Raw genomic sequence first — 56,809 nt, forward strand, 5'->3', positions numbered from 1 at the left:
AGATCTCACTCTTCGACTTCACCGTGCCCGGGAAGGCCTTCATCAACGTCTTCAGCACCGGGTCCTTGGTGTCCCACTGGTACAGCTTCACCGTGCCGTCGTAGGCGTCCACGGTGGCCTTCACCGAGCGGGGGCAGGTGGAGGCGGCGTGGTTCGCGGCCGACGACCCGATGCCGTTCCTGGCAATGCTCGCCGCCTTCCTGGGGCGGGGTGCGTTCAAGGGCTTGGGGGTGTTGCGCGGAGTCCCCGAGCAGGGCCGCCGGACGGCCCGGGCGGTGGTCCGGGCCCCGCGCCAGCGGGGCCGGGAGCTGCCCCCGCCCGCCGCGGGCGGGGCCTCCGGCGGAGCCGGCACCCGGTCCGCCCCGCCGGAGGCCCCCGCGGAGCCGGACGAGCTGGTGACGCGGTGACGCGGTGACGTCGTAGAACCTGAAGCCGTAGGGGCGCAGGGCGTTGCGGGGCGCAGGTGGCAGTGGACGAACCATGAGGCTGGAGGGACTGCGGTGACACGGATGGACGACCTCGTGGTGGTCGGAGCGGGGCCGTACGGGCTGTCGATCGCGGCCCACGCGGCCGGTGCGGGGCTCGGGGTGCGGATCCTCGGACGGCCCATGGCCTCCTGGCGGGACCACATGCCCGACGGCATGTACCTCAAGTCGGAGCCGTGGTCCTCCAACCTGTCGGCGCCCGGCGGGCGTTACACGCTGGCCGAGTACTGCGCGGGCCGCGGGATCGCCGCCGAACACGGAACTCCGCTGCCCATCGGGACGTTCAGCGCGTACGGGCTCTGGTTCGCCCGGCACGCCACACCCCCGGTGGAGGAGGCGACCGTCACCGAAGTCACCCCGCAGGGCGAGGGTTTCCTGATCCGCACCGCCGAGGGGCCGCCGCTGCTCGCGCGGACGGTCGCGCTGGCCGTGGGCGTGATGCCGTTCGTCCGGTACCCCGAGGCGCTACGGGAGCTGCCCGCGGCGCACTACTCACACAGCAGCGACCACCGCGACCTGACCCGCTTCGCCGGCCGCGAGGTCGCCGTGCTCGGCGCCGGGCAGGCGGCCCTGGAGACCGCGGCCCTGCTCGCGGAGAACGGGGCCCGGCCGTGCCTGGTGGCCCGGCGCTCCCGGCTCAACTGGAACACCGTCCCGCAGCCGCTGCGGCGGCCCCCGCTGCGCGCCCTGCGCGATCCGCACAGCGGCCTCGGCACGGGCTGGCGCAGCTGGGCCTGGTCGGAGCTGCCCTGGGCGGTGCGCCGGCTGCCCGCGCCCACCCGGGAGCGGATCGCGGCGACCGCGCTGGGCCCGGCCGGCGCCTGGTGGCTGCGGGAGCGCTTCGAGCGCCGGGTTCCCGTGCTGCTCGGGCACCGGTTGCAGCGTGCGGTCCCGGCGGGCGGGCGGACCCGGCTCGGGCTGTCCACCGCCGCGGGGGAGTCCGTCGTCCTGGACACCGCACACGTGATCGCGGCGACCGGCTTCACCCCGGACCTGGACCGGCTGGAGCTGCTCGACGCGGGGCTGCGGGCCGCGCTGGTCACCGTAGGGCGGAGCGGGACGCCGGAGCTGAGTCCCGGCTTCGAGTCCTCGTGGCCGGGGCTGTTCTTCGCGGGGCTGCTGACCGCTCCCTCATTCGGCCCTTCCATGCGATTCGTGCACGGCGCCGGCTTCACGGCGGGGAGACTGGTGTCAGGAGTCCGCAAGCGTCTGGGGGCCCGGAGCCCGCTGACGGGTTCCACCGGTGCGCCCCGGGCCGACCGGGCTCCGGCTGCCGGGCACAGAGCGTGAGAGCCAGTCACCACACGTGAGAGGTGTCGCGATGAGCGATGAGCGCGCACAGGGCCGGGGCTGGGTGAGGATTCCGGCCAGTCGTGCGGAGCAGCCCGGCACGACGAGGGCGGCGCCCCCGCAGCCGTACGCGCAGTCTCCTTATGCGCAGTCTCCGTACGCGCAGTCTCCGTACGGGCAGGACTCGTACGGGCAGGACCCGTCTCCGCAGGACCCGTACCCGCACGCTCCGTACGCGCACGGCCGGCACGCGCAGGCCCCGTATGCGCAGGCCCCGTACGATCCCTCGATGATCTACCTCTCCCTCGTCAAGCGCTGGCAGGAGGCCGGACGCACCCTTCCGGGGCATCCTGACGAGGAGTGGGAGCGGCTCATTTCCCAGCCGTGCTGGCCCGGCCGTTAGGTGGTGTGAGTCTCGTGGCAGCGGCGGAGCGACGCGACAAGAGACCGGAGGGTCCCGGGAGCACGGGGAGCGCCGGGAGCGCCGGGCGTCCCCTCATCGGCCCGGGCGAGCGGCTCGCGCTCAACAGCATGGGCAGCTTCGAGTGGGACCTCGGCGCGGGGACCATGGACATGGACGAGGCCGGGATGGCGGTCTTCGATCTGGAGGGGGAGGAGTTCGACCACACCCCCGACAGCCTGGGGCTGCGGATCCCGGTGGACGACGCCGCGCGGCTCCGGGACACCGTCCAGGGCGTCCTGGACGGCGGGGAGGAGACGTACGGCCAGTACTTCACGGTGCAGCGGCGCGACGGCCGGGACCAGTGGACGCACACCCAGGGCCGGGTCCTGCGGGACGCGGAGGGGCGCCCGGTGCGCATCGTCGGCATCGTCCGCGACGCGACGGCCGAGCTCGCCCACCTCACGGTGCTGCGCAAGCTGGAGTCGGCGCGCGCCCAGCAGGCGACCATCGTGCAGCGGACCACGGAGGCCCTGTCGCGGGCGGTGACGGTCGATGACGTGACGGCCACGCTGACGGGCGCGGGGGCGCTGGAACGGCTCGGCGTCGACGGAATGGCGCTGGGGTTGGTCGAGGGCGGCCACATCAAGATCATCGCGTTGAGCGGGGAATCCCTGGAGATCCTCAGCGAGCGCAAGTTCACCCGGCTGGACGGCTCGCTGCCGCTCTCGCAGGCGGTGCTCAGCCGGAAGGCACGTTTCGTCACCTCGCTGACGGAGCTGGCGGACGAGTTCCCGCTGCTCTCCGACTACCTGAACCGCATCCAGTACGACGCGGCCGCCTACCTCCCGCTCATCGCGCAGGCCGAGGCCATCGGCGGACTGGTGCTCTTCTACCGGCGCCGCACCGACTTCAGCCCCGAGGAGCGCAACCTCTGCCTGGGCCTGGCGGGCATCGTCGCCCAGTCGCTCCAGCGGGCGCTCCTCTTCGACCAGGAGCGCGAGTTCGCCACCATGCTGCAGGCCGCCATGCTGCCGCGGCGGATCCCTGAGATCACCGGCGGGGAGATCGCGGTGCGCTACCACTCGGCCTGGAGCGGGCGCGAGGTCGGTGGGGACTGGTACGACGTGATCGCCCTGCCCCGCGACCGCGTCGGCATCGTCGTGGGCGACGTACAGGGCCACGACACGCACGCCGCCGCCATCATGGGCCAGCTCCGCATCGCACTGCGGGCCTACGCGGGCGAGGGCCATCCGCCCTCCACCGTGCTGGCGCGCGCCTCCCGCTTCCTGGCCGAGCTGGACACCGAACGGTTCGCGACCTGCATGTACGCGCAGGTCGACCTGGAGACCGGAGGCGTACGGGCGGTCCGCGCCGGCCACCTCGGACCGCTGATCCGGCACACGGACGGGCGAACGGGCTGGCCCAACGTGCGCGGCGGCCTGCCGCTCGGGCTGGCCACCGTCTTCGAGCAGGAGGAGTTCCCCGAGACCCGGCTCGACCTGGTCCCCGGCGAGACCCTCGTGCTGTGCACCGACGGGCTCGTGGAGGAGCCCGGCACCGCCATCACCCAGGGCATGGAGGCCCTCGCCCACGCGGTCCGCAGCGGCCCGCAGGAGGCCGGGGCGCTCGCCGACCACCTCTCGGACCGGTTGTGGGAGCGCTGGGGCTCCGGAGACGACGTGGCCCTGCTGGTGCTGCGCCGGGCCCCCGACCCGGGCACGCACCGGGCACCGCGCATCCACCAGTACGTCCACCAGGCGGACCCGGAGGGGCTCTCGGAGGCCCGCTACGCCCTGCGGCAGGCGCTGCGCGACTGGGGCATGCCGGAGCTCGCCGACGACGTGGAGCTGGCGGCGGGAGAGCTGCTGGTCAACGCCCTGCTGCACACCGATGGCGGAGCGGTGCTGACGATGGAGGTGCTGCCGGAGCCGGTCCGGCGGATCCGGCTGTGGGTCAAGGACCGCTCCAGCGTCTGGCCGCGGCGGCGCACCCCGGGGGAGTCGGCGACCACGGGGCGCGGGCTGCTGCTGGTGGACGCGCTGGCCACGCACTGGGGGGTGGAGTCCCGGGGCGACGGCAAGGCGGTGTGGTGCGAGTTCTCCGCGGCGGGCAGCGCGGCGCGGAGCGCCACGTGAGGGGGCGGACCGTGACGGGGCGGACCGTGACCGCGCGCTCACGTCGAGTTGTGGGGCGGTGGGGGCGGGGCGATGATGCCGCCATGGAACGGTTTCTGTGGAACCTCCCGTGCGCCGGCTGAGCAAGCGCGCGGTGACGGGCGTCCTGGCCCTGCTGCTGTGCGCGGCCGGGGCGGCGACGGCGGTGGACTGGTCGACCGGGCGTCCGGACACGGATCCGGGGTGTCAGACGGTGGCCTTCATGTCGATGACGGGCGAGGCGCCCGCGTGCCGGTGACGGTCTCCCTCCGGCTGAGGGGCCCGGCTTCGGCCGATGGCCGACTGCGGCCGACACCTGGCAGCGGCCGCCCCTGGCTGCGGCCCACGCCCGGGTCCCGGTAGCGGCGGCTACCGGAGGGGCGTACGCGCGCACCGCGGGCGGCGGCTACCGGTGGTCGATCACCCGGACGGGGTGGGCGTCCTGCGCGACCGTGTCGATCGACCGGGGCAGCAGTCCGCCGCCGAAGCGGATCTCCTGCAGCTCGGCCTTGGCCAGCGCCTCGCCGGCGTGCACGGTCGGGGTGAGCCGGAGGGTGCCGTGCGCCGACCAGCCGTGCACCTCGCCGTCGCACTGGGCGTCGCCGCCGCCGATGCTGAGGCGGACGTCCTCCTGCTCGATGGTCGCCTTGATCTGAACCGCTCCCGCGGGTGACGGCGCGGTGCAGTGGTACTCACCGGAAAGGTGGATCGTGCCGTCGGGGGCGATGTGGGCTTCCGAAGATACGTAAATGTCACTGCCGTGAATGTCGCTGCCGTAGGGCGCGGCATTCGCCGGGGCAGTGAATACCGCCGTGGCGCCCAGTGCGGCGAGTGCGGCCAAGGCCATGCGGGGGCCGGTCGTGGCCATCGTTCCTCCTGTTGGACGAGGGGTTGCAAGGGGTTGCGGAATTCCGCCGGAACGCATTGTGCTGGCATATGGAGGTCAATGCGTTCCGCGGACTCGTGTCGGTGTGTGCAATTGCCCGCTCGGGCGCGTGAGACTGACCGGAATACGTCCCCGAAGATCCCCGAAGGGATCCCGCATGCGTCAGCCCGCTCTTGTCACGGCCGCCCTCCTCCCGCTCCTGCTGTTCGGTGCCACGGCCTGCTCCGGCGCCCCCGAAGGGGCTGCGCTCGCCCCGGCCGCGGTGCCCGCCGTGCCGGTCGACGACGGTGCGCCGGGTGTCGGGGACGATCCCGCGGCCGAGCGGGACGGGGTGGCGCGGGCCGCCTCGAAGGACGCCCATGTGGGTGACTCCGTACGGGTCAGGGGCCGGGAGGTGGGCCGTCACCTCCAGGTGGTGCTGGGCGCCTACGTCGATCCGGCGGTCAGCGTCGAGAAGAACTTCGCCCCGGCGGCGGGCAAGCGCTGGGTGGCGGCCTCGATGTCCTTCGTCAACGTCGGCGGCGCCTCGTACGGGGCTCTCGGGCGCATGTGGGCGCTCGACGGTGCGGGGCAGCGCCACCCAGTGGTGCCCACGGGGGAGCTCACGACCGGCAAACCACTCGTCTTCGATTCGCTCTCGGTCGGTGAGCGGGCCGAAGGATGGGTGGTGTTCGAAATTCCGGAAAACGCGCGCATCGTGCGTCTCCAGTACCAGGACGCGAACATGCAGGCGAATTCCGGAGGTGGATTCTGGGCGGTCTAGCCCGCCCGGGTGAAACGGCGTCAAAGGGCCGGGGCGGCGACCACTAAGGTGCGGCGCATGACTTCTACCCAGGCCGAACTCGACCGCTCCAAGCTCGGCACCCTTTCGGTGCTCGCGTGGATCGGCGACCCCGAAGAGGCCCACGACATTCCCTATCTCCTCGCCTACATCCTCGGGGACGGTCCGGACGGTCCCGCGGCGAGCGAGGCGGCCGCCCGCGGGCTCCTGGAGGAGATCGGCCTGCCCATCGGCGACGTGGTGATGGACGGCGTCCGCAACCCGGCTTCCTTCCCGGTGCAGATCCTCCTGGAGGGCAACCAGATCGCGCTGACCCTGCCGGGCATGAACGCGAAGTGCATCGCCCCGCCGGAGTGGGTCAAGGCGGCGGCCGACAGCGGGCAGGCGTACTTCCTCTTCGCCACCCGCGCCTGGCCCGAGGCGGTGCCCGGGCAGCCGGTCGAGGCCGAGACGCTGCAGGCGTTCGCGGGGGACACCGAGGTGCTCAACCACAGCGCCCACGCCGTCCTCGCGGTGCGGCGCCTGCAGCGCTAGGCACCCTTCGGGCGCGCGCACGATCGCCGCACGCCTCGCCGCACGCTGCATGCCGTGCGTCGATCTCCGCTCCGGCCGCCGGGCTCCCAGCCTGCCCGGTGGCCGGTCCGCCCGTTCCGGTCAGCCCTTTCCGGGCCGCCTTTTTTCGGGCCGGCCTACGGCTGTTCGAAGGCGAAGCGCAGCGAGCGGACCCGGTTGTCGAAGCTGGACCCGGCCAGGTCCGGCAGGCCGACCGCGCGCAGTCCGACCGGGCGGGTCAGCAGCTCGCGGAAGAGCGCCTTCATCTCCACCCGGGCCAGGTGCGCGCCCAGGCAGAAGTGCGGTCCGCCGCCGCCGAACCCCAGGTGGGGGTTGGGGGAGCGGGTGATGTCGAAGGCGTCCGGATCGGGGAAGACCTCCTCGTCGCGGTTGGCGGAGGCGTAGTACAGCACCACCTTGTCGCCGGGAACGAACGCGTGCCCGCGCAGGGTGTGTTCGGCGGCGACCGTCCTGCGGAACTGGATGATCGGCGTGGAGTGGCGGATCATCTCGTCCACCGCACCGTCCGCGTGCGCCTCGAAGTCCTCGAGCAGCAGGTCGCGTTGGTCCGGGTGGTCGGTCAGCAGGGTCAGGCCGTGGGTGATGGCATTGCGGGTGGTCTCCACCCCGGCCACCATCAACAGGGAGAAGAACGCTCCGAGTTGGCGGGCGCCGAGCGCCTCGCCGTCCACGTTCGCGCAGACCAGGGCCGAGATCAGGTCGTCGGTGGGGTTCTCGCGCCGCTCCCGCCCGATCCCCGCCACCATCCGCTGCATCCGGGCCAGGGCCCGCAGTCCGCGCCCGGGCATTCGCAGCCGGGCCGTCAGGCCCCGTTCGACGCCGATGTTCTCGGAGGCGTGGTTGACGCGGTCGGCGATCTCGGCGCGGTAGCGCTCCGGGATGCCCATCATGTTGCAGATGACCTCCAGGGGCAGCTTCGAGGCCACTGCCTCGACGAACTCGTCCGGCCGCCGGTCCAGTACGTCGTCCACGATGCGCGCCGCCACCGCGTGGATGTCCTCCTCGGCGGCCGCCAGCAGCCGGGGAGTGAAGGCCCGCTGCACGATCTTGCGCAGCTGCGCGTGCTCGGCGCCGTCCAGGTTGACCATCGAGTCCCCGAACAGTGCCCGCACCCAGCGGGCCGGCTCAGGTGTCGTCACCCCGGGCGCGCTGGCGAACACCTTGGGCAGCCGGCTCGCCTCCTGCACGTCCGCGTGCCGTACGAGGGCCCAGTGCCCGCCGCCTTCGGGGACGAACACGGGGGAGTCCAGGGCCCGCAGGCGGGCGAAGACGGCCAGCCGGTGGGCGGGGGGAGCCTGCCAGAAGGCCGGGTCGGCCAATTCCCTGCCGGGGTCTTGGCCGGTGGTTGGGCCGGGGCGTTGTGCGGGGAGTGTCATGGGCTGAAAACGGTGCCGGGGGTGTGGGGGTGACGGGTCCGGCGCGGCGCCGTTGCCGGGGGCTCCGCCCCGGAGCCCCGCGCCTCAAACGCCGGCGGGGCTGAACGTCGCCTCAAGCGCCCGCGGGGCCGGATTCGGCCGGTGGCGGCTGGGCGGCGCGGTTGGCCAGGGTCAGGCCGACCACCACCGTGGCCGTCGCGACCAGGCCCGCGTACAGGACGGCGTAGGTGCCCGTCCACGAACAGGCCAGGACCACGAGGGCGGAGACCGGCAGGGTCAGTTGTTGGGCGAGGCCCCGCTTGAAGTGGCGGGAGTGCAGCAGCCAGACCATCAGCAGGAAGAGCGCGGTCGGGACGGTGACGGCCGCGTTCGCGGCGAGCTGCGAGACGTGCGCCTTGCCGACCGCGTGCTCGACCGCGACCTCGATGCCCGCACCGATCGCCGCGCCCGAGGCGAAGATCAACAGGTGTCCGTACCCCCACGGGATCGCCTCCCGGTTGGAGGTCAGGTGCTCGTGCATCGGCACCGCGAAGTAGATCCACCAGGCGGCGAAGACGATGAGCAGCCCTCCGGCCGCGATCGGCAGCAGCTCGCCCAGGGCCTCGTGCTCGTCGAGCGCCGACTTCACGGCCACCGTGCTCGCCGCGATCGTCTCGCCGAGCACGATGATCGTGAACAGGCCGTAGCGCTCCACGATGTGGTGGGCGTGCCACGGCGTCTGGTGGCCGCGCTCGGCCACCACCGGAACCAGCAGCTCCGCGACGACCAGGATCAGGAACAGCCAGCGCTTGGAGCCGTCCGGGGCGAACAGCAGCGCCACCCAGCCGGCCTGGCAGAGGACCAGCCCGGCCGCGTACTTCAGGGCCGCCGCGCGGGCCTCGCCGCGTTCGCCGGAGGCGGCCCGCAGCCATTGCGCGGTGAGGGCGACGCGCATGATCAGGTAGCCGAGGACGGCCACCGTCCAGTCGTTCTGGTCGAACGCCCGGCTCACGCCGGCCGCGTAGACGAGGACGCCGGAGATCTGGACGAGCGTCGCGATCCGGTAGGGCACGTCGTCGCAGTCGTAGGCGGAGGCGAACCACGTGAAGTTCATCCACGCCCACCACACGCCGAAGAACACGAACATGTAGCTGATCACGCCGGTGCCGGGGTGGCCCTCGGCCAGCGCGTGCACGAGCTGGGCGCCCGCCTGCGCGATGGCGACGACGAAGCACAGGTCGAAGAACAGCTCCAGCGGAGTCGCGGCGCGGTGGCCCTCGTCGCGGCTGCGGGCGGTCATGGGTACGTAAGCCAGAGCCATACCGTCCAGGACAGCAGCCCTACGTCGCTCAGCAGGCGAGGCGCGCGGCCCTCAGGGCCCGTGTGCCCCGGGCGGACTCGTACCGGCCCAGGACGAGCCGGGCCAGCCGCGGGTGGTCGGCCAGCGGCTCCGAGACCGTCCAGGCGGCCGAGGCGTTCAGAGCGCGCGTGAAGCGGCCCGGGGCCAGCAGGTGCGTCGCCACCGCGATCCGGCGGTACCCGGCGCCCTGGAAGGAGGCCAGGGCTTCGTCGACGGTCGGCCCGGCGGAGGTGAGGTAGGCGGGGACCGCGGGGACGGGGGCGGCGCCGTCGTCGTACTCCAGCAGGGCGGACAGCTGGGCCGCGCAGGCCTCCGTACCGGCATTGCCGCCGGGGCGGGAGGAGCCGGCGCCGGCCACCACCACCGCGTCGGCCCGGGTGTACGGGCCACGGCGCCGCTCGGCCTCGCGGAGGCGGCCGTGCAGGGCGCGGGCGACGTCGCGCTCGCCGCTGAGGCCCTCGGTGAGCACGCAGCCGGTGCCCTCCAGAACGGCGGGTATGTCGACGCGGCGGTGGAAACCGTCGCCGAGCAGCAGGGGGACGACCACGGCGTACGGATGCTCCCGTACGACCTCGGCGAGCGAGGGGCGCTGCACGTCGAGGTGCCCGACCAGCGCGTGCACCCCGCTGATGGCCTCGACGGCGGCGACGAGCCGGCGAAAAGTCGCGGCGGCTTCCGGAACCGCGCTGCCGTGGACGGCGATGACGAGCATGTGGTCCGCCTCCCTGATCCGGCCCCGGGGTCCTCCTCCCACGCTAGGTGCGGCGCGGGCCGCCGGCAGCCTGGCCAAGGGCCCGCGCGGCAGGCCGGAGGTCCCGTGTGGAAAGGGTCGTTTCCCCGTTCCCAGGGGTCCTTTTCGGGCGTTCGGGGCCGCGGTGCGGACCTACCGTCGAAAGGTCGGAACGCATGCACGCGCGACGTCCCCGCCCGGCCGCCTTGGCCTCCCCGGGACCGCGCGGCACAGGGACACACGGAGTGAGATCCATGGGGCAGACGCTGGTTGTCATCGGCCACGGCATGGTGGGGCACCGCCTGCTGGAGGCGCTCGCCGAGCGTGACGCGCTCGCCGACCCGACCCGCCCCGGGCGCGGCGGCTGGCAGGTCACCGTCCTCGCGGAGGAGGAGCGCCCGGCCTACGACCGCGTGCACCTGTCCGCGGCCTTCACCGGCTCCACCGGCGAGGAGCTGTCCCTGGTCGAGCCCGGCTTCCTGGAGAAGTACGGCATCGACCTGCGCCTCGGCGACCCGGCGGAGCTGATCGACACCACCGCCCGGACGGTCACCGCCCGCTCCGGCGACGTGCTCGGCTACGACGCGCTCGTGCTGGCGACCGGCTCCTACCCCTTCGTGCCGCCGATCGACGGCGCCGACGCGGAGGGCTGCTTCACCTACCGCACGCTCGACGACGTCGAGGCCCTGACCGCGTACGCCGCGGGCGCCGAGGTCCGTACCGGTGTGGTCATCGGCGGCGGGCTCCTCGGCCTGGAGGCGGCGGGCGCGCTGCGCACGCTCGGACTGGCCACGCACGTCGTGGAGTTCGCGCCCCGGCTGATGCCCCTGCAGGTGGACGACGGCGGCGCGGCCGCCCTGCGGGCCACCATCGAGTCCATGGGCGTCGCCGTGCACACGGGCGTCGGCGCGGCCGGCGTGCAGATCCACCCCGACGGGCGGGCACAGGCGCTCCGGCTGACCAGCGGCGAGGAGATCGGCTCCGACGTCGTGGTCTTCTCGGCCGGTGTGCGGCCGCGCGACCGCCTGGCCCGCGAGTGCGGGCTCGCCGTGGGCGACCGCGGCGGGGTCGTCGTGGACGGCCACTGCCGCACCAGCGACCCGTACGCCTATGCGATCGGCGAGTGCGCCCAGACCGTCGACGGCAAGGTCTACGGGCTGGTCGCCCCCGGCTACCAGATGGCCGAGACCGTCGCCGAGGCCCTCGCGGGCGCCGGCGAGCTGACCTTCACCGGGGCCGACACCTCCACCAAGCTCAAGCTGATGGGCGCCGACGTGGCCTCCTTCGGTGACCCCTTCGCCCCCGAGGGTCGTGACGGGGCCGTCTCGGTGGTCTTCTCCGACGCCCGCGAGGGCGTCTACAAGAAGCTGCTGCTGGGCCCCGACGGCGCGCTGCTCGGCGGAATCCTGGTCGGCGACGCGGAGGCGTACGGCTCGCTGAAGCCGCACGCCGGCCGGCAGCTGCCGGCCCCGCCGGAGGCCTTCATCCTTCCGTCGAGCGACGGCGTGGCGCTGCCCGGCGCGGACGCGCTGCCCGATGACGCGGTGGTGTGCAGCTGCCACAACATCACCAAGGGCCGCGTGCGCGAGGCGGTCGTCGCGGAGTCCCTCACCGACATCGGCGGCATCAAGAAGTGCACCAAGGCAGGCACGGGCTGCGGCGGTTGCCTCGGCACGCTGCAGGCGGTCCTGGACGCAGAACTGGCCGCGGCGGGCATCGAGAAGCCCCGCGGACTGTGCGAGCACTTCACCCTGACCCGGGCCGAGATCTACGAGAAGATCCGCACCGAGCGCATCCGCAGCTTCAGCGAACTGCTGGAGTCCTACGGCGAAGGCGGCGAGGGCTGCGCAGTCTGCAAGCCGGTCGTCGCGAACGTCCTGGGCACCCTCGCCCCCGACCTCGGCATCGGACACATCCTGGCGGGCGAGCAGGCGGCCCTGCAGGACTCCAACGACCTCTTCCTCGCCAACCTCCAGAAGGACGGCACCTACTCGGTCATCCCGCGCGTCGCCGGCGGCGAGATCACGGCCGAGCAGGTCATCGCTCTCGGCGAGGTGGCCAGGGACTACGGCCTCTACACGAAGATCACCGGCGCCCAGCGCATCGGCCTCTTCGGTGTCCGCAAGGAGCAGCTGCCCGACATCTGGCGGCGGCTCGGCGGCGCCGGATTCGAGTCCGGGCAGGCGTACGGGAAGTCCCTGCGCGCGGTGAAGTCGTGCGTGGGCGCCCGCTTCTGCCGCTTCGGGCAGGGCGACTCCATCCAGCTCGCGATCGACCTGGAGCTGCGCTACCGGGGTCTGCGCACCCCGCACAAGTTCAAGGGCGGCGTCTCGGGCTGCCTGCGCGAGTGCGCGGAGGCGCGGGGCAAGGACATCGGCGTCATCGCCACCGCCAACGGCTGGAACCTGTACGTCAGCGGCAACGGCGGCGCGACCCCGCGCCACGCCGACCTGCTGGCCTCGGACCTGAACACCGCCGAACTCTTCGCGCTGATCGACCGGTTCCTCATGTACTACATCCGCACCGGCGAGCGCCTGGAGCGGACGGCGGCCTGGCTGGAGCGGCTCGGCGGCAGCACCGCGGGCCTGGACCACCTGAAGGCCGTCCTGATCGAGGACTCGCTCGGCATCTGCGCAGAACTGGAGGCGCAGATGGAGCGCCACGTGTCGGCGTACGAGGACGAGTGGTCCGCGGTCCTGGAGGACCCGGCGGCGCTGGAGCGCTTCGGGACCGTGGACTTCGGTGCGGCCGAAGGCACCGAAGGCGCGGCGCAGGCGCTGGAGCCGGGCCGCGGGCGGACCGCGGTGCTGCCGGACGGGACCGAGGCCGCGGTCTTCAAGGACCGTGCGGGCGAGGTCTACGCGGTCGGCAACCGGGACCCCTTCTCGGGAGCCGACGTCATCGCCAACGGCATCATGGGCTCGCGCGACGGGGTGCCCGTCGTCGCCTCGCCGATGCACAAGCAGGTCTTCGACCTGCGGACCGGCATCTGCCTGGACGACCCCGAGGTGTCCCTGCCGCTGGTGGAGCTCAAGCCTTAGGGCTCTGCGGCGGCCGTACCAACGCACTGTGGGCGATGGGACCTTGTCCTGTCGCCCACGCGACGTTCTCCCCTGATGCAAGGCGCCCCTGTAGGCGGACCCTAAGAAGGTCAGGGCTTTCAGCTTCATTCTTCTCAACCCCTCCGAACATTCAGGACATGCCATGAGTTCCGCCAAGCAGGACGCGCGCGCGGCGACCGGCCGAGTGCAGGCGCCCGATCCGGCGCAGTACCGCCCCGGTCGCACGATCACGGAGTGGACGCCGGAGGACCCGTCCTTCTGGCAGACCACCGGCAAGAAGGTCGCCACCCGCAACCTCTGGATCGCGGTGCCGGCCCTGCTGGTGGCATTCGTGGTCTGGCAGGTGTGGAGCATCACGGCGACCAACCTCAAGGACGTCGGCTTCGGCTTCTCCCAGTCCCAGCTGTTCTGGCTGACCGCCGTTCCCGGCATCACGGGCGGTACCGCCCGCATCCTGTACACCTTCATCGGCCCGATGATCGGTCAGCGCCGCTTCACCGCGGTCTCCACCGTCGTGCTGATCGTGCCGCTGCTGTGGCTGGGCTTCGCGGTGCAGGACCCCACCACCTCCTACAGCACGCTGGTCGCCATCGCCGCGCTCTGCGGCATCGGCGGCGCCAACTTCTCCTCCTCCCTGGCCAACATCGGCTTCTTCTACCCGAAGCAGGAGAAGGGCAACGCGACCGGAATCAACGGCGGCCTGGGCAACCTGGGCGTCTCCGTGGTCCAGCTGCTCACCCCGATCCTGATCACCACCTCGGTCCTGGCGATCGGCTCGGGCCAGAAGAAGGCGGACGGCTCGGAGATCTACCTCCAGAACGCCGCGTTCGTCTGGGTGCCGGTACTGATCGTCCTCGCGGCCGTCGCCTGGTTCGGCCAGAACGACCTGAAGGTGGCCTCCACCCCCTTCAGCCAGCAGAAGATCATCTTCAAGCGCAAGCACAACTGGCTGATGACCTGGCTCTACGTCGGCACCTTCGGCTCCTTCATCGGTTTCGCGGCGGCGCTCCCGCTGCTCATCAAGACGACCTTCCCGGCGTACTCCGTGGCCACCTACGCCTGGATGGGCCCGGCGCTCGGCGCGCTGGCCCGCTGGGCCGGCGGCTGGATCGCCGACAAGTTCGGCGGCGCGCGGGTGACGATCCTGTCCTTCGTGGGCATGGGCGCGTCGATCATCGGCGTGATCACCTTCCTGCCGGCCGGTTCCGACACCGGCTCCTTCTACGGCTTCTTCTTCTGCTTCCTGTCGGCGTTCTTCTTCTCGGGCATCGGCAACGGCTCGACCTTCCGGCAGATCCCGGTCATCTTCCGCGGCCAGCACCTCGCGGGCCTGACGGAGGGCACCCCGCAGTACGCGAAGGCGCTCAAGCAGGCCGAGATCGAGTCGGGTGCGGTGACCGGATTCACCGCGGCCATCGCCGCCTACGGCTTCTTCTTCATCCCGGCGATGTTCGCCAACTTCGCCGTGACCAGCGCGATGTGGGGCTTCGTCGGCTTCTACGCCAGCTGCGTCGTCGTGGCCTGGTGGTTCTACGCCCGCAAGGGCGCGGAGGCGCCCAGCTAGGCCGCGGCCTCTGGTTGTCAGCCCGGGTGGGGTGCGGGGCCGCTGCACGGGCGGAACCCGACCCCACCCGGGCTTCTCGGTGTCCGGCCCGGGACCCCGCCCCGGGCTGAGACCCGCCCCCGACCCCCGTCCTCAAACGCCGGAGGGGCTGGATTTCGGCCGCCGTCGGAGCGTCCGCGACGGAACACCGCAACAGACTGAAAGGCCACGCCAGTGCTCGGCATGTTCCTGCAGTTGGCCGTCATGGTGGCGGCCATCGCTCTGGGGTCCCGCAAGGGCGGGGTCGCCATGGGGCTCTGGGGAGCCGTCGGGGTCTTCGTGCTCGCGACGTTCTTCGGGGTCACCCCCGCCGACACCTCCGGCATCGTCGACGTCATGCTGATCATCCTCGCGGTGATCATGGCCGCCGCGGCGATGGAGGCGGCCGGCGGTATCGACTACCTCGTCGGACTGGCCGAGAAGGCGATCCGCCGCAAGCCCAGCCGGGTGGTCTACGTGGCTCCCCTCGTGTCCTGGGCCTTCACCCTGGGCGCCGGCACCGCCCACGTCTTCTACCCCTTGCTCCCCGTGATCCACGACGTGGCCCGCGAAGGCGGCGTCCGGCCCGAGCGGCCCATCGCGGTCGCCTCCATCGCTGCCACCTTCGGTATCACCGCCTCGCCCGTCTCCGCGGCCATGGCCGCCATGATCGTGATGTTCGACGGGGACGGCTGGAACCTGCCCCGGATCATGGCCGTCGCCGTGCCGTCCACGCTGCTCGGCGTGCTCGTCGCGGCCACCGTCCAGTCCCGGATCGGCAAGGAGCTCGGGCAGGACGCCGAGTACCTGCGCCGGCTGGCCGCAGGCGAGATCGAGGCTCCGGCCCCGGCCGAAGCCGCCCCGCCGCTGCGGCCGCGGGCGCGCTGGTCCGCGTACCTCTTCCTCGGCGGGACCGTCGCCGTCGTCCTCAGCGGACTCTTCCCGGCGCTCCGCCCCGAGACGGCCAAGGGGCCGCTCTCGATGCCCGCCACCATCGAGATCCTGATGATGGCCGTGGGCGCGCTGATCCTGCTGCTGTGCAAGGTCGACGCCAAGCGGATACCCGGCACGGACGTGGCCAAGTCCGGCCTCGTCGCCGTCATCGGGGTCTTCGGGCTGTCGTGGCTGGGGCTGTCCTTCATCGGCGCCAACGAGACCCGCATCACCGGTGCGCTCGGCGGGGTCGCACAGGACCACCCCTGGTTCTTCGCGATCATGCTGCTGCTCCTCTCCGCGCTGCTGTTCAGCCAGGCCACGACCACCAAGGCGCTGATGCCCCTCGGGCTCGCCCTCGGTATCCCGGCCCCCCTCCTCATCGCGATGTGGCCCGCCGTGAACGGCTATTTCCTCCTCCCCACCTACGGCACCTTCATCGCGGCGATCAACTTCGACAGGACCGGCACCACCCGCGTCGGCCGCTTCGTCGTCAACCACTCCTTCATGCTGCCCGGCCTGATCACCACGTGCGTCGCGGTATCCACAGGCTTCGCCCTGGTTCAGATTGTCTGACCGGTTCGGCTCTCTTCCGCGTGCTCCGGCAGACCTTTCCCCGAATCTTGTGAAAGTTTTCACAAGCGCACGATGGACCTTTGACCTGCTCAAAGTGCCAGGTCAACCGTGATGGGAGACCCTTGGGGCCGGGGATCAGGGGACTTTCGGGCCCCAGCTCGGGACCAACGCGGCGCCAAATGATCGATCAAAAGGCGTGCAATGGATACAAGCAATGAGGCGACTCGGAAGGTGCGGGCGATGACTGCCACCCCTGCGGAAACCACGAAGAACGGCGAGGCCTGGAACGGCTTCAAGGGCGGTCTGTGGCGCGACGCCATCGACGTCCGCGACTTCATCCAGCAGAACTACACGCCGTACGAGGGTGACGACGCCTTCCTCGCCGGCCCCACCGAGCGCACCACCGCCGTGTGGAAGGCGATCACGGACAAGTTCCCGGAGGAGCGCGAAAAGGGCGTCTACGACGTCTCGTACGACATCCCGTCGTCGATCACCGCGCACGCCCCCGGTTACATCGACCGCGACAAGGACCTGATCGTCGGCCTCCAGACGGACGCCCCGCTCAAGCGCGCGATCATGCCCTACGGCGGCTGGCGCATGGTCGCCGGCGCTCTGGAGACCTACGGCTACCCGGTCTGCGACGACCTGGAGAAGGTCTTCACGGAGTACCGCAAGACCCACAACGCCGGTGTCTTCGACGCATACACCCCCGACATCCGCGCCGCCCGCAAGGCCGGCATCGTGACCGGCCTGCCGGACGCGTACGGCCGCGGCCGCATCATCGGCGACTACCGCCGCGTGTCGCTCTACGGCGTCGACCGCCTCATCGCCGTCAAGAAGGAGGAGAAGGAGGAGATCAACTCCCTCCCCGCGGGCAACCGCTCGCTGGAGGAGACGATCCGCCTGCGCGAGGAGCTCTCCGAGCAGATCCGCGCCCTCGCCGAGCTCAAGGCGATGGCCGCCTCCTACGGCCACGACATCTCCGGCCCGGCCACCACCGGCCGCGAGGCCATCCAGTGGCTGTACTTCGCGTACCTGGCCGCCGTGAAGGAGCAGAACGGCGCGGCCATGTCGCTCGGCCGCACCTCCACCTTCATCGACGTCTACCTCCAGCGCGACATCGAGGCCGGCATCCTCACCGAGGAGCAGGCCCAGGAGCTGGTCGACGACTTCATCATCAAGCTCCGCATCGTCCGCTTCCTGCGCACCCCGGAGTACGACGAGCTCTTCTCCGGCGACCCCACCTGGGTCACCGAGTCGATCGCCGGCATGGGCGAGGACGGCCGTCCGCTGGTCACCAAGACCTCGTTCCGCTACCTCCACACCCTCTACAACCTCGGCCCGGCCCCCGAGCCGAACATGACCGTCTTCTGGTCGCCCCAGCTCCCGCAGGGCTTCAAGGAGTTCTGCGCCCGGGTCTCGATCGACACCTCCTCGGTGCAGTACGAGTCCGACGAGCTGATGCGCCCGCGCTTCGGCGACGACACCGCCATCGCCTGCTGCGTCTCGGCCATGCCGGTCGGCAAGCAGATGCAGTTCTTCGGCGCCCGCGTGAACCTCGCCAAGACCCTGCTCTACGCGATCAACGGCGGCCGCGACGAGAAGTCCGGAGCCCAGGTCGGCCCGTCCACCGGAGCCCTCACCTCCGAGGTGCTGGACTACGACCAGGTCATGGCCAAGTTCGACGAGCAGATGGAGTGGCTCGCCGACACCTACGTCCACGCCCTGAACGTCATCCACTACATGCACGACAAGTACGCCTACGAGCGCATCGAGATGGCGCTCCACGACCGCGACGTGCGCCGCACCATGGCCTGCGGCATCGCCGGCCTCTCGGTCGCCGCCGACTCGCTGGCCGCCATCAAGTACGCCAAGGTCACCGCCGTGCGCGACGAGACCGGCCTCGCCACCGACTACACCATCGAGGGCGACTACCCGGCCTACGGCAACAACGACGACCGTGTCGACTCGATCGCCGTCTGGCTGGTCGAGGAGTTCATGAAGAAGATCCGCAAGCACCCGACGTACCGCGGAGCCGAGCACACCCAGTCGGTGCTGACCATCACCTCGAACGTGGTCTACGGCAAGAAGACCGGCAACACGCCGGACGGACGCCGCGCCGGCGAGCCGTTCTCCCCGGGCGCCAACCCGATGAACGGCCGCGACACCCACGGCTACGTCACTTCGGCGCTGTCGGTCGCGAAGCTCCCGTACGAGGACGCCGAGGACGGCATCTCGCTGACCAACACCGTCACCCCCGACGGCCTGGGCCGCACCCCCGAGGAGCGGATCAAGAACTTGGCGGGCGTCCTCGACGGCTACATGGCGGTCGACGGCTTCCACATGAACGTGAACGTGCTCAACCGCGACACGCTCATGGACGCCATGGAGCACCCGGAGAACTACCCGCAGCTCACCATCCGCGTCAGCGGATACGCGGTGAACTTCGTCCGCCTCACGCGCGCTCAGCAGCTCGACGTGCTGAACCGCACCTTCCACGGCTCTCTCTGACCCTCGAGAGACCCACGAGCACGCGCGGCCCGGGGCCGGCCCTCACCCGGCCCCGGGACCGCGCGTCACCAGATCAGCCCACGGAATCTGGAAGCTGGAGCACCTGCCATGACCGTCCTGTTCGGTACGAGCCTCCCCGTCGGCCACGCCAACGCGATCAGCGTGAGCGCCGGCCAGACGCCCGCCGCCGCCGCGACCCAGCGGCCGAGCGAGGGCACGGTGCACTCCTGGGACCTGTCCACCGGGGTCGACGGCCCCGGGACCCGGTTCGTGACCTTCCTGTCCGGCTGCCCCCTGACCTGCCTGTACTGCCACAACCCCGACACCATGCGGATGCGCAACGGCAAGCGCACCTCGGCCGACGACGTCATCGCCGAGGCCCGCAAGTACACCAAGTTCATCTCCGCCTCCGGCGGCGGCGCCACCATCTCCGGCGGCGAGCCGCTGCTCCAGCCCGTCTTCGCCGGCGAACTGCTGCACCGGATGAAGAACGACCTCGGACTGCACACGGCGCTGGACACCTCCGGTTTCCTCGGGGCCCGCGCCACCGACGCACTGCTGCGCGATGTGGACCTGGTCCTGCTCGACATCAAGTCCTGGGACCGCGAGACGTACAAGAAGGTGACCGGTCGCCCGCTGGAGCCCACCCTCGACTTCGCCCGCCGCCTCGCCGACCTCGGCAAGGAAGTGCACCTGCGGTTCGTGCTGGTGCCGGGACTGACCGACGCCCGGGAGAACGTCGAGGGCGTCGCCGCCTTCGCCGGGACCCTCGGCAACGTCTCGCGGGTCGACGTACTGCCCTTCCACAAGCTCGGCGAGAGCAAGTGGGAGGCGCTCGACATGAAGTTCACACTCCACGACACGCCGTCGCCGACCGCCGGACAGGTCGCCGAGGCGAAGGCCATTTTCGCCGCGCAGGGACTGAACGCGGTCTGAGGGGCGGGAGCCCGCGCGCGGGCCCGCCCGAGTCATCACTCGAACGGCGCACCGGTAAGCTCCGCATAACGGGCCGAATCAGTACAGACCACCTAGCGTGGTGCTGTGTCCGAGCCCTCAGATGTCATCGACGCCGCGCCCCCACCGGCGCCCGAGACCCCGCCGCAGGCCGGGCGGTCCGTCACCGCACGGGCCACCCTGGCCGGCACCGTCGTCTCGCTCCTGCTCATCGTCGCGATCGTGCTCGGCAGCAGGCTGCTGCGGGACTTCGACTCGGCCCTGCTGCCCTACGCCGTCGCCACCGTCTTCCTGGCCTTCGGCGTGGCCTACCGGTACACCGTGTGGGTCTCGGCCCCCGGCGCGCGCCGCCTGTTCAAAAAGGGCTTCGGCAGCTTCTTCTCGGTCGACAACTTCCGCAAGGCACCCACCGCCGTGCCGAAGATGATCGCCACCTACCTCGGCTTCCAGAAGTTCCTCGGCGCCCGCTCGCGCCCCCGTTGGATCGCCCACCAGCTGATGTTCTGGGGCTGCCTCCTCGCCGCGGCGATCACCTTCCCGCTGACCTGGGGCTGGTTCACCTTCACCGGCGACAGCGCGACGGGCCCCGGGTACGAGATGCGGATCTGGGGCATCAAGGTCCTCGGATTCAACTCCCTGAACATCCTGGGCTGGCTGATGTTCCACGGCCTGGACATCGCCGCCGTCCTCGTCATCCCCGGAGCCTCGTACTTCCTGTACCGGCGGATGAAGGACCGCGGCGCGATGACCGGCCAGCGCTTCGCCTACGACCTGCTGCCGCTGATCTGCCTGATCGTCATCTCCGTGACCGGTCTGCTGCTGACCTTCTCCTCGATCTTCCTGCACGGCGGCGGATACGAGTTCCTCGCGATCCTGCACATGGTGTCGGTGGTGTTCACCCTCATCTACATCCCGTTCGGGAAGTTCTTCCACATCGTCCAGCGCCCGGCCGCCGTCGGCATGCAGCTCTTCAAGTACACGGCCCGCCAGGACGAGCAGGTCTTCCTCTGCAAGCGCTGCGAGGAGCCCATCGACACCACCCCGTACGTGGAGAACCTGCGCGGCACCATGCAGGACCTCAACCTCGACTTCAACGCCTTCGTCGAATACTGCCCGCGCTGCAAGCGGGTCCTGCGCGGCAACGCCTACCTGACCCAAGTCAAGAAGGGCTTCAAGTGACCGCGACCGACCCCGCCAAGGCCGCGTCCCGGCCCGTGCACGTCTCCATCGACCCCTCCATCGCACCGCCCGGCACCCGCAACTTCCGCGACGCCGGCGGCATCCCCGCCGACCAATGGCACGCCGACCAGAACGGCGAGACCCTGGTCCCCACCCACTGCTGCTTCTGCGGCGTGCAGTGCGGGATGTACCTGCGCGTGGACAAGGGCGGCAAGGTCTTCGGCGTGGAACCCCGCAACCACGACATCAACCGGATGCGGCTCTGCCCCAAGGGCATCAACGCCTACCAGCAGGTCAACCACCCCGACCGGCTGACCGCCCCGCTGATGCGGCGCTCCCGGGACGAGGAGTTCAAGGAGTGCTCCTGGGACGAGGCCCTGGACTTCACCGTCTCCGAGGTCCGCCGCATCCAGGAGGCCCACGGCAACGACGCCTTCGGGCTGCTCGGCGGAGCCAGCCTGTTCTCCGAGAAGACCTACCTGGTCGGCAAGTTCGCCCGGGTCGCGCTGAAGACCAAGCACGTCGACTACAACGGCCGGCTGTGCATGGTCAGCGCCGCCGGAGCCAACAAGCTCGCCTTCGGCATCGACCGGGCCGGCAACCCCTTCTCCGACATCCTCCTCACCGACTGCCTGCTCATCGCCGGGTCGAACGTGGGGGAGTGCTTCCCCGTGATGACCCAGTACCTGTGGGGCGCGCGGGACCGCGGCGCCTCGCTGATCGTGATCGACCCGCGCGAGACGGCCATCGCCCGCACTGCCGACATCCACGTCGCGCTCAAGCCCGGCACCGACTCGGCCTTCTTCAACGCCGTGCTGAACGTGGTCATCGCCGAAGGCCTCACCGACGAGGCCTACATCGCCGCGAACACCACCGGCTGGGACGAGGTCAAGAAGACCGTCGCCGAGTACCCGCCGTCCCGCTCCGCGGAGATCTGCGGGGTACCTGCCTCGCAGATCGTCCAGGTGGCACGCGTCTTCGCCGGCGCGGACAAGGCCATGGCCTGGCACGCCCGCGGCATCGAGCACCACTCCCAGGGCGTCGAGAACTGCCTGTCCGTCATCAACCTGTGCGTGGCCACCGGCCACATCGGCAAGCCCGGCGCCGGCTACGGCACCATCACCGGCCAGGGCAACGGCCAGGGCGGCCGCGAGCACGGCCAGAAGTCCGACCTGCTGCCCGGCGGCCGCTCCATCACCAATCCGGAGCACCGCAAGCAGATCTGCCAGATCTGGGGCATCGAGGAGTCCGAACTCCCAGGCGCCGGCACCTCCATGATGGAGATGGTCTGGCAGATGCAGCGCAAGGAGATCCGCGGCCTCATCGGCATCTGCAACAACCCGTTCGTCTCCCTCCCGAACTACGCGGTGGTCAAGGACGGCTACGACACCGCGGAGTTCCACGCCCAGTTCGATTTCTTCCTCTCCGAGACCGCGGCCAACGCCCATGTGGTCTTCCCCGTCACCACCTGGGCCGAGGACGAGGGAGTGATGGCCAACGCCGAGGCCCGCGTGGTCAAGCACAACAAGGCCCAGGAGCCGCCCGCCGGAGTGCGCACCGACACCTGGGTCATCTGCGAGCTCGCCCGACGGCTGGGCGCCGGGAAGCACTTCGACTTCCCCGGCTCCCGCGAGGTGTTCGAGGAGCTGCGCGTCGCCTCCGCCGGAACGGTCAACGACTACTACGGCATCACCTACGACCGCCTCGACGAGACCGGCGGGATCGTCTGGCCCTGCCCCTCCACCGAGCACCCGGGCACCCCCCGGCTGTTCGAGGACGGCCGGACCTACCACCCCGACGGCAAGATCCACATGCAGGTCGTGGAATGGCATCCGCCCATGGACGCCTACACCGAGGAGTACCCCCTCTCCCTCACCACCGGCCGCACCGTCGCGCACTTCCTCTCCGGCAACCAGACCCGCCGCCTGGGCGCCCTCGTCGAGCAGACCCCCCGCCCCTGGGTGGAGGTCCACCCCTCGCACGGTTTCCGCAACGGCGAACCGGTACGGGTGGTCACCCGGCGCGGCAGCGAGGTGTTCCCGGCCCTGGTCACCGAGGCGATCCGCCCCGACACCGTCTTCATCCCGTACCACTGGCCCGTCCCGACGGCCGCGAACGCCCTGACCATCGACGCCCTCGACCCCCGCTCGAAGATCCCCGAGTACAAGGTCTGCGCCGCCCGGATCGAGGCCGCCGAGCGGGTCGACGAGGTGCCGGCCCCGCCCACCCCGCCGGGCCGCGAGGCCTATCCGGAGGCCCAGGTCTCCCGCACCGACCCCCTGCCCCCCACGTCCCCGCAGGGCCGTGGCACGGCGGAGAGGAGCTGACCCGCCATGATGGGCCGCACGATCTTCATCGACCCGGGTCGCTGCATCGGCTGCCAGGCATGTGTCTCTGCTTGCCGGGAGTGCGATTCGCACCGCGGCAAATCGATGATCCACCTGGACTACACCGAACCCGGCATGTCCGTCGCTTCCCTCCCCAGCGTCTGCATGCACTGCGAGGACCCGGTCGCACCCTGCGCCGAGGTCTGCCCCGCCGACGCGATCCTGGTGACCGCCGACGGGGTGGTCCAGCAGGCCGACACCACCCGCTGCATCGGCTGCTCCAACTGTGTCAACGCCTGCCCCTTCGGCATCCCGAAGATCGACCTCCAGGCGAAGCTGCAGATGAAGTGCAACCTCTGCTACGACCGCACCGCCTACGGCCTCGCCCCGATGTGCGCGACCGTCTGCCCGACCGGAGCCCTCTTCTACGGAACCCTCGAAGAGCTCCAGGCGGAGCGCCCCGGCGTCCAGGTGGCCGACTCCTTCGTCTTCGGCGACGTCGTCGTCCAGACCGGTGTGGCCATGGTCGTCCCCGCCGACAAGGTCCAGTGGCCCGTCCCCGGCGGCCTGCCCGTCGTCGAGATCAACGGAAGGGACGTCCGATGAGCGTCACCGAACAGCCCCCTCCGCACCCAGGTCCGGCCCCTGACGGCGGAGCGGCCGCCGACGCCGCGATCGAGCAGCTGCGCGACCGGATCAGCGCCGACTCCCTCACCACCCGCCGGGACTACCTGCGGATCGTCGCCACCGTCTCCGGGGGCCTGGCCATCGGCGGTGTCGGCGTCGCCGCGGGCATCCTGCACCGGCACGGCGACAACGAGGGCCTGCCCGACCCGAAGAAGGTCGCCGACCAGCTGGCCCCCGGCCAGTCCGTGGCCTTCCGGTTCCCCGGCGAGGACGACCGGGCCCTGGCCGTGCGCCTGGGGGACGGCTCCCTCGTGGGCTACTCCGCCGTCTGTACCCACCTGGCCTGCGGCGTGCTGTGGCGCAAGGACCGAGGCCCCGACGGGGAGCTGTACTGCCCCTGCCACGAGGGTGTCTTCGACGCCCGCACCGGCGAGGTGACGGCCGGTCCGCCGCCGCGCCCGCTGCCGAGGATCTACCTGACCGAGCAGGCCGACGGCAGCGTCTGGGCCGTCGCCACCGCACGGTCGGGCGAGCCGGCCAAGGACGCGCTCTGCCGGCAGTTCGGCGACTCCCACCCGGTGGAGTCCGCCCGTCTGGGCTGCCCCGGCTCGGCCAGGGCGGGCACCACCGAGAGGAGGCCCACATGAGCGAGACACCGCTGCCACCCCGCCCGGAATACCACCCGGGCAGTGCCCAGCCACGGCTCAACCGCCCGGTGCAGGAGAGGTACCCGCAGATCCGCTCCACCAGCGGGTACGGGGACCCCCGGATCCGGCACACGGGCCCGGGCCCGGGAGCCGGCACCGAGCAAGAGCCCGAGCGCTCCTCCCGACTCAACGCGCGCCTGGCCCTGGCCCTCACGGTCGTGATCGGCCAGCTCTGGGCGCTGACCGTGACCGTCAACGAGTGGATGAAGGGGAACACCGGCACGGCCTGGTGGGGAGCGGGATTCCTGATCCTGTCCTTCCTCGTCGTGATCGGACTGTGGCTCCTCGACCCGAAGGACCGATGACCATGTCGATACCCACGCCGACTTCGTCGGCACCGCGCAGCCACCGCGCAGAGAGCTACAAGCCCGGGGCCACCATCGCCGACTGGCGGCCGGAGGACGAGGGCTTCTGGCAGTCCAAGGGCCACCGGGTCGCCCAGCGCAACCTCTGGGTCTCGATCCCGGCCCTGATGCTCGGCTTCGTGGTCTGGCAGGTCTGGTCGGTGACGGTGGTCAAGCTGAACGACGTCGGCTTCGGCTTCTCGAAGTCGCAGCTGTTCTGGCTGACCGCCATCCCCGGTATCACCGGCGGCACCTTCCGGATCCTCTACACCTTCATCGGGCCGATGTTCGGCGAGCGCAAGTTCACCGCCTTCAGCACGATCATCCTGGTCGTGCCGATGCTGTGGCTGGGCTTCGCGCTCCAGGACACCGGTACGCCGTACTGGGAGCTGGCCCTGATCGCGGCCGTGTGCGGCATCGGCGGCGCGAACTTCGCCTCCTCGATGGCGAACATCGGCTTCTTCTTCCCCAAGCGGGAGAAGGGCAGCGCCAACGGCCTCAACGGCGGCCTCGGCAACCTGGGCGTGAGCGTGGTCCAGCTGATCGCCCCGCTGGTGGTCACCGCGGCCGTCCTGGGCGCCCCGGCGGGCGGACCCCAGCACGACGGGAAGAAGAACACCGACATCTGGCTGCAGAACGGCGCCTTCCTCTGGGTGCCGCTGCTCGTCATCATGGCGCTGGCCGCCTGGTTCCTGATGAACGACCTGAAGGTGGCTGCGGCCCCCTTCAGTCGGCAGAAGATCATCTTCAAGCGCAAGCACAACTGGCTGATGACCTGGCTCTACGTCGGCACCTTCGGGTCCTTCATCGGCTTCGCCGCCGGACTGCCGCTGCTGATCAAGAACAACTTCGAGGCGCAGGGCTACCAGGCCACCACCTACGCCTGGATCGGCCCCTTCGTCGGGGCGCTCACGCGCTGGGGCGGCGGCTGGCTCTCGGACAAGATCGGCGGAGCCAGGGTCACGATCCTGTCCTTCGTCGGCATGGCGGCGGCCCTCGTCGTGGTGATCTTCGCGCTGCCCTCCGGAGGCCAGGAGGGCGACTTCTGGCCCTTCTACATCGGCTTCCTGGTGGCCTTCGCCTTCTCCGGCCTGGGCAACGGATCGACCTTCCGGCAGATCCCGGTGATCTTCCGCGACCAGCACATGAAGGCGGTCGAGGGCCAAGGCCCCGAGGCGCAGGCAGCGGCGCTGAAGCAGTCGGAGATGGAGTCGGGAGCCGTCACCGGCTTCTCCTCGGCCATCGCGGCCTACGGGTTCTTCTTCATCCCCGCGATGTTCGCGGCCATGGCCGTCACCAACGCACTGTGGCTCTTCATCGGCTTCTACGTCACGTGCCTGGTGGTGTGCTGGTGGTTCTACGCCCGCAAGGGCGCCGAGGCTCCCAGCTGAGCGGGGCCGGCGGCGGGGGCGGCCGTACCCTGGAGGCATGAGCGACGCCCCCGCCACCGACCCGCACGCACCGAAGTCCCAGCCGAAGCCCGAGCCGAAATCCCGGCCGAAGCCGCGGCTGGACTTCGGCGACCCGCTGGACCAGCAGTCCTCGGACGACACCGACCGGGGCTGGGGCGAGCGGCCGCCCGCCGGCGGAAGCGCGGCCGACCTGGCCCGCTTCCTCGACGAGAAGCCCCCGCACCACGTCTGAGCCGGCGGACCGGCTAGAGCCGGGGCCCTGACACGCCGGAGTGCACCGTGCCGTCCACGCCGCGCTGGGCGATCAGCTCGTCGCGGATCTCCTTGAGGACCACCAGCTCGGTGATCTCCATGGTCTCCTGGACGCCTTCCTTCGCCTTGCGGCGCGCCTCCTGCCGGGCGAGGTACTTCGACATCGGCAGCACCATGAGGAAGTACACGACCGCGGCGGTGATCAGGAAGGTCAGCGTGGCGTTGAGCACGGAGCCCCAGAGGAGCTCCACGCCCGTCGGCTTGCCGTCCGCGCCGGTTCCACAGGGATCCTTGATGCAGGTCTTGTAGGCGTCCAGACTCTGCGTGCCGACGAGGCCGATCACCGGGCTGATCAGGCCCTTCACGACAGAATTCACGATGTTCGTGAACGCGGCGCCGATGACCACGGCCACCGCCAGGTCGACCACGTTGCCGCGCATCAGGAAGGCCTTGAAGCCTTCCAGCACGCTCACCTTCTTCTTCTCGCTCACCACTGAGCCTTTCTTCGTATCTGCCGAACATGGAGCCAACGGTTCCGAAAGCTACGGCAGTTTGGGTGAGGCGTGTCCAATCGACCCTCACCTCACGGTGACTTGACCGCACGTTCATACGATTCAACACAACGTCACCGCCAGTCGGGACACGGTCCCCGCCCCCACCAGAGCCCGCGCGGTGTCCCGGGGAACGGACAGCACCACCAGCGCCCCACCGTCCCCAACGCCCTGCTCCGGAGCGGGCACTTCGGCGACCCGGGCCCCCGCCGCCACCACCCGGGGCGGCCCGCCGCGCTCCGCCGCGACCACGTCCACCCGGTCCCCGGGCCGCAGCAGCCGTACCGTCGCCGCGTCCGCGATGCGCACCGGTGCCGACACCAGCCGCACCGCCGCCGGAGGGGGCTGCGCCGCGGGCGGTGCGGAGCCGCGCGAGGCCCGCGCCTCGGTGCCGCCCACTGCCAGCACGGCCGCCACGACGGCCAGCCCGGCCGCGGCCCCGCGCCGCCGGCGCCGCACCGCCCTGCGCAGCCGGTCCCCGGCGCGCCCCACGCGGAGCGGGGCGAAGAGGGGAACCGAGCGCGCGGGCGGACACGTAGCGGAAGAGGGGTGTCGGGGAACGGGCGAGGGGCGCACCGGGGTGTGGGTGTGGGGTGAGGAGAGGGAAGGGACGCGGGAGTTCGCGGTCATGACGGCCACCACCTGACGGAGTGAGCCCGGACTCCGGGGACGGAGTCCGGCGCCCGGACCCTGCGCCCGGACGTCCCTCACGATCCGCCGTCCCGCCGGATCCCGCTCGACCCTGTGGAGGATCCCCAGCCTGTGGATATCCCCGTCACTCGCAGGAGTTACCGCCCCACCGCGATCCTCCGCAGCGCCGCCACCGGATCCGCGGCCCGGGTCACCGAGCGCCCCACCACGACGTGCGAGGCCCCGGCCGCGAACGCGGCCCACGGGGTATCGGAGCGGGCGTGCCCGCCCACCTCCCCGCCCGGCAGCGTCACGCCGGGCGTGACGATCAGCCGCTCCGGCCCCAGCAGCTTCCGCAGCGGACCGACCTCCCGGGGCGATCCGACGACCCCGTCGCATCCGGCCTCCGCCGCCAGCCGGGCCAGCCGCAGCACCTGCTCGTCGGTGCCCGCGCCGATCCCGATGTCGGCGAGGTCGCTCCCGGTCATGCTCGTGACCACCGTCAGCGCGATCACCCGTAGCCCCGGGAACTCTCGCGCGGCGTCCACGGCGGCCGCCATGATGCCCGTACCGCCCATGGAGTGCACGCTCACCACGGACGCGCCCAGGGCGCCCGCGGCGCGGACGGCGCCGGCCACGGAGTTCGGGATCTCGAAGAGCTTCAGGTCGAGGAAGACCTCGTGGCCCTGATCGACGAGCCCGCGTACGAGGTCCGGCCCGGCGGCGGTCAGGAGCTCCAGGCCGACCTTGTAGAAGCCGCAGGCACCTCCGATGCGTGCCACGAGGGCCTCGGCGGCGCCGCGGTCGTCGAAGTCGAGGGCGACGATGATCCGACGGTCAGTGGTGTCGTTCACGGCTACGGCAGCTCGATGCCCAGGTCCCAGCCGTCGTGGGCGTGGGTGCACAGGCAGGCGCGGGATTCGGTCGGGGGCAGGGCGGCCACCGCGTCGAAGAGGACCTCGCGCAGCCGCCCGACGTTCTCGCCGAAGACCTTGAGGACCTCCGTGTGGGAGACCCCCTCGCCCGTCTCCGCGCCCGCGTCCAGGTCCGTGACCAGCGCCATCGAGGTGTAGCAGAGCCCCAGCTCGCGCGCGAGGATCGCCTCGGGGTGGCCCGTCATGCCGACCACCGACCAGCCGGCCGCGGCGTGCCACTGCGATTCGGCGCGGGTCGAGAAGCGGGGTCCCTCGATGACGACCATGGTGCCGCCGTCCACCGGCTCCCACTCCCGTCCGCGCGCCGCCGCCAGCGCCACCGAACGGCCCACCGGGCAGTAGGGGTCGGCGAAGGTGGTGTGCACGACGTTGGGGACCGAGCCGTCCGGGAGCGGCTCCCCGTCGAAGAAGGTCTGGGCGCGGGACTTCGTACGGTCGACCAGCTGGTCGGGAACGAGCAGCGTCCCCGGGCCGTACTCGGGGCGCAGGCCGCCGACGGCGCAGGGGCCCAGCACCTGGCGGACGCCGACGGAGCGCAGCGCCCACAGGTTGGCCCGGTAGTTGATCTTGTTCGGGGGCACGGTGTGGCTGCGGCCGTGCCGGGGCAGGAAGGCCACCGTCCGTCCGGCGAGCTCGCCGAGGTAGAGGGAGTCGCTGGGAGGCCCGTAAGGCGTCTCCACCTGGATCTCGGAGACGTCCTCCAGGAAGGAGTAGAAGCCCGATCCGCCGATGACACCGATCTCTGCATTCGCCATGCGGCCCACCCTAACGGGGCATGCCGAAGGCCCCGCTGTCCCGTGGGGACGGCAGGGCCTCGGATGGACCTGGTGGAGCTGGTGAAGCCTTGGAGCGCGTCAGGCGGCCGACGAGCTCGACGACGACGAGGAGGTCGAGGTCGAGGACGATGACGCCGTCGAGGACGAGGACGCGGCCGGGGTGGCGGCCGGCGTCGACGCGGGCTTCGAGGCAGGGGTGCTGCTCGACGAAGCGCCGCGGCTGTCGTTCCGGTAGAAACCGGATCCCTTGAAGACGATGCCGACCGCGGAGAACACCTTCTTCAGGCGTCCGTCACAGCTCGGGCACACGGTCAGCGCGTCATCGGTGAACTTCTGCACGGCCTCAAGGCCCTCACCGCACTCGGTGCACTGGTACTGGTAGGTCGGCACGAATTTCCTCCTGGCACTCTCACTCAATGAGTGCTAACGACGCTCCATGGTGACGTATTCCGGCGGATCAGTCCACCGTCACCGGCACGCGGTGACCCAGACCACGCTCGTTCACACCCGCGGCGGGTGCCGCGGAGGTGGCCGAAGCGGCCGGCTTGGACGAGCTGACGATCCGGCTCGGGGCCTTCGGGGCCAGCTTCGCACGCAGCGCCAGCAGGATGGCCAGAGCGAGCACGGTGGCCACCATCGGCACGAGGAACCCGTACGAGGACCCGTGCGCGTCCGTCAGGCGGCCGGCCAGGGTCACGGCACCGGCCTGCCCGAAGGCGACGCCTCCGGTGAGCCAGGTGAAGGCCTCGGTCCGCGAGGTGGCGGGGATCAGCTGCTCGATCATGGTGTAGCCGGTGATCAGCGCGGGGGCGATGCACAGACCGACGACCAGGCCGAGCGCGCCCAGCAGGATCATCGAGTTCGCGGCCCACAGGACCGAGGCGGCCGCGGTGAGGCCGATGTAGCCGAGGATCAGGCGGCGGCGCGGGCCGATCTTCCAGGCGATCGCACCGCAGGCGATGCCGGCGATCATGTTGCCCGCGGCGAAGACGCCGTAGAGCAGACCGTTGGCGCCCGGGTTGCCGATCTCCTCGGAGAAGGCGGCGAGCGAGACCTGCATGCCGCCGAAGACGGCGCCGATGCCGATGAAGGCGACGATCAGGACGCGCAGGCCGTGGAACGACAGGGCCGGGGCGCGCTTCTCGCCGTGCGCCGGGCGGGCGACGGGCTTGGGCTGCGTGGCGCGCTGGGCGGCGAAGAGCAGGCCGCCGATCAGGGTCAGCGCGGCCTCGGTGACCAGACCGGCCGCCGGGTTGATGCCGGTGCACAGCGCGGTGGCGAGCACCGGGCCGACGACGAAGGTGAACTCGTCGGTGACGGACTCGAACGCTGCGGCCGTGGGCAGCAGCGGGGAGCCCTCGAGCTTGGCCGCCCAGCGGGACCGGACCATGGGTCCGACCTGCGGGACGGATGCACCGGCGGGGACGGCCGCCAGTGCGAGCGCCCAGACGGGCGCACCCAGCAGCGCGAACGCCACCAGGGAGCTGACGGCGGTGGCGTGTGCGAGGGCCACCGGGATCAGGACGGCGCTCTGGCCGTGGCGGTCGATGAGCTTGCCCATGACCGGGGCGAACACGGCCATGGAGATACCGGTGAAGGCGGCGACGATGCCGGCGCTTCCGTAGGAACCGGTGGTGTGCTGGACCAGCAGCAGGATGCTGATCGTCAGCATGCCGAAGGGGAGTCGCGCGGCGAATCCCGGGAGAACGAAGCCGAGGGCGCCGGGCGTGCGCAGGAGCTGCCCGTAGCCGGGTCGGGTGGAGGGGGCGGACTTGTCGGTCGTGACCGCGGATGTCACGGCCTGGCCTTTCCGCTGCCTGGTAGAACTCCCCGTCTGCGGACGATGCGCCGCCTTGTGAGCGATCGCACCCGTACATGTGGGAGCCCCGAGAGCTGTCCTCTTGCGCAAAACCGAGTGATACCTGGGCGCCCACTGCGGGAGGGTGCCACGGCCGCTTTGCGGTCGCGCCAGCTCTGCGTCAGGCAGAGTTGGTTCGATGTGTGTTCCTTAATCGTACAGGCAGATCGGCCGATACGCCCTGTGATTCGGGCTACAGGGCGTGTCTTCACCTGCGATTAACTGGAACTTCGCATTCAGGTCCCACTCAAACAGGGGTGAATGCGGACAGAAGTCATCGAAAATGCAGAATTAGAGCGCCGCTCTAACCCTTGCCGGAGCGCTTGGCGGAGCCTTTTCCGGAGCCCTTCCCGGCGCCCTTGGCCTTCCCGCCCGCGGGTGCGCCCCCGTCCCCGCCGGTCCCCAGCCAGCCCGCCAGCTTGCCGCCCCGGGCCACCGCCCGCAGCCGCGCCTCCGCCGCGTCCCGTACCGGGTCCGTGGCGACCACCAGCAGCTCGTCCCCGCGCCGCAGCACGGTCGACGGCGCCGGTACGAAGCTCCGCGCGTCCCGTACGACCAGCGTGACGGAAGCCCCCGGAGGCAGCCGCAGCTCGCTCACCTCGACGCCGTGCATGCGCGAGGCGGGCGGGATCGCGAAGGACAGCAGGTGTCCGCGCAGCTTCTCCAGCGGCGCCGACTCGATCCCGAGGTCGGAGGCGGTCTCGTCGCTGTTGCCCAGCTTCAGCTTGCGCGCGAGCCACGGCAGGGTCGGCCCCTGCACCAGGGTGTAGACGACGACCAGGACGAAGACGATGTTGAAGACCCGCTCGCTGCCCTCGATCCCGGACACCATGGGGATGGTCGCCAGGATGATGGGCACGGCCCCGCGCAGGCCCGCCCAGGACATGAGCGCCTGCTCCTGCCAGGGCAGCCGGAAGGGCAGCAGGGAGACGAAGACCTCCAGCGGCCGGGCCACCATCGTCAGCACCAGCCCGATGATCACCGCCGGCCAGAAGTCGTGCACCAGCTCGTGCGGGGTGACCAGCAGGCCCAGCAGGACGAACATGCCGATCTGCGCGATCCAGCCGAGCCCGTCCGCGAAACCCCGGGTGGCGGGCCAGTGGGGGAGCTTCGCGTTCCCGAGCACCATCGCCGCCAGGTACACCGCGAGGAAGCCGGAGCCGTGCGCCATCGCGCCGGCCGCGTAGGCGGTGATCGCGATCGCCATCACCGCGATCGGGTAGAGGCCCGAGGCGGGCAGTGCCACGTGCCGCAGCCCGTACGAGCCCAGGAAGCCCACCGCCAGGCCGATGGCGACGCCGATCGCCAGCTCCAGCGCGATCTTGCCTATGAGGACGTACCACTGGTCGACCGGTCCGACGGTGGCGAAGGCCACGACCAGGATGACGACCGGGGCGTCGTTGAAGCCGGACTCGGCCTCCAGCACGCCCGTGATCCGGGAGGGGAGCGGGACCTTGCGCAGGACCGAGAAGACGGCCGCCGCGTCGGTCGAGGAGACGACCGCGCCGATCAGCAGGGCTTGCCGCCATTCGAGTCCGACCAGGTAGTGCGCGCCCGCCGCGGTCACGCTCACGCTGACGGCGACGCCGACCAGCGACAGCACGATCGCGGCCGGCAGGGCCGGCTTGATCTCTTTCCACTTCGTGCCCAGGCCACCCTCGGCGAGGATCACCACGAGCGCGGCATAGCCGATCACCTGGGTCAGCTCGGCGTTGTCGAACACGACGTTGCCGATGCCGTCCTGGCCTATCGCAACACCTATGCCGAGGTAAATGAGCAGGCTGGGGAGGCCGCTGCGCGAAGAGACGCGTACCGCCGCCACGGCGACGAGCAGCACGAGCGAGCAGACCAGCAGGAGCTCATTCAGCGTGTGGACAGTCAGCGGGCGGCCCTTTCCTCGACGTGCCTGACGATGACGGAACGGGGCACGTCGGACTGACGCATCGTTCCGGCACGGGCACGGACGGCAAGTACTTCGTTACCTTACCTAATCTTTGACGCGCCCTTTACTCGATAGCCACATTGTGAAACGCCTGAGGGGCTCTGTCCTCATGACCTGTCGTCATGAGCTCGACCCCTGACGGATCAACGCACCCGGTCCTGCGCCTATGGTTGCTCCCAGCACTCCCAGGACCACCCTGCCCCTCTAAGGACAGCGATGCCCGCCAACGAAACCGCCCCTTCCGTCAAGAAGAAGGGACGACGCGCCCGTCTGATCGTGCTCGTCCTGGTGCTGGCGCTCTTCGCTGGCCTCGGGTACGGGGCGTACTGGAGCGTGGACAGCGTGCGGGCCTCGTTCCCGCAGACCACCGGCTCCCTCAAGGTGCCCGGCCTGACCGGGACCGTCGACGTCAAGCGCGATGCCAACGGAATCCCCCAGCTGTACGCCGACTCCGACGAGGACCTCTTCCGCGCGCAGGGCTTCGTGCACGCGCAGGACCGGTTCTGGGAGATGGACGTACGCCGCCACATGACCTCCGGTCGGCTCTCGGAGATGTTCGGCGCCGGCCAGGTCGAGACGGACGCCTTCCTGCGCACGCTCGGCTGGCGCCAGGTCGCGCAGCAGGAGTACGACACCAAGCTGTCGGCCGAGACCAAGAAGTACCTGCGGGCCTACGCCGACGGGGTCAACGCGTACCTGAAGGAGAAGTCCGGCAAGGACCTCTCCGTCGAGCACGCCGCCCTCAAGCTCAGCGACTCCTACCAGCCCGAGCAGTGGACCCCGGTCGACTCGGTGGCCTGGCTCAAGGCCATGGCCTGGGACCTGCGCGGCAACATGCAGGACGAGATCGACCGCGCGCTGATGACGGGCAAGCTCTCGCAGGCCCAGATCGACGACCTCTACCCGCCGTACCCCTTCGACCGGAACCGTCCGATCGTCGAGGGCGGCACCGTCAAGGGCGGGAAGTACACCCCCGCGGCCGGTCCCGGCTCCGGCAGCCCCGTGGGCTCCGGGGCCACCAGCGGCTCCCAGACCTCCACGCAGACCGGGTCCGCCGCAGACGCCCAGACCGGGCTGGCCGGCAACGCCACCGCGCAGGGCGCCACGGTGGGGCTGCGCACGCAGCTCGGCGCGCTGGCCGACACCCTCGACGAGATCCCCGCGATCCTCGGCCCGGCCGGCAGCGGCATCGGCTCGAACTCCTGGGTCGTCGCGGGCAGGTACACGACCACCGGGAAGCCGCTGCTCGCGAACGACCCGCACCTCTCCCCGCAGCTGCCCTCGGTCTGGTACCAGATGGGCCTGCACTGCCGGGCGGCCTCGACCGCGTGCCAGTACGACGTGGCCGGCTACACCTTCTCCGGCATGCCGGGCGTGGTCATCGGCCACAACGCCGACATCGCCTGGGGCATGACCAACCTCGGCGCCGACGTCACCGACCTCTACCTGGAGCAGGTCAAGCCCGAGGGCTACGTCTACGACAACAAGGTGCTCCCCTTCACCACCCGCGAAGAGGTCATCAAGATCGCCGGCGGCGGCGAGAAGAAGATCACCGTCCGGTCCACCAACAACGGCCCGCTGATCTCCGACCGCAGCGACGAGATCGCCACGGTCGGCGCCCGCGCCCCCGTGAACAGCGCCGCCCCCGACCGCGGCAACGGCTACGGGGTCTCCCTGCGCTGGACCGCGCTGGACCCGGGCAAGTCGATGGACGCCGTCTTCAAGATCAACCGGGCCAAGAACTTCCAGGACTTCCGCACCGCGGCCCGCGACTTCGAGGTCCCCTCGCAGAACCTGATCTACGCGGACAACAAGGGCGCCAACGGCAACATCGGCTACCAGGCCCCCGGCCGCATCCCGATCCGCACCACCGGCGACGGCAAGATGCCCGCCCCCGGCTGGGACTCCAAGTACGCCTGGAAGGGCGGCAAGGACGGCAACGCCGGCTACGTCCCGCAGGACGAGATGCCGTGGGCGCTCAACCCGGAGCGCGGCTTCATCGTGACCGCGAACCAGGCCGTCACCGAGAGCGGCACGGGCGCGGGCAAGTACCCGTACCTGCTGACCACCGACTGGGGCTACGGCGCCCGCAGCCAGCGGATCAACGACCTCATCGAGGCGAAGATCAAGGACAGCGGGAAGATCTCCACCGACGACATGCGCACCATGCAGATGGACAACAGCAGCGAGATCGCCGCGCTGCTGACCCCGATGCTGGCCAAGATCGACGTCTCGGACCCGGACGTCCGCTCCGCGCAGAAGCTGCTGGACGGCTGGAACTACACCCAGGAGCCCGACTCGGCGGCCGCCGCGTACTTCAACGCGGTCTGGCGCAACATCCTCAAGCTGGCCTTCGGCGACAAGCTGCCCAAGGAGCTGCGGGTCGAAGGCAGCTGCATGAACGTCCCCGAGCAGACCACCGGCCCGGCCGACGACCTCGCCAAGATGGTCCGCGAATGCGGTGAGCGCGGCTCCGACTCGGCGCAGCCGGACGGCGGGGACCGCTGGTTCGAGGTGGTCCGCCGCCTGGTCAAGGACGAGAACTCGGCCTGGTGGCAGTCGCCCGCCGTCGGCCGCACCGCGGCCGCCACCACCAACCGCGACCAGCTCTTCGCGCGGGCCATGAAGGACGCCCGCTGGGAGCTGACCGCCAAGCTCGGCAAGGACCAGTCGACCTGGAGCTGGGGCCGCATGCACCAGCTGATGCTGAAGAACCAGACGATCGGCACCGAGGGCCCCGGCTACCTCCAGTGGCTCCTCAACCGCGGCCCCTGGAACCTGGGTGGCGGCGAGGCCACCGTCAACGCGACCGGCTGGAACGCGTCCAGCGGGTACGGGGTCACCTGGGTGCCGTCGATGCGGATGGTCGTGAACCTCGCCGACTTCGACAAGTCCCGCTGGATCAACCTGACGGGCGCCTCGGGGCACGCGTACCACGACCACTACACGGACCAGACGACGCTGTGGGCCAAGGGCGAACTGCTGGACTGGGCCTTCGGGAAGGACGCCGTGGACAAGGCCACGGTCGAGACCCTGACCCTCCAGCCCGAGGGTTCCTGACGGGCACGGTCGGCGTCGCCTTCACGAGCTGAAGCGGAGCACCCCCGACGGGGTGGCCACCGCTCGGACGGGGTGGTCGTGCGGTTCCTCCGGGACCCGCGCGACCACCTCGTCGTCGTAGAGCAGCACGACCAGCGCGGGATGCGCCCCGGCGCGCTCCAGCCGCTCCAGCACCCGGTCGTACGAGCCTCCGCCCCGCCCGAGTCGCATTCCCCGCCGGTCCACGGCCAGTCCGGGCAGCAGCACGGCGTCGGCGCCGGTCACCGCGTCCGGGCCGAGACGGGGACCGGCGGGCTCCAGGAGCCGCATCTTCCCCGGGTGCGCGGCCTCGGCCAGGCTGTCGGGGCCCTCGTACGCCGCCCAGTCGAGGTCGTTGTCGGGCAGCAGGACGGGCAGCAGCACGCGGGTGCCGGCCGCCCGCAGGGCGTCGAGCAGCTCGCGGGTGCCGGGTTCGGAGCCGATGGAGACGTAGGCGGCCACGGTACGGGCGGAGCTGAGTTCGGGTAGCTCCAGGGCGGAGCGGGAGAGGGCCTCGGCCGTCGTGCGGAGGGTGTCGGCGGACAAGGCGCGGCGGGCCGCGAGGAGTTCCCGGCGCAGGTCCGCCTTGGCCCTCGAAGGCTGGTTCGCTGTCACGGTTGGCTCGTATCACTTTCTATCGGGGTATACCTGATCATGTTCATCTGAAGCACACGTGGCTCACAGCACGAGGGACTATCGTTCCGCTCATGACTCAGTTGCACCCCGTGATCAAAAAGGCCGTCATCCCGGCCGCGGGCCTCGGCACTCGGTTCCTTCCGGCAACCAAGGCCACACCCAAGGAAATGCTTCCCGTGGTGGACAAGCCGGCCATTCAGTACGTCGTCGAGGAGGCCGTGTCGGCCGGCCTCGACGACATTCTCATGATCACGGGCCGTAACAAGCGGGCTCTCGAAGACCACTTCGACCGCAACTACGAGCTGGAGTCCGCACTCATCGCCAAGGGCGACGACGACCGGCTCAAGAAGGTCCAGGAGTCCAGCGACCTGGCCACCATGCACTACGTCCGCCAGGGCGACCCCCGGGGCCTGGGCCACGCCGTGCTGTGCGCGGAGCCGCACGTCGGCGACGAACCCTTCGCCGTCCTCCTCGGCGACGACCTGATCGACCCCCGCGATCCACTGCTGCGCCGGATGACGGAGATCCAGCAGAGGGCCGGCGGCACCGTCGTCGCGCTGATGGAGGTCGACCCCTCCCAGGTGCACCTCTACGGCTGCGCCGCCGTCGAGCCCACCGACGAGGCGGACGTGGTCCGCATCACCGGTCTCGTGGAGAAGCCGGACGCCGCGGACGCACCCAGCAATTACGCGGTCATCGGACGATACGTACTGGATCCGGCGATCTTCGGCATACTGCGGGAGACCGAGCCGGGCCGCGGCGGTGAGATCCAGCTGACCGACGCCCTGCAGAAGCTGGCCGCCGACGAGACCGTCGGTGGCCCGGTGCACGGCGTGGTCTTCCGGGGCCGCCGCTACGACACCGGAGACCGCGGCGACTACCTGCGGGCCATCGTCCGACTCGCGTGCGAGCGTGAGGACCTGGGCCCGGAGTTCCGCACCTGGCTTCACCATTACGTCACGGAGGAGATGTAGGACCTTGAGCAAGCCCGACGCACCGCAGGACAGCCACTCCCAGCGCCTCTGGTCGGTGGACGAGCACCTGGCCGACGTCCTCGGTACGGTCCGGCCGCTGGAGCCCATCGAGCTCCAGCTGCTGGACGCCCAGGGCTGTGTCCTGGTCGAGGACGTCACCGTGCCCGTCGCCCTGCCGCCCTTCGACAACAGCTCGATGGACGGGTACGCCGTCCGGACCATCGATGTCCAGGGCGCCAGCGAGGAGTTCCCTGCGGTGCTGACGGTCATCGGGGACGTGGCGGCCGGCAGCGGCGAGCTGCCGACCGTGGGCCCCGGCCAGGCAGCCCGCATCATGACCGGCGCCCCGCTGCCCCCCGGCGCGGAAGCCGTCGTACCGGTCGAGTGGACCGACGGGGGCACGGGCGGCGGCGCCGCCTCCGGAATGACCCCCGCCAGCGAGTCGCCCGAGGGCGCCGCGGGCGAGGTGCGCGTCCACCGCGCCGCCGAGGCGCGGGCGCACGTCCGCGCGCGCGGCAGCGACGTACAGGCCGGGGATCTGGCGCTCGCCGCGGGCACGGTCCTCGGGCCGCCGCAGATCGCCCTGCTGGCCGCCATCGGGCGGGGCACCGTACGGGTGCGTCCGCGCCCGCGCGTGGTCGTCCTGTCCACCGGCAGCGAACTGGTCCAGCCCGGCGAGGCCCTGGCGCCCGGCACGATCTACGACTCCAACAGCTTCGCCCTGGCCGCCGCCGCGCGGGACGCCGGAGCCATCGCCTACCGGGTCGGCGCCGTCGCGGACGACGCGGACACCCTGCGCTCCACCATCGAGGACCAGCTCATCCGGGCCGACCTGCTCGTCACCACGGGCGGGGTCAGCGTCGGCGCGTACGACGTGGTCAAGGAGGCCCTCACCGCCGTCTCCACCGGGGACGACGATGTGGACGGCGCCGGCATCGACTTCCGCAAGCTCGCCATGCAGCCCGGCAAGCCCCAGGGCTTCGGCACCATCGGCCCCGACCACACCCCGCTGCTGGCCCTGCCCGGCAACCCGGTCTCCTCCTACGTCTCCTTCGAGCTGTTCGTGCGCCCCGCGATCCGCGCCCTCATGGGGCTGCCCGCCTCCGAGGTCAACCGGCCGAGCGTGCGCGCGGTGCTCGAGGCGGACAAGGCCATCGGCTCCCCGGCGGGCCGCCGTCAGTTCCTGCGCGGCAAGTACGACGCCGAAAGCGGCACGGTGAGCCCGGTCGGCGGAGCGGGCTCGCACCTGATCGCCGCGCTGGCGCACGCCGACTCGCTGATCGTCGTACCGGAGGACGTGACCTCGGTGGAGCCCGGGGCCGAGTTGGAAGTGGTCCTGCTCGGCTGAGGTCCGGCGGATGCGGGTAGCGTGTTGCACCACACAGGCCCTTGCGGGGCCCGGACGGGAGCGGCACGCAGATATGGCAGCACATTCCCGGGGGGAGACCCCCGTACCCCCTGAGCAGAGCAGCGCCGGCGGCGCCGCCGGCACCAGGCTGACGCACATCGACGAGGCCGGCGCGGCCCGGATGGTCGACGTCTCGGCGAAGGACGTCACCACCCGGACGGCGCGGGCCAGCGGGCGCGTGCTCGTCTCTCCCCGGGTGATCGAACTGCTGCGGGGCGAGGGCGTGCCCAAGGGCGACGCCCTCGCCACCGCGCGGATCGCCGGGATCATGGGGGCGAAGAAGACCCCCGACCTGATCCCGCTGTGCCACCCGCTGGCCGTCTCCGGGGTGAAGGTGGACCTGAAGGTCACCGATGAAGCCGTCGAGATCCTCGCCACCGTCAAGACCACCGACCGCACGGGCGTCGAGATGGAGGCGCTGACCGCCGTCGCGGTCGCCGGTCTCACCGTCATCGACATGGTCAAGGCCGTCGACAAGGGCGCGGTCATCACCGACGTGCGGGTCGAGGAGAAGACGGGCGGCAAGTCCGGCGACTGGACGCGCTCGTGAACGCCCCGCGCGGCGGCGAGGTCCACAGCCACGCCCACGCCCCCGAGGCGGACCCCGTGACGCCGACGGCCTCCTCGCTGCGCGCGCTGGTCGTCACCGCCTCGAACCGGGCCTCGCAGGGTGTGTACGAGGACAAGGGCGGCCCGGTGCTCGCCGAGGGCCTGCGCGCGCTCGGCTTCGCGGTGGACGGCCCGCGCGTGGTCCCCGACGGGGACCCCGTGGAGGCGGCCCTGCGCGAGGGCGTGGCCGTCGGGTACGACGTCATCCTGACCACCGGCGGCACCGGCATCTCGCCGACCGACCGGACCCCCGACGCCACCGCACGGATCCTGGACTACGAGATTCCGGGCATCCCGCAGGCGATCCGCGCCGAGTCCCTGGCGAAGGTGCCCACCGCGGCCCTGTCCCGGGGGCTGGCGGGCGTGGCCGGCCGCACCCTGATCGTGAACCTGCCCGGTTCCACGGGCGGGGTCCGCGACGGGATCGCGGTCCTGTCCCGCGTCCTGCTGCACGCCGTCGACCAGATCCGGGGCGGCGACCACCCTCGTCCCGAGGGCAGACCGCCGGGGAGCGCGAGCTGAACGGCCCCTCCTGGCCGGTGGTGCTGCAGGACGGCGACGTATCGCTCCGGCCGATAAAGCTCCGCGACCAGGCCGCCTGGCGCGAGGTCAACCGCCGCAACCGCGACTGGCTCCGGCCGTGGGAGGCGACGATCCCGCCGCCCGCACCCTGGGGGCCGGTGATCCAGCGGCCGACGTACCGCCAGATGGTGCGCCATCTGCGGGCGGAGGCGAACGCGGGGCGCATGCTGCCGTTCGTCGTCGAGTACCAGGGCCGCCTGGTGGGCCAGTTGACGGTCGCCGGGATCACCTGGGGCTCGATGTGCGCGGGCCACGTCGGCTACTGGGTGGACCGGGACGTGGCGGGCCGCGGAGTGATGCCGACGGCGGTCGCGCTCGCGGTGGACCACTGCTTCGGCAAGGTCGGGCTGCACCGGATCGAGGTGTGCATCCGCCCGGAGAACGGTCCGAGCCGGCGGGTGGTGGAGAAGCTCGGCTTCCGCGAGGAGGGACTGCGCCCGCGGTACCTGCACATCGACGGGGCCTGGCGCGATCACCTCGTGTACGCGCTGACGGCGGAGGAAGCGCGGGAAGGGCTGCTGCACCGCTGGCACCGCGAACGCCATCCGCACGGTCCCGCCGAGCCGGGACAGCTGCCGGAACAATAGAAATCCGATATCTGTTCGAATTCCTTCGTTCAATGACCGATTCGCCCATAACCTGATCCGAAGAATCACAAAAAAAGTCCGTGATATCAGCGAGATCGTGCGACACGCCGTCCCAATTGGCGGATTCCCCCGGCCGCGCCCCTCTACGGTGTGGGGTGTGAGCAGCAGCGGCCTCATCTACGCAGTCATCGTCGGGGCCTGGGCCGCCTACTTGGTGCCCATGTGGCTCCGGAGGCAGGACGAGCTGAACGAAGCCCGTCCGACGGAACGCTTCTCCACCGCCATCCGGCTGCTTTCCGGCCGGGCGGGAATGGAGCGCCGTTACGCCAAGGGGCTGCGTGAGCGCGGTGACGAGGAGGCGCGACCCCAGCCCCCCGCGGAACCGGACGCCGCGACGGAAACGGTGAAATCCGTGGACGCCGTCGACGCCCGGGCCGTCGTCGTGCCCCCGCCCACCCGGTCCGAGCCGAGATCGGCCGCCTCCGAACGGGCCGACCGCGCGGAGCGGGCCCGCCGCGAGCAGCGCCTCGTCGTCCTGGCCCGCCGCCGGCGCACCACCGCGCTGCTCTTCCTGATCTTCACCCTCGGCGCGGTCGTCGCCGCCGTCGGCGGACTCCAGTACCTGTGGGCCCCGGCCGTCCCCGCCCTGCTGCTGAGCACGTACATCGTGCACCTGCGGGTCCAGGAGCGACGCCGCTACGAGTTCACCATGGACCGGCGGCGCGCCGAGGCGGCCGCCCGCCACCTGCGCGAGAACCGCCCCCGGCGCCGGCACTCCGAGCACCCCGAAAGCACGGCCGCGGCCGGCTCCGACCCGGACCCTGCGCCACCCGTCTCCCCGCAGGAGGCCGGCCGGCGCGCACTGGTCGAGCAGACCGACCACGCCGAGTGGGTGGACCAGCAGCGCGAACGCGAGCGCGGCCCCGCCCGCGGTGACAGCTGGGAGCCCGTCCCGGTGCCGCTGCCGACGTACGTGACGGCCCCGGTCGCCCCGCGCGCCACCGGCCCGGCCACCCCGGACCCCTGGAGCGCGACCCGCTCCAGTACGGCCGAGCCGACGGAACCCCGCCTGCGCGCCCAGCCGTCGACCCCGTCGCCCCGCCCCCGGCCGCGCGACGCGGCCCGTACGCCCCTCTTCGACCAGTACGAGGGCGACGAGCGCCCGCGCGCAGCGAACGAGTGATCGATGACCTGCGCGGACGCTCCCCGATACCGGTTTTGGAGCACCCGCGAGGGGATGCTAATGTTTCACACGTCGCAAGGGCCTGTGGCGCAGTCTGGTAGCGCACCTCGTTCGCATCGAGGGGGTCTGGGGTTCAAATCCCCACAGGTCCACAAACGACAGTTCACGGGTTGCTCCCGAGAACGTCACGAGATCCCGTCCGGTCGAAAGACCGGGCGGGATCTTTTGCGTTCGGGTCAGGAATCGCTTCCGGAGCCGCCGAAGCTTCCGAAGTCCTGGCCCGAGCCGAAGTTCCCGTTGAGGTCGCGGTCCAGGGCCGGGGGGCGGGGCTTCAGGCGGTCCAGGACCGTCGGGGTGCGGGTGCCGGAGATCAGGCCCCGTAGGAGCCGGTCCTCGATGGCGGACGGGCCCTGGAGGACGTACGCGGGGTGGGCGGCCGCCGACTTGGCCTCGGCGAGCAGCCGGCGGCCGGCGCGGGTGGGGCGGTGGCGGAAGCGGGTGAGGAGACCGAGGGCGCGGAGCCGGTGTCCGATCTCCGCGGTTTCCGGGGCCTCGCGCACGGCCGCGATCGCGGCCGGGATGCCGCGCCCGCGCGAGCAGAACGCCGTGAGCACCGCTTCGACCGGGTGCCGGGCGGGCGGTGCGGGCGCGGTCGCGCGGACGCGGGGGCCGGTGACGGTCAGCGCGCCGAGGTCGCGCAGGGCGATCAGGGCGGTTTCGGCGACGCGTTGGGGGCCGCCGGCCAGGTGGGCCAGTTCGTAGACGCTCGGATCCGTGTGCATGGGCCCCCCGCTGGGTCATGGTGACGTCCTCGGCCCAGTGTGGGCGCGGTGCCCGGCGGACGGACCGTGGCGGTGGGGAGTTCAGAGGCCGATCTGAGGTTCCGGGTCGAGCGGGCCGAGCCGAGGGGGCCGGGCCCGGGTGACCCGGGTCAGGCTCCCGGGTTCAGCGGCTTGGTCATGCAGCGGCTGGAGTCGTGGAAGCGGTAGTGGCCGAACTTGGCGTCCGTCAGGGTGTAGCCCTCGGAGAGGTAGAGGGCGATGGCCTCCGGCTGCTGGTCGCCGGTTTCCAGGGCCATGCGCAGGCGGCCGGCCGCGCGGGCGTCCGCTTCGAGGGCGGCGAGGATGCGGCGGGCCAGGCCCAGGCCGCGGGCCTCGGGTATCACGTACATGCGCTTGAGCTCGGCGTCGCCGTCGGCGTAGCCCTCGTCGTTCGCCTCGTGGCCGCGCCAGCCGCCGCTGGCGATCGGCGTGCCCGAAGCGTCGTAGGCGAGGAGGTAGAGGCCCCTCGGCGGGACGAACATCGCCGGGTCGAGGAACGTTTCGTCGCCCTCGCCCTCGTAGCGCTCCTGGTATTCGATCTGCACTTGGTCGTTGAGCTTGACCGCGTCCGGGTCGTCGTACGACACGGGGCGGAGCTGGATCTCCTGAGACATCCGAACAGCCTACGGAACGCTCCGGCTATCGTGCAGGGATGTTCTCTGTGACCTCCGTGAATGTGAATGGGATCCGCGCCGCCGCCAAGAAGGGGTTCTCGCCGTGGCTCGCCGGGTCGGATGCCGACGTCGTCTGCCTGCAGGAAGTGCGGGCCGAGGAGGGGCAGATTCCGGACGAGGTGCGGGCGCCCGAGGGGTGGCACACCGTGTTCGCGCCGGCCGCCGCCAAGGGGCGGGCCGGGGTCGCGCTCTACACGCGGCGGGAGCCGGAGCGGGTGCAGGTCGGATTCGGGAGCGACGAGTTCGACGCCAGCGGGCGGTACCTGGAGATCGACCTGCCCGGTGTGACCGTCGCCAGCCTCTACCTGCCCTCCGGGGAGGCCGGGACCGAGAAGCAGGACGAGAAGTACCGGTTCATGGGGGAGTTCCTCACCTACCTGCAGGAGCTCAAGGTGCGGGCCGCCGCGGACGGCCGGGAGGTCGTCGTCTGCGGTGACTGGAACATCTGCCACCAGGAAGCCGACCTGAAGAACTGGAAGACCAACCGGAAGAACGCCGGCTTCCTGCCCGAGGAGCGCGAGTGGCTCGGGAAGGTGTACGACACCGCCGGGTACGTGGACGTGGTGCGGAGCCTGCACCCGGACACCGAGGGGCCGTACTCCTGGTGGTCCTACCGCGGGCGGGCCTTCGACAACGACGCCGGCTGGCGGATCGACCTGCAGGTCGCGACGCCGGGGCTGGCGGCCAAGGCCGTCAAGGCGTTCGTGGAGCGGGCCGAGACGCACCCCGAGCGGTGGTCCGACCACGCGCCCGTGACCGTGGTCTACGAGCTCGGTGTCTGAGGGGACGAGGGTAGGGAGGGGCCCGGCGCCGGCGGGCGGAGGCGCTCCATGGCCATCGTGAGTTCCGCCTCGACCACGCTCTTGGCCAGGGGGCGCAGGCGCGGGACGGCTTCCTCCGAGATGTGGGTGGAGATGAGGTCCGCGAACAGGGCCGCCATCGCGTCCGCGTGCTCGCGCACCCTGCGGCCCGCCTCCAGGACGGCCGAGAGCGGTACGCCCTCGCGGACCAGGGCCGAGGAGACGTCCAGGAGCCGGCGGCTGACGTGGACGATCTCCTCGCCGTCGGTGGCGAGGTAGCCGAGGTCGAGCGAGGCCGCCAGGTTCTCCGGGGTGACCTCGCCCTCGAAGTAGTCGGCGAGGGCCTCGGGCGTCAGGCGGACCGGGGTCTCCTCGGACCAGCCGATGCCGAGCAGCTCACCCAGCTGGCCCACGTCGCGGCCGTTCTCGAAGGCGACGGTCAGCTCGGCTATCCCGCCGAGGGTGTGGCCGCGCTCCAGCAGGGCGGCGACGGTGCGCAGCCGGGCCAGGTGGTGGTCGTCGTACCAGGCGATGCGGCCCTCGCGGCGCGGCGGCGGCAGGAGCTTGCGCTCACGGTAGAAGCGCAGGGTGCGTACGGGTATGCCGGCGGCCTCGGCCAGCTCTTCCGTGCGGTATTCGCGCACTGTGGTCCTTGCCTCTGTCGCTTCTGTGGCTTCGGTCGGGGCGCTGCGTCCTGCGTCGCATTGTGCGGCACGTGCGCAGCCTAGGGCGTACTCCCGGTAACTTTCCCGGCGCGACCCCTACCCATGAGTACGGGGCTGCTCTACTCTCCCGATTGTGCCAGTGATTGCTGGCAGCATCTGAATGGGCGTTGGCATCGGCATCCGAAGGTGGCTGGCATGGGCGGTGGCATGGACGGGCGCGAGCAGGAACGCGAACACGTACGCGTGGCGGTGATCGGATCCGGGTTCGGCGGGCTGGGCGCCGCGGTGCGGCTGCGGCGCGAGGGGATCACGGACTTCGTCGTCCTGGAGCGCGCCGAATCCGTCGGCGGCACCTGGCGGGACAACAACTACCCCGGGTGCGCCTGCGACGTGCCCTCCCACCTGTACTCCTTCTCCTTCGCCCCCAATCCCGACTGGCCCCGCACGTTCTCCGGGCAGCCCGCGATCAGGGAGTACCTGGAGCACGTGGCCGACACCTTCGGACTGCGCCGCCACATCCGGCTGAACCACGAAGTCCTGATGATGCGGTGGGACGCGGACGCGATGCGGTGGGAGATGGAGACCTCGGGCGGGGACTTCACCGCCGACGTGGTCGTCTCCGCCACCGGGCCGCTGTCGGACCCGAAGATGCCGGAGATACCCGGACTCGCCGGCTTCCCCGGCAAGGTCTTCCACTCGGCCCGCTGGGACCACGACTACGACCTGCGCGGCAAGCGCGTGGCCATGATCGGTACGGGCGCCTCCGCCATCCAGATCGTGCCCGCCATCGCGCCCGAGGTGGACCGGCTCACCCTCTTCCAGCGCACCCCGCCGTGGGTGATGCCGCGCACCGACCGGGCGATCACCTCGGTGGAGCGCTGGCTGCACCGCCAGCTCCCCTTCACCCGGGCGGCCCGCCGCGGGCTGCTGTGGGGGATCAGGGAACTCCAGGTCAGCGCCTTCACCAAGCGGCCCAACCAGCTCGGGCTGATCGAGTCCCTCGCCAAGGCGAACATGGCGCGCTCGATCAAGGACCCGGAGCTGCGGGCCAAGCTGACGCCCTCGTACCGCATCGGCTGCAAGCGGATCCTGCTGTCGAGCGAGTACTACCCGGCGCTCGCCCGGCCCAACGTGGACCTCGTGGCCTCCGGGCTGAAGGAGATCCGGGGTTCGGTGCTGGTCGCGGCCGACGGGACCGAGACCGAGGTCGACGCGATCGTCTTCGGCACCGGCTTCCACGTCACGGACATGCCGATCGCCGACCGGGTGGTGGGCGTGGACGGCAAGACCCTCGCCGAGGTCTGGAAGGACGGGATGCAGTCGCTGCGCGGGGCCACCGCGGCGGGCTTCCCGAACTGGATGACGATCATCGGGCCGAACACCGGGCTCGGGAACAGCTCGATGATCCTGATGATCGAGTCGCAGCTGAACTACATGGCGGACTACATGCGCCAGCTCGGCGTCCTCGGTGGAAGCGGTTTGGGCGGGAAGGTCGCCCTCGCCGCGCGGCCGTCCGCGGTCAACGCCTGGAACCGTCAGGTCCAGACCCGCATGGAGCGGACGGTGTGGAACACCGGCGGCTGCACCAGCTGGTACCTGGACGCGCAGGGTCGCAACACCACGGTCTGGCCGGGCACCACCGGGGAGTTCCGCAAGGAGACCCTGGGCGTGGACCTGAGCGAGTACGAGGTCGTACGGGGCCGCGACCGCGAGCGGGTCCCGATGGCCGCCGCCGAAGCGGTGCAGGAGGGGGCCGCGTGAGCCGCCTCATGCACGTGACCGCGGGGCCGTACGCCCCGCCGGCCGCCCGCCGGGAGCTGGTCGCCACCTCCGCCGACGGCTCGCGCCTGCACGTCGAGGTGCACGGCGAGGACGGAGCCCCGGCCGTCGTGCTCGCGCACGGCTGGACCTGCTCCACCGCCTTCTGGGCCGCGCAAATACGGGCCCTGTCCACCGGGCACCGGGTCATCACCTACGACCAGCGGGGCCATGGCCGCAGCCCCGCCGGCTCCGTGTCCGGCTACGGCACCGCCGCCCTCGCCGACGACCTGGTCGCCGTCCTGGGGGCCACCCTCGCCCCCGGCGAGAAGGCCGTCATCGCGGGCCACTCCATGGGCGGGATGACGATCATGGCCGCCGCCGCCCGGCCGGAGTTCGCCGAACACGCCGCGGCCGCGCTGCTGTGCAGCACCGGCAGCGGCCGGCTGGTCGAGGAGGCGCAGGTCCTGCCGTGGCGCGTCGGCCGCGCGAGGACCCGTATCACCGGGGCGGTCCTGGGATCCCGGGCCCCGCTCGGGCCCGTCACCCCCGTCGCCCGCAAGGTGTTGAAGTACGCCACGATGGGCCCCGGCTCGGCGCCCGACAAGGTCGAGGCCTGTGCGCGGATCGTCCACGCCTGCCCCACCCCGGTGCGGCACGCCTGGTCAGGGGTGCTGGCCTCCCTGGACCTCGACGCGCAGCTGGCCGCGCTCACCGTGCCCACCGCCGTCATCGGCGGCAAGAGCGACCGGCTGACACCGATCGTGCACGCCCGGGGGCTGGCCGCCGCGCTGCCGAACTGCGTGGGGCTCACCGAACTGACCGGGGTGGGGCACATGAGCCCGATCGAGGCCCCGGAGGCCGTCACCGCCGCCGTGCGCGAGCTCGCCGAGGTGTACGTCAGCCGTTCCCACGCCCACGAACCCGCAGGCGCCGACGAACCCGCGGACGTCATCGAACCCGCAGACGTCAACGAACCCGCAGACGTCAACGAACCCGCAAAGGAGAAGACCCCGTGAGTGCTCGCAAGAGTCTGGAAGGACAGGTCGCCGTCGTCACGGGGGCCGCGCGCGGGGTCGGCGAGCTGCTCGCCCGCAAACTGTCCGCCCGCGGTGCGAAGGTGGCCCTCGTGGGCCTGGAGCCCGAGGCCCTCAAGGAGGTCTCCGGGCGGCTGCACACCGACAGCGACCACTGGTACGCCGACGTCACCGACCACGAGGCCATGGCCCGGGTCGCGCAGGAGGTCAAGCAGCGCTTCGGCAAGGTGGACATAGTCGTCGCCAACGCCGGCGTCGCCTCCGGCGGGCCCTTCGCCGACTCCGACCCCGACGCCTGGCGCCGGGTCATCGAGGTCAACCTCATCGGCGGCGCCGTCACCGCCCGCGCCTTCCTGCCCGTGCTGATGGAGAGCCGCGGCTACTTCCTGCAGATCGCCTCCCTCGCGGCGATCACCCCGGCGCCGATGATGACCGCCTACTGCGCCTCCAAGTCCGGGGTCGAGGCCTTCGCGCACTGCCTGCGCTCCGAGGTCGGCTACAAGGGGGTCAAAGTGGGCGTCGGCTACCTGTCCTGGACCGACACCGACATGGTGCGCGGCGCCGACCAGGACGAGGTCATGCGCGAACTGCGCCAGCGGCTGCCCTGGCCGTCGAACCAGACGTACCCGCTGGGGCCGGCCGTCGACCGGATCGTGGCGGGCATCGAGCGGCGTTCCGCGCACGTCTACGCGCAGTGGTGGTTGCGCGGCATGCAGGGGGTCCGCGGGTACCTGCCCGGGATCATCTCGGCAGTCGGGCAGCGCGAGATGAAGCGGTTCGAACCGCGACTGGCCAGTGTTTCCAAGGGGCTTGTGGGGGCCGGCGGGGCCGCGGACGAGCAGGAGCGAAGCCGGAGCCGTTGACCGGAATGCGCTAAATGTCCACCTGGGCGAGACTGGTCGGGTTCCCCTTACCGAACACCGTTACAGGAGTGAGGACACATGGGCATCAAGGACCAGTTCCAGGACAAGGCCAAGGAACTCGCGGAGAGGGCGAAGGCCTCCGGCAAGCAGGACGAGGTGTCCGAGCGCGCCCCGCAGGCCGCCGACCAGGCCAAGGACAGGGCCCGTGAACCCTTCGACGGGACCGACGAGAATTTCGACAAGTAGGCAAGTGCGTCGCGGTACCTGAAGACGCGTGCCGAGGGGTGCGACCCGCCGTCCCGGGTCGCACCCCTTTCGCATGCCCTACGGTCGCCCGCCCCGCGGAGTCACCCCCGCGGCGGCAGCTTCGGCCGGCGCCGGTCCGGTACGTCCGTGTAACCGGGCGGTACCGCAGCCGGGTCCTGTTCCAGCAGCTCCAGCGCCAGGTGTACGGCGTCGTCGAGCTGTGCGTGCCGCCCCTCCGCCCAGTCGAGGGGGGTGCGCAGGATCGGCAGGTCGGGCTCCACGCCCTGGTTCTCCACGGACCAGCCGTACTCGGGGAACCAGGCCGCGTTCATCGGCACCGTGATCACCGTGCCGTCGCCGAGGGTGTGCCGGCCGGTCATGCCGACCACCCCGCCCCAGGTGCGCTGGCCGACGACCGGGCCCAGCCCCAGTAGCTTGAAGGCGGCCGTGATCATGTCCCCGTCGGAGGAGGTCGCCTCGTCGGCCAGGGCCACGATCGGGCCCCGGGGCGCGTTGGAGGCGTAGGAGACGGGCTGTGCGTTGCGGGTCAGGTCCCAGCCGAGGATCGAGCGGGTCAGCTTCTCCACCACCAGCTCGCTGATGTGCCCGCCGGCGTTGCCGCGTACGTCCACGAGCAGGGCGGGCTTGGCCATCTCGGCGCGCAGGTCGCGGTTGAACTGGGCCCAGCCCGAGCCGCCCATGTCGGGGATGTGCAGGTAGCCGCACTTTCCGCCGCTGATCTCCCGGACCACCGCGCGGCGTTTGGCCACCCAGTCCTGGTAGCGCAGCGGCCGTTCGTCGATCAGCGGGACGACCGCGACCCGGCGCGAGCGGCCCTGTCCCTCGGCGGGCTCGAAGGTGAGCTCCACGGTGGTTCCGCCGGCCGCCGACAGCAGCGGGTAGGGCCCGGTGACCGGGTCCACCGGCCGGCCGTCCACGTGGGTGAGGACCGCGCCCTCGCGGATGCCGGTGCCCGCGAGCGGGGAGCGGGCCTTGGAGTCGGAGGACTCGCCGGGCAGGATCCGGCCGACGACCCAGGCCCCGTCGCGGGGGAAGAGGTTGGCGCCGAGCAGGCCGATGGCCCGCTGGTAGTGGGGAGGCCCTTCGTTGCGGCGGGCCGGGGACACGTACGCGTGCGAGGTGCCGAGCTCGCCGAGCACCTCGCGCATCAGGTCGGCGAACTCGTCGGGGGAGGCGACCCGTTCGACCAGGAAGCGGTACTGGCGCAGCACCCCGTCCCAGTCGATGCCGCACATCTTCGGCTCCCAGAAGTAGGCGCGGATCAGCCGCCCCGCCTCCTCGAAGGCCTGGCGCCACTCCGCCGCCGGGTCCACCTCGTGCAGGATGCGCCGCAGGTCCAGGTAGACGGTGGAGTCGCTGTCGCCGGACTCGGTGGCCGGGACCGCCCGCAGGTCGCCGTCCTCGTTGACCACGAGCCGGGTGCCGTCGCCGCTCACCGCGAACCAGTCCAGCCCGGAGGCCAGTTCCGTCTTGCGGGCCTTGGTGAGGTCGAAGTACTCCAGCGTCGGCTTGCCGCTGACGTCGGCCGGGTTGGCGAAGGTCTCGCCGAGCGCGCCCGAGATCGGCCAGCGCAGCCACACCAGCCCGCCGCCGTGCACCGGGTAGAGGGCCGAGTACTTGGAGGCCGACACCGGGAAGGGCGTCACCCGGCTCTCCAGGCCCTCGACCTCCACGGTGACCGCGCCGTCGCCGGACTCCGCGTCCCCCTCGCCCGGGTCGAGTCCGCCCGCCGCCGGGCGCCCGTCGGGGGAGAAGGCGAAGGGGGAGGGGGTGGCCGAGGACAGCGGCACCAGGTACGGGCGGCAGCCCAGCGGGAAGGACAGGTCGCCGGTGTGGACGTCGTAGACGGGGTCGAAACCGCGCCAGGACAGGAAGGCGAGGTAGCGCCCGTCCCGGGTGAAGACGGGGTTCTCGTCCTCGAAGCGGCCGTTGGTGACGTCGACGACCGTGGGGGCGCCGGGTCCGGAGATCCGGGCCATCTTGATCTGGCGCAGCGAGCGGCCGATGCCCGGGTGCGACCAGGTCAGCCAGCAGCCGTCGGGGGAGAAGGCGAGGTCGGTGACGGGCCCGTTCTCGGACCGGATCAGCTCGCCGGCCTCCCCGTTGGACTCCTCGGTGGCATCGATCAGCAGCAGCCGGCCGTCGTTGGAGGCGATCGCGAGCCGCTCACCGTCCGGATCGGAGAGCAGCTCCAGTACGCGGCCCAGCGCGCCCGAGGCGAGTCGGCGCGGCTCGCGGTCGCCCGAGGCGCGGGGCAGGTAGGCGATCTCGATCGCGTCCTCGCCCTCCGCGTCGGTCACGTACGCCACCTGCCCGCCGCTGCCGAGCATCTCGGGCAGGCGGACCCGTACGCCCGGAGTGTCGGCGATGGTGCGGGCGGGCCCGTCGCGGTGCGTGAGCCAGTACAGGCTGCCGCGCACGACGACGGCGCTGGCCCGCCCGGTGGCGTCGACGGAGAGGGAGTCGACGTGGCTGGCGGCCGGGACCTGGTAGGTGCGGCGGCCGGCGCGGGGTCCGCCGAGGCGGACCTCCAGCTTGCGCGGGGAGGCGCCTTCGGCCAGCGACTCCACGATCCACAGGTCGCCGGCGCACTGGTAGACGATCCGGGAGCCGTCGCTGGAGGCGTGCCGGGCGTAGAACTCCTCGTGGTCGGTGTGCCGGCGCAGGTCCGTGCCGTCGGGCAGGCAGGAGTAGACGTTGCCGATGCCTTCGTGGTCGGAGAGGAAGGCGATCCGGCCGTCCACGAACATCGGCGAGTCGAGGTGGCCTTCGATGCCCTCCAGCAGCCGCTCGCCGTGCAGCCACAGCCGGCCGGTGGCGCCGCCGCGGTAGCGCTTCCACGCGGCGGGCTCGTGCGGGGGCTTGCCGGTCAGCAGCAGGGTGCGCCGCTCGCCCGGCTCCTCCCCGTCGGGGGCCTCGTCGTGGACGGCGATGTCGGAGACGGGCCCCCAGGGGAGCCGGCCGCCGGGGCTGCCGTCGGTGGGGAGGGTGTACGCCCAGGCGAAGTAGGAGAAGGGCTGGCCGTGCGAGGAGACGGCCAGGATGTCGCTGCGGCCGTCCTTGTCGGGCGGGGTCCAGCCGCAGACCCGGGTGTCGGTGGCTCCCCAGTAGCTGAGGCGGCGCGCCGGGCCGCCCGAGACGGGGGCGAGGTGGATCTCGGGGTCGAGGCTGCGCCAGGTGGTGAAGGCGATGTGCTTGCCGTCGGGGGAGAACCGGGGGTGGCCCACCCGGGTCCGGTCGACGGTGATCCGCCAGGCCCGGCCCGCGGGCTCCCCGGGAGGAACCAGGGGCGCCACCCAGAGATCGTCCTCGGTGGCGAAGCACAGCAGATCGTCGTGGAGATGGGGGAACCGGAGGTACGCCGCGTCGTGACTCACCCCCCAATGCTTTCCGCGCGGAGGGGGGCTGGCAACTCGTACAGGTGATCCATGCGGCTTCCCGCGGCCGCGACGGGAAGCCTCGGGGACGTGACCGACACCACGCCCCAAGCGAAACGGAACGGTTTCGTTTCGCTTGGGGCCGGGGTATGGTCGATCCGTACGAAACGGTTTCGTTCGGTTGGGCAAGGTCGGGAGGAGATGCCGAGATGGTCGAAGAGGTCATGTCGCGTCGCACCCGGATCACCCCCGAACGGGAAGCCGAACTGCACGGTGCGGTCCTCGACCTCCTCCGCGAGGTCGGCTACGAGGCGCTGACCATGGATGCGGTCGCCGCCCGTACGAAGTCCAGCAAGGCCACCCTCTACCGCCAGTGGGGGAGCAAGCCCGAGCTGGTCGCGAAGGCCCTGCGCTGCACCCAGCCGGTCTCCCTCCGGGAGATCGACACGGGCAGCATCCGCGGGGACTTCGGGGTCATGATCCAGAACTCCGACGACGCCCAGATGGCGAAGGACACCGCGCTGATGCGGGGCCTGACCCATGCGGTGCACGAGAGCCCCGAGCTCCACAAGGCGCTGCGGGACCTGCTGGTCGATCCGGAGATCAACGGACTGCAGGAGATGCTGCAAAGAGCGGTCGACCGGGGCGAGATCGCCCCGGACTGTCCGGCCCTGGCCTTCGTCCCGCACATGCTCATCGGGGCGTTCATCGCCCTTCCGCTCATCGAGGACCGGTCCGTCGACCGGACCTTCCTCGGTGACTTCATCGACGCCGTGGTCTTCCCCGCCCTCGGCGTCTGATCCTGCTCGGCTGCTCACCTGCTCGGCTGCTCACCCGCGCAGCCGCCCGCCCGCGCTGTCCCCGCGCTCGATTCCTGCCTGCTCCTGACACGCCGCTCTCGTCGTCGGAACGGCATTCCATGCCCTGATCCATCCCACGACCCGAACGGGAGAACCACCGACGTGGCCACCTTCCTTTACCGACTCGGCAGGGGCGCCTTCCGGCGCCGCCGATTCGTCGCCCTCGTCTGGGTGGCGCTGCTGTTCGTCGCCGGCTTCGGCGCGGCATCGGCGTCCGCACCCACCTCAGGCTCGTTCTCCATACCCGGCACGGAGGCCCAGAGGGCCTTCGACCTGCTGGACCAGCGCTTCCCGGGGATGGCCGCCGACGGCGCCACCGCCCGCATCGTGATCAAGGCCCCGGCCGGCGAGAAGGTCGACTCCGAGGCCGTCAAGCCCCAGGTCGAGAAGATCGTCAGCGAGCTGAAGGACGGTCCGGGCAAGGACCAGATCTCTTCGGTCACCAGCCCGTACGAGGCCAAGGCCGTCAGTCAGGACGGTTCCACCGCCTACGTGAGCGTCAAGTACAAGGTCAGCGGCATGGAGCTGACGGACGCCACCCGCGAGGCCCTCACGGAGTCCGCCACGGCCGCCAAGGCCGACGGCCTGAACGTCCAGATCGGCGGCGACGCCCTGCAGGCCGCCCCCGAGACGGGCTCCGGCGAGATCATCGGCATCGCGATCGCCGCGATCGTCCTCGTCATCACCTTCGGCTCGCTCATCGCCGCGGGTCTGCCGCTGCTGACCGCGCTCATCGGCGTGGGCATCGGCATCTCCTCCATCACCGCGCTCGCCAACGTGCTGGACCTCGGCTCCACCACCTCCACCCTCGCGATGATGATCGGCCTCGCCGTCGGCATCGACTACGCCCTCTTCATCGTCTCCCGCTACCGCGTGGAGCTCGCCGAGGGCCGCGAGCGCGACGAGGCCGCGGGCCGGGCCGTCGGAACCGCCGGTTCCGCCGTCGTCTTCGCCGGACTGACCGTGGTCATCGCCCTGGTGGGCCTGGCCGTCGTCAACATCCCGATGCTCAGCAAGATGGGCTTCGCCGCCGCCGGCACCGTGGTCATCGCCGTCTTCGTCGCCCTGACGCTGGTCCCGGCCATGCTCGGCTTCGCCGGCAAGAAGGTGCTGCCCGCCGGCACCAAGTCCCGCTTCCTCGGCAAGACCAAGCCGGCCGCCGAAGGCGCGGAGGCCAAGCCCAACGGCGGCACCCGCTGGGCCCGCTTCATCCTGCGCCGCCCCGTCATGGTGCTGCTCGCGGGCGTGATCGGCCTCGGCATCGTCGCCATCCCGGCGAGCAAGCTGGAGATGGGCCTGCCGGACGACGGCGCCCAGCCGGTGTCCACCACCCAGCGCCAGGCGTACGACCTGCTCTCCGAGGGCTTCGGCCCCGGCTTCAACGGCCCGCTGATGGTCGTCGTGGACGGGGACAAGGCGCTCGCCGACGCGACGGTCGAGCGGATCAAGGGCCTGGACGGCGTGGCCGCGGTCATGCCGGCCACCCAGAACGAGGCCAAGGACGCGGCCGTCATCTCGGTCATCCCGAAGGACCGGCCGTCCTCCGTGCAGACCGAGGACCTGGTCCACGAGATCCGCGAGGGCAGCGACAGCGGCAAGGTGTTCGTCACCGGCGCGACCGCGATGAACATCGACTTCTCACAGAAGATGAACGACGCGCTGCTGCCCTACCTGGCACTCGTCGTCGGCCTCGCCTTCCTGCTGCTGATGCTCGTCTTCCGCTCGATCCTGGTTCCGCTCAAGGCGGCGCTCGGCTTCCTGCTCTCGGTGGTCGCCGCCCTCGGCGCCGTCGTGGCGGTCTTCCAGTGGGGCTGGCTCGGCTCGCTCTTCGGGGTGGAGCAGACCGGTCCGATCATGTCGATGATGCCGATCTTCATGGTCGGCGTGGTCTTCGGTCTGGCCATGGACTACGAGGTCTTCCTGGTCACCCGCATGCGTGAGGCGTACGTCCACGGGGAGCGGCCGGGTCAGGCCGTCGTCACCGGGTTCCAGTACAGCGCCCGGGTGGTCGTGGCCGCGGCCGTCATCATGATCGCGGTGTTCTCCGGCTTCATGGGCGCCAGCGACCAGATGGTCAAGATGATCGGCTTCGCCCTGGCCATCGCCGTCTTCTTCGACGCCTTCGTCGTCCGCATGACCATCGTTCCGGCCGTCCTCGCACTGCTCGGCCACAAGGCCTGGTGGCTGCCGAAGTGGCTCGACCGGATCCTGCCGAACGTGGACGTGGAGGGCGAGAGCCTGCGCAAGCACCTCGGTGACTCCTCCGACGGCTCCGGTCCCGACAAGGACCGCGAGCTGGCCAACGTCTGACCCTTCGGTCGGTCGTACGCACGCAGAACGGCCCCGCACCTCTCGGTGCGGGGCCGTTCTGCGTGCCCCGGCCGTCCGGATCGGACGGGCCCGGCTGGGCCTAACGGGTGGCCGCGGGCGCGGGTGCGTACGTACGGCGCAGGAAGCGGCGCAGGCCGGCGATGTCGAACTGGACCACCGCGACGCCCTCCGGGGAGTGGAACTCGACGACCGCCTGGACGCGCCCGCAGGGCCAGACGCGTACGTCGCCGGTCCCGGTCGGGGCCTGGAGGCCGGCCTCCAGGAGGGCGCGGGGGAAGACCCACTCGTTGTCGGTGCCCTCGGGGGAGAGGTCGGCGGGGAAGACGATCCGTACGGCCAGCGGCTCGTCGGGGACGAAGCGCAGGCAGACCGGGATGGCCCGGTAGAGCGGGTCGTCGGTGATCACTCGGGCGCGCACGCGTTCTTCGATGAAGGGGGCCTCGACGAGGGGGGCCGTGACGGTCGCGGCCCGGGTGGCGGTGGCACCTGCGGATGGATTCTCGGCCGGGGCTGACATCGACAAGACTCCTCGAATCGGAACATTTGCGTCCGTATTGCCCCCAGCCTCGCACATTCCCACGAATCCGCACGGGGCTATTTGTGGCGCCACCGCTCTTGCCAAGCATTCGCAAGAAGGCCCTATTCTTGAACGGTTAAAGAGTTCGTCAGCTCAACGGACCGTTCGCCGGACCGCAGGAAGCGGAGCAAAACCATGCATGTGCCCGACGGCTTCATCGATGCCCCCGTCTCCATTGCCGCAGGTGTCGCCGCCGCCGGAGCCGTGGCGGTCAGCCTTCGTGGCGCCCGCCGGGAGCTCGACGAGCGGACCGCGCCGCTCGCCGGCCTCGTCGCCGCCTTCATCTTCGCCGTACAGATGCTCAACTTCCCCGTCGCGGCCGGAACAAGCGGCCACTTGCTGGGAGGTGCGCTCGCCGCGATCCTCGTCGGCCCCTATACGGGTGTGCTGTGCGTGTCCGTGGTCCTGCTCATGCAGGGCCTCCTGTTCGCCGACGGCGGCCTGACCGCCCTCGGCGTCAACATCGTCACCATGGGCGTCGTCACCGTGGTCGTCGCCTACGTCGTCTTCCGCGGGCTGGCCAAGCTGCTGCCCGACAGCCGCCGCTC

The 56,809-nt window shown here is 71.2% G+C and carries 51 protein-coding genes, 1 tRNA gene and 1 pseudogene (1 of these 53 cut by a window edge); 35 read left to right on the forward strand and 18 right to left on the reverse strand.

Annotation, left to right across the window (positions count from 1 at the left end):
* Positions 1-130, reverse strand: a pseudogene (locus tag ACFVX6_RS00005) (UPF0182 family protein); the annotation flags it as partial.
* On the opposite strand from ACFVX6_RS00005, the gene ACFVX6_RS00010 reads away from it, so the two are divergent.
* From ACFVX6_RS00010 to ACFVX6_RS00030, 5 genes are all read left to right on the forward strand, one after another.
* Positions 114-407, forward strand: coding sequence for a hypothetical protein (locus tag ACFVX6_RS00010; RefSeq protein ID WP_389686581.1), 294 nt, complete (start codon positions 114-116; stop codon positions 405-407). The pseudogene ACFVX6_RS00005 and the gene ACFVX6_RS00010 sit on opposite strands and share 17 nt — an antisense overlap.
* A 102-nt stretch (positions 408-509) precedes the next feature.
* Entirely contained in the window at positions 510-1,775 is a 1,266-nt protein-coding gene (locus ACFVX6_RS00015) for an NAD(P)-binding domain-containing protein (protein WP_389686267.1), read from the forward strand.
* 31 nt (positions 1,776-1,806) lie between these two features.
* Positions 1,807-2,178 carry a hypothetical protein gene (locus ACFVX6_RS00020; protein WP_389686269.1) on the forward strand — a complete coding sequence of 124 codons (372 nt, stop codon included), beginning with the start codon at positions 1,807-1,809 and terminating at the stop codon, positions 2,176-2,178.
* A gap of 5 nt (positions 2,179-2,183) precedes the next feature.
* Positions 2,184-4,313, forward strand: a complete 2,130-nt coding sequence (locus ACFVX6_RS00025) for a SpoIIE family protein phosphatase (RefSeq protein ID WP_389686271.1) — start codon at positions 2,184-2,186, stop codon at positions 4,311-4,313.
* 109 nt (positions 4,314-4,422) lie between these two features.
* Positions 4,423-4,590, forward strand: coding sequence for a hypothetical protein (locus ACFVX6_RS00030; RefSeq protein ID WP_250737611.1), 168 nt, complete (start codon positions 4,423-4,425; stop codon positions 4,588-4,590).
* Between the two features lie 147 nt (positions 4,591-4,737).
* Here ACFVX6_RS00030 and ACFVX6_RS00035 read toward each other — a convergent pair whose 3' ends face one another.
* Positions 4,738-5,199 (reverse strand): DUF6299 family protein, encoded by a 462-nt coding sequence (locus ACFVX6_RS00035; protein ID WP_389686273.1) that lies wholly within the window; start codon positions 5,197-5,199, stop codon positions 4,738-4,740.
* 175 nt (positions 5,200-5,374) lie between these two features.
* Between ACFVX6_RS00035 and ACFVX6_RS00040 the strand changes: the two genes are divergently transcribed.
* Positions 5,375-5,980: a DUF4352 domain-containing protein gene (locus tag ACFVX6_RS00040; protein ID WP_389686275.1), complete on the forward strand. Its 606-nt coding sequence runs from the start codon at positions 5,375-5,377 to the stop codon at positions 5,978-5,980.
* Between the two features lie 57 nt (positions 5,981-6,037).
* Entirely contained in the window at positions 6,038-6,532 is a 495-nt protein-coding gene (locus ACFVX6_RS00045; protein ID WP_389686277.1) for a DUF5949 family protein, read from the forward strand.
* A 155-nt stretch (positions 6,533-6,687) separates the two neighbouring features.
* Here the strand turns inward: ACFVX6_RS00045 and ACFVX6_RS00050 are convergent, their stop codons facing one another.
* From ACFVX6_RS00050 to ACFVX6_RS00060, 3 genes are all read right to left on the reverse strand, one after another.
* Positions 6,688-7,947, reverse strand: coding sequence for a cytochrome P450 (locus ACFVX6_RS00050; RefSeq protein ID WP_389686279.1), 1,260 nt, complete (start codon positions 7,945-7,947; stop codon positions 6,688-6,690).
* A 112-nt stretch (positions 7,948-8,059) separates the two neighbouring features.
* Positions 8,060-9,247: a low temperature requirement protein A gene (locus tag ACFVX6_RS00055; protein ID WP_389686281.1), complete on the reverse strand. Its 1,188-nt coding sequence runs from the start codon at positions 9,245-9,247 to the stop codon at positions 8,060-8,062.
* A 28-nt stretch (positions 9,248-9,275) separates the two neighbouring features.
* Positions 9,276-9,998: a sirohydrochlorin chelatase gene (locus ACFVX6_RS00060; protein WP_389686283.1), complete on the reverse strand. Its 723-nt coding sequence runs from the start codon at positions 9,996-9,998 to the stop codon at positions 9,276-9,278.
* Positions 9,999-10,270: 272 nt separating this feature from the next.
* On the opposite strand from ACFVX6_RS00060, the gene nirB reads away from it, so the two are divergent.
* From nirB to ACFVX6_RS00120, 12 genes are all read left to right on the forward strand, one after another.
* Positions 10,271-13,057, forward strand: coding sequence for a nitrite reductase large subunit NirB (gene nirB, locus ACFVX6_RS00065; RefSeq protein WP_389686285.1), 2,787 nt, complete (start codon positions 10,271-10,273; stop codon positions 13,055-13,057).
* 163 nt (positions 13,058-13,220) lie between these two features.
* On the forward strand, positions 13,221-14,642 hold the full coding sequence (locus ACFVX6_RS00070; protein ID WP_389686287.1) for a NarK family nitrate/nitrite MFS transporter: 1,422 nt from the start codon (positions 13,221-13,223) through the stop codon (positions 14,640-14,642).
* Positions 14,643-14,864: 222 nt separating this feature from the next.
* On the forward strand, positions 14,865-16,169 hold the full coding sequence (locus ACFVX6_RS00075; RefSeq protein ID WP_389686289.1) for an anaerobic C4-dicarboxylate transporter family protein: 1,305 nt from the start codon (positions 14,865-14,867) through the stop codon (positions 16,167-16,169).
* A 240-nt stretch (positions 16,170-16,409) separates the two neighbouring features.
* Complete coding sequence (pflB, locus tag ACFVX6_RS00080; protein WP_389686291.1) at positions 16,410-18,680, forward strand: formate C-acetyltransferase; 2,271 nt, start codon at positions 16,410-16,412, stop codon at positions 18,678-18,680.
* Positions 18,681-18,788: 108 nt separating this feature from the next.
* Entirely contained in the window at positions 18,789-19,616 is an 828-nt protein-coding gene (gene pflA, locus ACFVX6_RS00085; RefSeq protein ID WP_389686293.1) for a pyruvate formate-lyase-activating protein, read from the forward strand.
* A 105-nt stretch (positions 19,617-19,721) separates the two neighbouring features.
* A complete protein-coding gene (locus ACFVX6_RS00090; protein WP_389686295.1) occupies positions 19,722-20,813 on the forward strand; it encodes an MFS transporter in 1,092 nt (363 codons plus the stop codon).
* Positions 20,810-23,140, forward strand: a complete 2,331-nt coding sequence (locus tag ACFVX6_RS00095; RefSeq protein ID WP_389686297.1) for a molybdopterin oxidoreductase family protein — start codon at positions 20,810-20,812, stop codon at positions 23,138-23,140. The genes ACFVX6_RS00090 and ACFVX6_RS00095 overlap by 4 nt, the downstream gene beginning before the upstream one ends.
* A 6-nt stretch (positions 23,141-23,146) precedes the next feature.
* Positions 23,147-23,746, forward strand: a complete 600-nt coding sequence (locus ACFVX6_RS00100; protein WP_243335392.1) for a 4Fe-4S dicluster domain-containing protein — start codon at positions 23,147-23,149, stop codon at positions 23,744-23,746.
* Entirely contained in the window at positions 23,743-24,414 is a 672-nt protein-coding gene (locus ACFVX6_RS00105; protein WP_389686299.1) for a ubiquinol-cytochrome c reductase iron-sulfur subunit, read from the forward strand. The genes ACFVX6_RS00100 and ACFVX6_RS00105 overlap by 4 nt, the downstream gene beginning before the upstream one ends.
* Positions 24,411-24,779, forward strand: a complete 369-nt coding sequence (locus tag ACFVX6_RS00110; RefSeq protein ID WP_389686301.1) for a hypothetical protein — start codon at positions 24,411-24,413, stop codon at positions 24,777-24,779. The genes ACFVX6_RS00105 and ACFVX6_RS00110 overlap by 4 nt, the downstream gene beginning before the upstream one ends.
* A gap of 2 nt (positions 24,780-24,781) precedes the next feature.
* Positions 24,782-26,209 (forward strand): NarK family nitrate/nitrite MFS transporter, encoded by a 1,428-nt coding sequence (locus ACFVX6_RS00115; RefSeq protein ID WP_389686303.1) that lies wholly within the window; start codon positions 24,782-24,784, stop codon positions 26,207-26,209.
* A gap of 37 nt (positions 26,210-26,246) precedes the next feature.
* Complete coding sequence (locus tag ACFVX6_RS00120) at positions 26,247-26,462, forward strand: hypothetical protein (protein WP_389686304.1); 216 nt, start codon at positions 26,247-26,249, stop codon at positions 26,460-26,462.
* 13 nt (positions 26,463-26,475) lie between these two features.
* Here ACFVX6_RS00120 and mscL read toward each other — a convergent pair whose 3' ends face one another.
* From mscL to ACFVX6_RS00155, 7 genes are all read right to left on the reverse strand, one after another.
* A complete protein-coding gene (gene mscL / locus ACFVX6_RS00125; protein ID WP_389686306.1) occupies positions 26,476-26,973 on the reverse strand; it encodes a large conductance mechanosensitive channel protein MscL in 498 nt (165 codons plus the stop codon).
* Between the two features lie 123 nt (positions 26,974-27,096).
* A complete protein-coding gene (locus tag ACFVX6_RS00130; RefSeq protein ID WP_389686308.1) occupies positions 27,097-27,663 on the reverse strand; it encodes a hypothetical protein in 567 nt (188 codons plus the stop codon).
* A 158-nt stretch (positions 27,664-27,821) separates the two neighbouring features.
* Positions 27,822-28,517, reverse strand: a complete 696-nt coding sequence (gene pyrF, locus ACFVX6_RS00135; protein WP_389686310.1) for an orotidine-5'-phosphate decarboxylase — start codon at positions 28,515-28,517, stop codon at positions 27,822-27,824.
* A 2-nt stretch (positions 28,518-28,519) separates the two neighbouring features.
* Positions 28,520-29,353: an S-methyl-5'-thioadenosine phosphorylase gene (locus ACFVX6_RS00140; protein ID WP_389686312.1), complete on the reverse strand. Its 834-nt coding sequence runs from the start codon at positions 29,351-29,353 to the stop codon at positions 28,520-28,522.
* A 99-nt stretch (positions 29,354-29,452) separates the two neighbouring features.
* Complete coding sequence (locus tag ACFVX6_RS00145) at positions 29,453-29,764, reverse strand: FmdB family zinc ribbon protein (RefSeq protein WP_327253141.1); 312 nt, start codon at positions 29,762-29,764, stop codon at positions 29,453-29,455.
* A gap of 67 nt (positions 29,765-29,831) precedes the next feature.
* Positions 29,832-31,172 carry an MFS transporter gene (locus tag ACFVX6_RS00150; protein WP_389686314.1) on the reverse strand — a complete coding sequence of 447 codons (1,341 nt, stop codon included), beginning with the start codon at positions 31,170-31,172 and terminating at the stop codon, positions 29,832-29,834.
* 364 nt (positions 31,173-31,536) lie between these two features.
* Positions 31,537-33,069, reverse strand: coding sequence for a potassium/proton antiporter (locus tag ACFVX6_RS00155; RefSeq protein ID WP_389686316.1), 1,533 nt, complete (start codon positions 33,067-33,069; stop codon positions 31,537-31,539).
* Between the two features lie 321 nt (positions 33,070-33,390).
* Here ACFVX6_RS00155 and ACFVX6_RS00160 point away from each other — a divergent pair, with 321 nt between their 5' ends.
* Complete coding sequence (locus tag ACFVX6_RS00160; RefSeq protein ID WP_389686318.1) at positions 33,391-36,234, forward strand: penicillin acylase family protein; 2,844 nt, start codon at positions 33,391-33,393, stop codon at positions 36,232-36,234.
* A gap of 21 nt (positions 36,235-36,255) precedes the next feature.
* Here ACFVX6_RS00160 and ACFVX6_RS00165 read toward each other — a convergent pair whose 3' ends face one another.
* Positions 36,256-36,867, reverse strand: a complete 612-nt coding sequence (locus ACFVX6_RS00165) for a 5-formyltetrahydrofolate cyclo-ligase (RefSeq protein WP_389686320.1) — start codon at positions 36,865-36,867, stop codon at positions 36,256-36,258.
* Positions 36,868-36,959: 92 nt separating this feature from the next.
* On the opposite strand from ACFVX6_RS00165, the gene galU reads away from it, so the two are divergent.
* The 7 genes from galU (at position 36,960) to ACFVX6_RS00200 (ending at position 42,383) form a co-directional block, all read left to right on the forward strand.
* Entirely contained in the window at positions 36,960-37,862 is a 903-nt protein-coding gene (galU, locus tag ACFVX6_RS00170) for a UTP--glucose-1-phosphate uridylyltransferase GalU (protein WP_389686322.1), read from the forward strand.
* A gap of 4 nt (positions 37,863-37,866) precedes the next feature.
* Positions 37,867-39,210, forward strand: coding sequence for a gephyrin-like molybdotransferase Glp (glp, locus tag ACFVX6_RS00175; protein ID WP_389686324.1), 1,344 nt, complete (start codon positions 37,867-37,869; stop codon positions 39,208-39,210).
* Positions 39,211-39,283: 73 nt separating this feature from the next.
* Entirely contained in the window at positions 39,284-39,820 is a 537-nt protein-coding gene (gene moaC, locus ACFVX6_RS00180) for a cyclic pyranopterin monophosphate synthase MoaC (RefSeq protein WP_389686326.1), read from the forward strand.
* Positions 39,817-40,401, forward strand: coding sequence for a molybdenum cofactor biosynthesis protein B (locus ACFVX6_RS00185; RefSeq protein WP_389686328.1), 585 nt, complete (start codon positions 39,817-39,819; stop codon positions 40,399-40,401). The genes moaC and ACFVX6_RS00185 overlap by 4 nt, the downstream gene beginning before the upstream one ends.
* Before the next feature lie 17 nt (positions 40,402-40,418).
* On the forward strand, positions 40,419-41,048 hold the full coding sequence (locus ACFVX6_RS00190) for a GNAT family N-acetyltransferase (RefSeq protein ID WP_389686330.1): 630 nt from the start codon (positions 40,419-40,421) through the stop codon (positions 41,046-41,048).
* Positions 41,049-41,205: 157 nt separating this feature from the next.
* Positions 41,206-42,231 carry a gephyrin-like molybdotransferase receptor GlpR gene (gene glpR, locus ACFVX6_RS00195; protein WP_389686332.1) on the forward strand — a complete coding sequence of 342 codons (1,026 nt, stop codon included), beginning with the start codon at positions 41,206-41,208 and terminating at the stop codon, positions 42,229-42,231.
* Between the two features lie 78 nt (positions 42,232-42,309).
* Positions 42,310-42,383: transfer RNA gene (locus tag ACFVX6_RS00200), tRNA-Ala, on the forward strand.
* 84 nt (positions 42,384-42,467) lie between these two features.
* Here the strand turns inward: ACFVX6_RS00200 and ACFVX6_RS00205 are convergent.
* Positions 42,468-43,013, reverse strand: a complete 546-nt coding sequence (locus tag ACFVX6_RS00205; protein ID WP_389686334.1) for a TIGR04222 domain-containing membrane protein — start codon at positions 43,011-43,013, stop codon at positions 42,468-42,470.
* Between the two features lie 149 nt (positions 43,014-43,162).
* The gene (locus tag ACFVX6_RS00210) at positions 43,163-43,666 is read right to left on the reverse strand and encodes a GNAT family N-acetyltransferase (protein WP_389686336.1); all 504 of its coding nucleotides are present in this window, start codon (positions 43,664-43,666) and stop codon (positions 43,163-43,165) included.
* Positions 43,667-43,704: 38 nt separating this feature from the next.
* Here ACFVX6_RS00210 and ACFVX6_RS00215 point away from each other — a divergent pair, with 38 nt between their 5' ends.
* Positions 43,705-44,508, forward strand: a complete 804-nt coding sequence (locus tag ACFVX6_RS00215) for an exodeoxyribonuclease III (RefSeq protein WP_389686338.1) — start codon at positions 43,705-43,707, stop codon at positions 44,506-44,508.
* Here ACFVX6_RS00215 and ACFVX6_RS00220 read toward each other — a convergent pair.
* On the reverse strand, positions 44,490-45,170 hold the full coding sequence (locus ACFVX6_RS00220) for a MerR family transcriptional regulator (protein ID WP_389686340.1): 681 nt from the start codon (positions 45,168-45,170) through the stop codon (positions 44,490-44,492). The two genes, ACFVX6_RS00215 and ACFVX6_RS00220, sit on opposite strands and share 19 nt — an antisense overlap.
* Positions 45,171-45,386: 216 nt before the next feature.
* Between ACFVX6_RS00220 and ACFVX6_RS00225 the strand changes: the two genes are divergently transcribed.
* The 4 genes from ACFVX6_RS00225 (at position 45,387) to ACFVX6_RS00240 (ending at position 49,095) form a co-directional block, all read left to right on the forward strand.
* The gene (locus ACFVX6_RS00225) at positions 45,387-46,952 is read left to right on the forward strand and encodes a flavin-containing monooxygenase (RefSeq protein WP_389686342.1); all 1,566 of its coding nucleotides are present in this window, start codon (positions 45,387-45,389) and stop codon (positions 46,950-46,952) included.
* A complete protein-coding gene (locus ACFVX6_RS00230) occupies positions 46,949-47,968 on the forward strand; it encodes an alpha/beta fold hydrolase (protein ID WP_389686344.1) in 1,020 nt (339 codons plus the stop codon). The genes ACFVX6_RS00225 and ACFVX6_RS00230 overlap by 4 nt, the downstream gene beginning before the upstream one ends.
* Entirely contained in the window at positions 47,965-48,849 is an 885-nt protein-coding gene (locus ACFVX6_RS00235; RefSeq protein WP_389686346.1) for an SDR family oxidoreductase, read from the forward strand. The genes ACFVX6_RS00230 and ACFVX6_RS00235 overlap by 4 nt, the downstream gene beginning before the upstream one ends.
* Positions 48,850-48,927: 78 nt before the next feature.
* Positions 48,928-49,095: a hypothetical protein gene (locus ACFVX6_RS00240; RefSeq protein ID WP_389686348.1), complete on the forward strand. Its 168-nt coding sequence runs from the start codon at positions 48,928-48,930 to the stop codon at positions 49,093-49,095.
* A 101-nt stretch (positions 49,096-49,196) separates the two neighbouring features.
* Here the strand turns inward: ACFVX6_RS00240 and ACFVX6_RS00245 are convergent, their stop codons facing one another.
* Positions 49,197-52,493 carry a S41 family peptidase gene (locus tag ACFVX6_RS00245; protein WP_389686350.1) on the reverse strand — a complete coding sequence of 1,099 codons (3,297 nt, stop codon included), beginning with the start codon at positions 52,491-52,493 and terminating at the stop codon, positions 49,197-49,199.
* A 209-nt stretch (positions 52,494-52,702) separates the two neighbouring features.
* Between ACFVX6_RS00245 and ACFVX6_RS00250 the strand changes: the two genes are divergently transcribed.
* Both ACFVX6_RS00250 and ACFVX6_RS00255 read left to right on the forward strand, forming a co-directional pair.
* The gene (locus tag ACFVX6_RS00250) at positions 52,703-53,293 is read left to right on the forward strand and encodes a TetR/AcrR family transcriptional regulator (protein ID WP_389686352.1); all 591 of its coding nucleotides are present in this window, start codon (positions 52,703-52,705) and stop codon (positions 53,291-53,293) included.
* 162 nt (positions 53,294-53,455) lie between these two features.
* Positions 53,456-55,663 carry an MMPL family transporter gene (locus tag ACFVX6_RS00255; protein WP_389686354.1) on the forward strand — a complete coding sequence of 736 codons (2,208 nt, stop codon included), beginning with the start codon at positions 53,456-53,458 and terminating at the stop codon, positions 55,661-55,663.
* A gap of 100 nt (positions 55,664-55,763) precedes the next feature.
* On the opposite strand, the gene ACFVX6_RS00260 is transcribed toward ACFVX6_RS00255, so the two are convergent.
* The gene (locus tag ACFVX6_RS00260) at positions 55,764-56,201 is read right to left on the reverse strand and encodes an SsgA family sporulation/cell division regulator (RefSeq protein WP_389686356.1); all 438 of its coding nucleotides are present in this window, start codon (positions 56,199-56,201) and stop codon (positions 55,764-55,766) included.
* 195 nt (positions 56,202-56,396) lie between these two features.
* On the opposite strand from ACFVX6_RS00260, the gene ACFVX6_RS00265 reads away from it, so the two are divergent.
* A protein-coding gene (locus ACFVX6_RS00265) for an energy-coupling factor ABC transporter permease (protein WP_389686358.1) crosses the window boundary here: on the forward strand, positions 56,397-56,809 show its start. Its footprint extends 643 nt past the window's final position; the window shows 413 of its 1,056 coding nt (coding positions 1-413); its start codon is at positions 56,397-56,399; its stop codon lies beyond the right edge, outside the window.

The sequence above is a fragment of the Streptomyces sp. NPDC058289 genome (assembly GCF_042880975.1).
Taxonomy (GTDB): domain Bacteria; phylum Actinomycetota; class Actinomycetes; order Streptomycetales; family Streptomycetaceae; genus Streptomyces; species Streptomyces stoeckheimensis.

What these genes read in the sequence shown, in the direction of transcription:
- ACFVX6_RS00260 (WP_389686356.1), bottom strand. Translation starts at nt 56,201, where the DNA reads ATGTCAGCCCCGGCCGAGAATCCATCCGCAGGTGCCACCGCCACCCGG.
- ACFVX6_RS00210 (WP_389686336.1), bottom strand. Translation starts at nt 43,666, where the DNA reads ATGTCTCAGGAGATCCAGCTCCGCCCCGTGTCGTACGACGACCCGGAC.
- ACFVX6_RS00070 (WP_389686287.1), top strand. Translation starts at nt 13,221, where the DNA reads ATGAGTTCCGCCAAGCAGGACGCGCGCGCGGCGACCGGCCGAGTGCAG.
- moaC (WP_389686326.1), top strand. Translation starts at nt 39,284, where the DNA reads ATGGCAGCACATTCCCGGGGGGAGACCCCCGTACCCCCTGAGCAGAGC.
- ACFVX6_RS00240 (WP_389686348.1), top strand. Translation starts at nt 48,928, where the DNA reads ATGGGCATCAAGGACCAGTTCCAGGACAAGGCCAAGGAACTCGCGGAG.
- ACFVX6_RS00015 (WP_389686267.1), top strand. Translation starts at nt 510, where the DNA reads ATGGACGACCTCGTGGTGGTCGGAGCGGGGCCGTACGGGCTGTCGATC.
- ACFVX6_RS00050 (WP_389686279.1), bottom strand. Translation starts at nt 7,947, where the DNA reads ATGACACTCCCCGCACAACGCCCCGGCCCAACCACCGGCCAAGACCCC.
- ACFVX6_RS00120 (WP_389686304.1), top strand. Translation starts at nt 26,247, where the DNA reads ATGAGCGACGCCCCCGCCACCGACCCGCACGCACCGAAGTCCCAGCCG.
- ACFVX6_RS00045 (WP_389686277.1), top strand. Translation starts at nt 6,038, where the DNA reads ATGACTTCTACCCAGGCCGAACTCGACCGCTCCAAGCTCGGCACCCTT.
- ACFVX6_RS00100 (WP_243335392.1), top strand. Translation starts at nt 23,147, where the DNA reads ATGATGGGCCGCACGATCTTCATCGACCCGGGTCGCTGCATCGGCTGC.
- ACFVX6_RS00115 (WP_389686303.1), top strand. Translation starts at nt 24,782, where the DNA reads ATGTCGATACCCACGCCGACTTCGTCGGCACCGCGCAGCCACCGCGCA.
- ACFVX6_RS00205 (WP_389686334.1), bottom strand. Translation starts at nt 43,013, where the DNA reads ATGCACACGGATCCGAGCGTCTACGAACTGGCCCACCTGGCCGGCGGC.
- nirB (WP_389686285.1), top strand. Translation starts at nt 10,271, where the DNA reads ATGGGGCAGACGCTGGTTGTCATCGGCCACGGCATGGTGGGGCACCGC.
- ACFVX6_RS00035 (WP_389686273.1), bottom strand. Translation starts at nt 5,199, where the DNA reads ATGGCCACGACCGGCCCCCGCATGGCCTTGGCCGCACTCGCCGCACTG.
- ACFVX6_RS00250 (WP_389686352.1), top strand. Translation starts at nt 52,703, where the DNA reads ATGGTCGAAGAGGTCATGTCGCGTCGCACCCGGATCACCCCCGAACGG.
- ACFVX6_RS00110 (WP_389686301.1), top strand. Translation starts at nt 24,411, where the DNA reads ATGAGCGAGACACCGCTGCCACCCCGCCCGGAATACCACCCGGGCAGT.
- ACFVX6_RS00140 (WP_389686312.1), bottom strand. Translation starts at nt 29,353, where the DNA reads ATGGCGAATGCAGAGATCGGTGTCATCGGCGGATCGGGCTTCTACTCC.
- ACFVX6_RS00055 (WP_389686281.1), bottom strand. Translation starts at nt 9,247, where the DNA reads ATGGCTCTGGCTTACGTACCCATGACCGCCCGCAGCCGCGACGAGGGC.
- ACFVX6_RS00020 (WP_389686269.1), top strand. Translation starts at nt 1,807, where the DNA reads ATGAGCGATGAGCGCGCACAGGGCCGGGGCTGGGTGAGGATTCCGGCC.
- galU (WP_389686322.1), top strand. Translation starts at nt 36,960, where the DNA reads ATGACTCAGTTGCACCCCGTGATCAAAAAGGCCGTCATCCCGGCCGCG.
- pflB (WP_389686291.1), top strand. Translation starts at nt 16,410, where the DNA reads ATGACTGCCACCCCTGCGGAAACCACGAAGAACGGCGAGGCCTGGAAC.
- ACFVX6_RS00040 (WP_389686275.1), top strand. Translation starts at nt 5,375, where the DNA reads ATGCGTCAGCCCGCTCTTGTCACGGCCGCCCTCCTCCCGCTCCTGCTG.
- ACFVX6_RS00105 (WP_389686299.1), top strand. Translation starts at nt 23,743, where the DNA reads ATGAGCGTCACCGAACAGCCCCCTCCGCACCCAGGTCCGGCCCCTGAC.
- ACFVX6_RS00225 (WP_389686342.1), top strand. Translation starts at nt 45,387, where the DNA reads ATGGGCGGTGGCATGGACGGGCGCGAGCAGGAACGCGAACACGTACGC.
- pflA (WP_389686293.1), top strand. Translation starts at nt 18,789, where the DNA reads ATGACCGTCCTGTTCGGTACGAGCCTCCCCGTCGGCCACGCCAACGCG.
- ACFVX6_RS00060 (WP_389686283.1), bottom strand. Translation starts at nt 9,998, where the DNA reads ATGCTCGTCATCGCCGTCCACGGCAGCGCGGTTCCGGAAGCCGCCGCG.
- ACFVX6_RS00160 (WP_389686318.1), top strand. Translation starts at nt 33,391, where the DNA reads ATGCCCGCCAACGAAACCGCCCCTTCCGTCAAGAAGAAGGGACGACGC.
- ACFVX6_RS00215 (WP_389686338.1), top strand. Translation starts at nt 43,705, where the DNA reads ATGTTCTCTGTGACCTCCGTGAATGTGAATGGGATCCGCGCCGCCGCC.
- ACFVX6_RS00075 (WP_389686289.1), top strand. Translation starts at nt 14,865, where the DNA reads ATGTTCCTGCAGTTGGCCGTCATGGTGGCGGCCATCGCTCTGGGGTCC.
- ACFVX6_RS00130 (WP_389686308.1), bottom strand. Translation starts at nt 27,663, where the DNA reads ATGACCGCGAACTCCCGCGTCCCTTCCCTCTCCTCACCCCACACCCAC.